This is a genomic window from Burkholderia sp. RF7-non_BP4, assembly GCF_001521935.1.
GTDB classification, from domain to species: Bacteria; Pseudomonadota; Gammaproteobacteria; order Burkholderiales; family Burkholderiaceae; genus Burkholderia; species Burkholderia diffusa.
Genome location: NZ_LOTA01000076.1, coordinates 1 through 56961 on the forward strand (window position 1 = coordinate 1; position 56961 = coordinate 56961).

The window sequence follows — 56961 nt, forward strand, 5'->3', positions numbered from 1 at the left end:
ATCGCCTTGCCGCCTGCCTTGTTGATCTCGTCGGCAACCGCGTTTGCGCCGTCCTGGTTCAGGTCGGCGATCGCGACCGCGGCGCCCGCCTTCGCGAGCTCCAGTGCGATTTCCTTGCCGATGCCGCTTGCGGCGCCCGTGACGACTGCGGTCTTGCCATTCAGGTTGCTCATTTCGAATTTCCCGTGGTGAAAGGTTTGACAGGGAGAAAGGACTGCGGACGTGTTACTGAGCCAGGTAATCGTAGACGACTTCGCCGAGGCCGAGTGTCAAATCCGCGACGAGGTGGCGCGCTTCGACGATCTCGAGCACCGGCAGGTCGGCCACCGGCGCAAGTGCGTGCGGCGCCAGTTCGAGCGAGGCGGGGCCCGTCCACGCGCCCTTCATCTTGATGTCCTGCATGTAGTAGCGCACCAGTTCGCATACGCGTGCGGTGCCGTCGACGTGCGGGATGATCTTGAGCAGGAAGTTCGGGCCGGCGAGGCGCTTCGTCTGCTCGTCGATGTCGAGTTCCTTGTGCTTGTAGCCCATCGTGCCGGTCGCGACGCGCACCTTGCCGTAGTCGAGCGTGCCCAGGATGTGATCGGTGTTCACGTGCAGCGTGGGCGACGCGAGTTTCTTCGGGAAACCCCACAGTTCGCGGCCGCCGGCGATCGGCGGGTGATCGTCCAGATACATCGCGAGCGTATAGCCGCCGGCCTGGCCGTTGTACTCGACGGGGATGACCTGGCCGCTTTCCGTGTAGTCGCCGAAGCCGGTCGAATCGGCCATGCGGATGAATTCGTAATGGACGAGCGGCTCGGTGACCTGCAGCGGCTCGGGCACGATTTCACGCAGACGGTCCGGATCGGTGCGATACGTGATGATCAAAAACTCACGATCGACGAAACGGTACGGGCCCATCGGAAAGGCGGGGCTGGTCAACGGCATCGCAAACGCTTTCGATCGGACATCGCTGGGTTTCATGCGGACTCCTTGTTGTTGATCGCTTCGTGGATGAGTGCTCGTAAGCCCGTAATCCTATGCCTGTGCGTTGCCGTTGTGCGATGCCGCATCTGGAATTAATTGTTGCCGATTTCGAATTATTTGCAACGCAAATATTGAGGCGAACGGTGCGAACGGCATGGAGCGCATGGGGCGGTCCGATATTCTCAGGCGTCGATGACGCCACGATGTGAAAAAGGTGAGCCTTTACGGGATGGTTGGTGAGCTTTTACAGGAGACGGTCGCGCGGGAATGTGACAATTGCGTGAACTTGTGTTGCAGTGCAGGCTCTAAGTGCGTTCGCGCGCGACGCACGCGCCCGGTTCTTATCCCCGGCCGTCCGACGCGTTAAGCATTGCTTAAGCGAGTGAGCACTAGCATCGTTCCAACCGACCGGCACGCCCGGTCCAATCGTTACGCCCCCACGCAACCGCATTCATGCAGAACCTCAATCTCACCCTGTTTTCCGCCGTCAATGCCGGCGCCGTGCCGCATCCCGGTGTTGCTCGCGTCGCGATCTTCGCCGCCGACTGGCTCGTCTATGCGCTGCCCGCGATGCTGCTGCTGACCTGGATCTTCGGCGAGCGCCCGACGCGCCGCCAGGCGATCGAAGCCGGCGTCGGCACGTGCGTGGCGCTGGCGCTCGCGCAGGTGATCGGGCATTTCTGGTTTTCGCCGCGGCCGTTCATGGTCGGCGTCGGCACGCAACTGATTCCGCATGCGCCGGACAGCTCGTTTCCGAGCGATCACATGACGTTCGCGTGGAGTCTTGCGGTCGGCATGATGCTCGCCGGCAGCACGCGGCTGACCGGGTTCGTGATGGCCGCGATGGCCGTCGTGATTGCATGGGGGCGTGTGTATGCGGGCGTGCACTGGCCGTTCGACATGGCCGGTGGCGTGCTGGTCGGGACGGCCGGCGCGCTGGCCGCGCATCTGTACGGACAACGCATCGTCGAGCTGCTCGAACGGATCGGCGACGTCGTGCACGCGGTGATGATGGGGCGCGAGCGCGCGCCCTGAGCGGGAGAACCAGGGGCCGGACGCCGTCAACCGGGCGTCTTGGCCGCTTCAGCCGAAGCGGACGGGCCGCCGCCCGCTTCGTGCAGTTCGGGCGTCTCGCCCGGGTGCTGTGCGGCGTCACGTTCGAGTGCGCTTTCCTTCAGGATCGCGCACATCGCAACGAACAGCGCGAGCACGACGGCCGCCAGGCCGCAATAGCCGGCGATCTTCAGGTTGCGAAGGAAAGGCGAAGCGTGGCTTTCTTTTGTCATGACCGGGCGCTCCTGGGCGGGCTGCGGCGGCTGTCGCCCGACAGCGGCGTCGCAGACATAGATATATACCAGCCGCCCCGCCGATGCCAAGCCCGCCGCTGCGCGGGCACCCGTTCGCGTCAGTCTTCCAGCGTTTCGTGCACGGCCGCCGCGCCGCGCTTCCAGTATGCCGCCGCGCGGATGCGCGACTTGTCGACGCCGCGTTCGCCGCTCAGGTGCTGCCGCACCGCGCGCATCGACTGCGCTTCCCCTGCCGCCCACACGTAACCGTCGCCGGAGGACGGCAGCGGCAGCTCGCGCACCGCATTCAGCAGCACGTCGCCGTCTGCCGCGTCGGCTTCGGCGCGAAAGCGCCAGATTTCATGCACGTCGGCGCGCGTATCGAACGCGATTTGCGCGGTGCGATCCGCGACTTCCAGCACGACCGCCGCGCGCGCACCGGCCGGCAATTGCTCGAGACGCCGCGCGACCGCGGGCAGCGCCGTATCGTCGCCGATCAGCAGATGCCAGTCGAAATCGATCGGGACCACGAACGAACCGCGCGGACCGCCGATGCCGAGCCACTGGCCGACGCGTGCCTGCGCCGCCCATTGCGATGCGGGGCCCGGATGGTTCAGCACGAATTCCAGATCGAGTTCGCAGGCGGCGCGGTCGAAGCGGCGCGGCGTGAAATCGCGCGCGACCGGCCTCGGTTGGCCTTCGGGAAATTCGGGGCCATTCGCGCCGAGCGTCGGCATCGTGGGCCGGTCGGCGCCGGGCGGCGGGAAAAACACCTTCACGTGATCGTCGAACGACGACGATTCGAAATCCGCGAGGTCGGGGCCGCCGAGGGTGACGCGCAGCAGGTGCGGCGTCACTGCGTGCACGCGCACGACCTGCAGCAGGCGGAACTTGAGCGTATGGCGCACGCGGGTGACGGCGCGTCCGGATGGGTTCTGCATCAATCCGTTCTCCTTGGGTTTTGACGGGCGGCGCGGATCACGCGCCGGTGCCGCCTTCGATTTCGGCCGTCGCGCGGCGCATGATTGCGGCGATGCGCCGTTGTTCGTCGGCGTCGGCGGCACTCTTGTGGAGCAGCGCCCGCTTCAGCGCGAGGCGGGCCTCGACGAACTCGGGCAGCCAGCCGGGCTGCGCTTCGTCCCGCGCTTCGCCGCCTGCCGATTCGCCGGCGAACGCGCGGCGCATGAATTCCATCTTGCGCGCGAGGTGCGTGAGACGTGCGAACAAGGTGTCGACGCGTTCGCGCTGCGCATCGAGGTGCGCGCGGCCGGCGTCGGTCAGCGCATAGCGCTTGCGGTTGCCTTCCGCCTGCGAGGCGACGAAGCCGACTTCCTCGAGATACGTGAGCGCCGGATACACCATGCCGGGGCTCGGGCTATAGAAACCGTTCGATCGCGTGTCGAGCGCCTTGATCAGTTCGTAACCGTGGCTCGGTTGCTCGGCGACCAGCGCGAGCAGCAGCAACTGGAGATCGTCGGAGCTGAACTGGCGGCCGCGCGGCATGCCGTCGTCACCGAAATCGCCAAAGCCGCCGCGTCCGCCACGGCCACCGAACGGGCCGCCGCCGAATGGATCGTGGCCGCGCCGATGCCGGCCGATTGCCTGCCAGATGCTGGCGTACCAGCCAGGGCCGGCATGCGCACCATGACCGTCGCATCGGGCATGGCCGCGGGAGGGGTTGTGTCGCATGATTGTGTCCTGTATGTCGTAAAACATATCTAAAGATATATATCGAAAGATAGGGTGTCAAGGGACAAATATTGGGGATGGAGAGGCCGCGGCGGTCGAGAATCTATGCTGCGACAAGGCACCCGGATCGACGTGGCGGACGGGACGTGCTTGTTCGTGATTTCGGCGCCGGCGTAGGATGCGCAGTTTTTCGATAGTGATATTTCGGGAAACGAAGAGCCCGTGACACGCTCATCGCGTCGGCCATCATGGCGCGGCGGGATTTAGTATCTTTCGTCGAATAATGTGAAAAATTGCCAATCGATGCACGACATTGTTATTTTCTTGTGACACTTTGATAAACTCGCGCGAAGCCGCCAGCCCTATATAGAACAGCACCATTCGGCGGCCCATAACGAATCAAACTGAGAGACCGCCGTGAACATCCGAGAGTCGTTTCGCAATTTCGTATCGGGAATCGATGCGAATCGGCGGCCCGTCGTGCTGAATTGGGGTAAGGCGCAGCACGCGCTGGAGTCGAAAATCGCGTTGCAGCACGCGAGCATCCACGAAAGCATGATGACTGGCATCAACGGTTATCTGACCTGCATTTCGCAACAAGGCGACCTGTCTCCGAAGCTTTTCATCGGCGCACCGGTTTCGGTTGGTGTCGTTACGGATCGCGGCCAGCTGCACGCGATCAATGCGATCGTCAGCGCCGTGCAGATCGGGCGAACCGACGGGGAGCTGACGGTTTACCAGTTCACCGTGTCCGACGCGGTGAAGCTGCTGGACAAGCGCACCAACTCTCGCATCTTCCGTAACGTGAGTGTCGTCGATGTACTCGGCATCGTCCTGAACGAATGGCGAGAGCGCAGTGTGGCCCTCGCGCAGGCGTTCGAGTTCGATGTGTCGCAACTGGACAGATCTCGCTATCCAAGTCGATCCTTCGTACGGCAGGTCAACGAATCTGACGCGCGCTTTGTCTCCCGGATCGCGCGCCGCGATGGCATCACCATGTTTGTGCGCGCCGGGCGGGTCACCGGCGATACAAGGGATGGCGATCCGCCCGTGCATACGCTGGTGTTCTGCGATGACTCGCAGAAACTGAGCGAGTCCTCTGCGGGTACGGTGCGCGTTCATCCGCGTGACGCCGGTACGGAACAGCGAGACACCATCACCGCGCTGACCATGCGCCAGCAACTGATATCGGGAGAATCGGTTCGACCTTCGTGGGACTATCGCTACGCCCGCGTGGACCTGTCGAGCGCATCGACGAAGATCGACCAGGGTGAATCGGGCAACGATCTCGCGAAATTGCTGACGGACATCGTGATCGACGTCCCGCATATGGCGGATTCGTGGGCCGACCACGAGCGGATGACGGAAGACCGCATTCTGGCTCACGAAGCGCAAGCGGTTCGATACGACGGTATCAGCGGCATTCGCGACCTCACCGTCGGATCATGGATCACGATCGCCGGCGACGAAGAATGGGGCATGCTCCCTTCCGACAAGCAACAATTCGTGATCACGTCGCTGCACCACGAACTCTGGAACAATCTGCCCAAGGGGTTGAACGAGCGTGCGAAGGCGCTGTTCGCGGCCAGCCATACGCTGCAACGGCCGCGAACGATGACCGATGGCGATCTGTCCGGGCAGGATACGCGCTACGAGAATGCATTCTCGTGCGTGCCGCGCGGCACGCCGCTCACGCCGCTGTACGATCCGAAGACCGATCTTCCGCCGACGCCGTTGATTACCGGACGTGTGGTCGGTGCCGATGGAGAAGAAGTCAGTTGCGACGAGAATGGCTGCGTGTTCGTGCAGATTCTCGGTCAGGATTCCCGCGATCATGCGCATGCGCAGGGTGCAGGAACGAACAGCAATGAGAGCGACAGCGCACCGATCCGCGTGGCCTCCAGTCTGGCCGGGCCGAATTTCGGAGAGACTTTCTTGCCGCGGGTGGGCACCGAAGTTCTGCTCGGGAGTCTCGGCGGGGATCCGGACCGGCTGGTCATCATCGGCGTGCTGGCAAACGGCGCGAACATGCCGGCGAGCTTCACTCATACGGGCAATTTGCCGGGCAACCGCTTTCTCTCCGGTATCAAGACGAAGGAAATCAAGGGGCAGCGCTACAACCAGCTTCGTCTTGACGACACACCGCAGCAAATCAGCGCGCAGCTTGCATCGGAGCATGCGCATAGCCAGCTGAATCTAGGCTACCTGACGCAACCACGCGACAACGGACAGGGTGCAGACCGCGGCCAAGGCGCCGAATTGCGCACGGACGCGGCAGCTGCGCTGCGCGCGGCGCAAGGGATGCTGCTGACGACATACGCGCGTACACAGGCGAGCGGCGGACAGCTTGATCGTGATGAACTCGTTGAGTTGCTCGGAGAATGCGCGGAGTTGTTCAAGGCGTTGGGAGATTACGCGGGACAGCATGGCGGCACGGCAACCGATGCAACGGGACAGCAAGCTGTCGTGACCGCCTTCAAGGGATGGACGCCGGGCGGCCGCGCTGCAGGCGACGATCGTGCGCCGAACGCCGACGCAGGCGACTCTCAGGCGCTGATGGCATTCGGCGCAAAGGCGGGTGCGCTCAATATCACCCCGAAGACTTACGTGACGTACGCCGGCGAGAACATCGATCAGATCGCGCGGCAGAACCTGCAATTCGTGGGCGGTCAGCGCGTGATCACAACGGGTGGCCAGGGCATCCACCTGTTCGGGCGCGGAGAAGGCGTCCGTGCGATTGCCGGTGAAGGCCCCGTTGTCTTGCAGGCGCAGAAGGATACACTTGCGGCGACCGCGCAGAAGGGAATACAGATCATGTCGGTCGGCGACGAGGTGTTGATCTCGGGCAAGTCGATCCGGCTCGTCGCGGAAGACGGAAGCTACGTGAAAGTCGGTGGCGGCGTCGAGGTCGGTTCCGACGGTGCGTTCACCGCGCACACGGCGGGGCATGATTTCGTCGGCCCGAACACGGACCACGTTGCGCCGCCGGCGTTCAATCGCGGTGGAGCCGATCAGAAGTTCCGCTTGCGGTATCCCGGCACCGACGGCGATGACGGTACGCATCCCGTACCGAACCGTCCATACAAGATCACGCTGCGCAACGGCCAGGTCATCAACGGGGTCTCGGACGCACACGGGCTGACGGAACTGGCATCGAGTGACGCGATGCACATTGCACACATCCAGGTTTTCGACGTTTAAGGCAGGCGACCATGACCGATACCACAACCTCGTCGGCCAGGATCGTCGGCGAACGTCAGGCGATTCTCAATTGCAACCGGCCGCAGGATGCGTTCGTCAATACCGACGTACAAAATCGCTTTCCGTGCACGACGATTCTGATCCATGGCGTGAATGACCTCGGAACGGATTTCGGCACGGTCGAAGGCGGACTGTGCGAGGGATTGAACGACCGCCTCGGTCGCACCGATTTCAAGGGCGCCGAGTACTCGCATGGCCGCATGGCGAACGACCCGAGCAAGGTGAGCGTCGCCGACATGATGAAGAACATGGACGACGTCATCTATCGTCGGCAGGAAAGCGAAGAGACCAAAAGCCCACTGATTCCGTTTTATTGGGGGTTGCGCGTGGGGAAGGAGGATTTGCCCCGGGACCCCAATAAGGAGACCGTCAACGGCCAGTATGTCGACCGGTTCGGCAACCGCCTCGATGAGCACCGCGCGCGCAACGGCGGATTCTTCGCCAATGCGACCAACAACATCCCCGACATGTTCGACTCGAATTTCAAAGGGGGATTGACGACGAAAATTCTCGACCGGATGCAGGGCGATCCGACGCACCCGCTTCGTGAGGCGGAAAATCGGCATTACATGTTGCTGGCAGCTCGACGGCTCGCGGCGTTGGTGCGGCAAATTCGCCTTATCGATCCGGACGGGACAGTCAACATCATTGCGCACAGTCAGGGCACGCTGATATCGCTGCTCGCCCAGGCCTATCTCGTCGAGGGGCTGATTCCAAACCAATGTGGCCCGGCCGATCGGCCTGCCGACACGCTGGTGCTGATCGACTCGCCCTACAGCCTGAGCGAGGAGTTCATGGATCGGCTGCTGCAACGCGGGGACCAGCAGCAGACGACCTACGCGCGTGCAAAGACCCTGGCAAACCTGGCTGGGCACGTGGCGGGCGGTAAATATCCGACGCCGCCACTCGATCAATTGAAGTACGAGCCAGGACGGGACAATTTTGGCATCGTCGGCCCAACTTGGGATCCTGCGCAGGCGACGCGCCTGAGCGGGTTGCAAGGCAACGAATGCGTCGTGTTCGCCGAGCGCGACAATCGCGGCAAAGTGTATATGTACTTCAGCCCGGAGGATGCGACCGTCGGTCTGCGTGGCGTCAATGGCATGGGGTGCTCGGGCTTGCCCGACTCAATCGACGTGCGTGCAGCGCAGCGGGGAAGCAAGCTCGAGAAAATCAATCTGCTGTCGGCGGCTTTCCGGCAGCGTGTCTTTACCCGGCGTCTGCGGCAGGGCAAGCCGGTTCAGGTTGGTACGCCGCCCGGAAAATTTACGATGCGAGAAAAGGGCGAAACATCCCATGGCTTGCCCGGCGGTTTCACGACATGGGTGAAATCGACGCAGATCGGCGTCGGTACCGAGCGCAATATCAATGGCGAAGCATTGACCCCACCGTTCGATCCCGAAATGGAAGGCAATGTGTTGCCTGGAACGGAGGCAAAGCCGCTCTCGGAAAAAAGTGCTGGCGAGTATGCGCCCGGCAAACAATCCATCGACCAGCTCGAAGCGGAAATTGCATTGAGCACGAACAGTGGCGAAGGTGCGTTGCAGCAATTGCCCGCGCAAACCATCGACTGGCCAACAAGCGAGGATGGGGCGCTACCGACCTCCGCGGAGGTGGCGGCGTCGTTGAATGCGGGCAAGGATCCCGACGATCAGTGCAAGGTAGGCCGGGTCGTGTCGACGGTACCGCCGTCGCCCGGGCACATCGTCGTCTATCGGCAGGAGACGCTCAACGAGGCGAAGGTGCGGCTGATGAATACGCATCTGGGAGAAAGCTCATATCACTCGGCGGTCATGAGCGGTCGTAGAAATCACCGCTGTGCGACCGCGTTTGATGTGTCGGTCGGTCAGGCACGTGTGCTTGACGATCCGGACTGGGCAAAACTCCTGCGGGCTATTGCTGATTGGAGACTTCCGGAGAGCGATATAGTAAAAGCCGAGAGGAAACTCGGGAAAAAACTCGACTCCGTAACATCCAGCATAGTAAAAGCAAATTGCAGCTATTACGAAAGTGGAGTTTTTCCGGAAGATGATATCGTGCCCAAGGATTTTCCCTACGGTGTGGTCAGCGAAACCAGGAAAAGCCGAAATAGTGAAGATGTAAAAGAGGCACGCTCGATACAATGACAAATCGATGCACCATGATTACGACAAACGTCACGCGACCACCAGCTGCACGAATATTTCTACTTGCACTTGCGATCCTGACGCTCTTATGGATCGCAGTCTTCGAATTTGTTGTTGGAAAGGAGGGGTTTTTGGGAGGAAATATTGCAATGTATCGACGCTTGTCGCTGTTGATCTTGCCGCCGCTACTGCTGGCGGCAGGCGTCAGTATTGCCTATGGTGCCTCGTTGCGTAGAGACTCGGCGTCTCGAGACACGCTGGCCGCCGCTCGTCCCTCCAGCGCAAATGAGGCTGTCGTTGCCGGGGAGGGATCGCGCGATGCACGGTTCACATTGGAGATACGACGCTTTGGCGTCGCCGTTGACCGGTTTCGCCAGCGTGCGCTATTGATGCGGCTGGACGAGGCGGGGGCTAATGGAACGTTGCTCCTGCAGGATCCCAAACAATATCCGTGGTCGAGTAGTGATCGAAGCTTTGCGGGACATAAGCGCGAAAACAACGTTTTCGGCTATACATTGCGCGGATGGGTCGATTATTGGCCGATTCCCGTGATAGTTGCCGGGCCGCCGCGCAATGAGAATGATCCGGATGCGGACCGGATGGCAACCCATATCAGTAGCGCGGATAACGGAGCGGGGATTGGTAATACCCTTTATACGAGACTCGATGAAATACATACTGCGAACGGGGATGATGTTGTCTCCAGAGCGTTTGATATTTTTGACCGAGAGCCGGACTTGCCGGCAGTGGTATTGCTGGTTGAGGATGGAATCAATACGCGATCCTATTTGGGTACTCCGGGTGCCGATTATCTGGGTTTGTCCACGAAAGATGGAAATTTCGTACCAAAGAATCCGGACAGTTACGTTGCATTGCTCGTGACGCGAAAGGATCGCGTTGACCGACAAATTCGCCCATATGTGGTGGATGCACCAGAGGCAATTGACAACACCCAAACGCGCTATGACGTGATCAAGCTCTGGAATTATTTTTGGCAGCTTCAGAAAGCCCACTGGAAGAAGGGTGAAAAGGAGATGCCGGTGGATTATTGGCAGGCGAAGCTCCCCGAGTTCTGGAACACCGCGTCGCCAAAGATGCCGAACGGCTTCAAGCCGAACCCGTGGGTGCCCATTCCCTGGACCACGTGGCAGTTGAAGGAGTACGACAGATGGCCGGTTCTGGCCAATCTGCATCGGCCAGTCCGGGTTGACCTTAGCAATGGGCACGGGGCGCCGTTGAAGAAGGGCGAGCGAATCGAAAAGATCCGCGCCGGCTGGCAGCAGGCAGTGGGCACGCTTGCGCCCGGCGAGCAACCGGGACGAATGTTTTACGATACCGGCGCCTCGACCGCCGATCTCGCATTGCTGGTGCAGTCGCTGCACGACAACCCGCAGCATATCGACATTGACGATCCGAAAGACGCCTTCGACATGCAGCGCCGTATCGGCGGCGATACTGGAACGAGCTCGATCTGGGTCCAGACCGCGCTGGCGCTGATGATGGGTTATGGCGACGGGAAGACGAGCGCACTGATCAACATGCGGGATCCGCTGCACGCCACGATCGTCATGTTGACACCGCCGGACGCGGCGTCGCGGCAGGCGCATCCGCAGACGTTCAGCTGGGATTTTTGACGGACCGGATCAACACGTCATGGGTCAAAAGCGATACATCATCGAAGGCGATGTGCACAGCCACGGCGGACGCGTTGTGTCCGGGGCGCCCAACTCGCGAATCAACGGACGCGCGATTGCGCGCTTGCACGATCCCGTGATTTGCGCGATTCACGGCCTGACCTTCATTGCGACGGTGTCGGGCCACGCCCGGTTCGACGGGCAGGTCGCCGCCTGCGACGGCGACTTGCTGGCATGCGGAGCGCGCCTGATCGCGAGCCAGGATCAGACCGGCGGCTAACGGAAAGACGGGGCACGTGGGCGGTGCGCCGCTCGGTCTGCGCGGTCCGCGTCCGATCGCACCGGCGGTGCTCAGATCACGAATTCCATCGGTCTCGTGCCGCATTGCGCATCGGGTAACGGTTCGCCACGCTGCGCCGCGGCCAACAACCGGCCGATCGCGATATGAACCACGTCGGCACGCACGCTCGACGGGGTGAAGCCTGCGGCGTTGTCGAGTCCCTCGCGGTGCGCACGCATGATTCGCACGTCTTGCTGGATCACGGAATGCGTATAGAGATGCAGTAACGGTTTCAGCGCGCGCAGCACCGCGGCCGGCAAAGCAAAGCGATAGGCGATGTACGTATAGACGCGCGATCGACGCGTGTCGAGCGGCGTGATCTGACTGATGATCAGAAAACTCGAGCGGCTGCCCCAGTGATAGTCGCACCGCGTGACGTTCGGTGCATAAAAATGATCGGTATGCCGAAGCGGTTCCCTGGCCGGATTGGTCAGCCAGTCCAGCATACCGATCTTGTCGCTGTCATCGTGATACGTGACCTCGACGCTCTGTCGCGTGAGTTCAACGGTCGCCCGTAGTCGCCGTCCAGTGGACGAGCGGAAGATCCGGTCGTGCACGAACACCGTATGCGGGACGTCCATGAAGTTCTCGACCAACGCGCCGAGATCGCCATCGAACGTATTGACCATGTAATACGACTGCCACGGCCGCTCGCCGTGGTGTGGCATGTTGAACGGTTGCTTCAGCGCTGGATCGCCTCGTCCGCGGTAGACCCAGACGAGACCGTGCCGAGTCTGCACCGGCAACCTGCGCTGACGATACGGATAGGTCGTAGCGGTCGGTGCGGCGCTCGCGCCGTCGATGCTGGGAATTCGGGTGACGCTGCCGTGCTGGTCGTAATGCCAGCCGTGATACGGACAGACGAGGCAACCGTCGATGACCTTCCCGGCCGACAAGCGGGTGCCGCGATGCACGCATTGATCGACGAGCGCGACGATCTCGCCCTCGGCCGCCCGGAATAGCACGATGCCGAGGCCGAGTACGCGCGTGCTGAACGGTTTGTCCCGCTTGACCTCGACTTCGGTGCACGCGACGTACCATTGCTCGACGAGCGCGCCGAAAGCTTCGCCTTCGAAATCCGGCACGGATTCGTCGCAAGAGGGATGCGTTGATGCGATCGATATGTTCAACATGAGCACGCGTCCTCGATGAATGCGCGGAGTGCGTCCACCACGGCGGGCTTGGCTACCAGTGCGCGGGGTTTTACATCGCCAGCCCGGATGCCGGCACGCTCGTGGGCGCGTTGGACGAGATCCGCCAGTTGGGCGGCGCCCCCGGGCATGCGAATCGCGCGCAACGGGCCAAGCTGGCCGACCGTGCGCGCGTGCCGGTAGTGAAAAGCGCGGGCGAGGGACTCTTCCAGAGCGTCGCGCAAGATGGCGACGTCGTGCGTACCGGTTGCAAGTAGCAGCATGTAATGTGGCGGATTCGCGTGCGCGCACGGAATCACGCAACCTTCATCGCCCGGTTGCAGCACCTCGGAAAGCGACGCAGCCAGATAGGCTTCGTCCAGCTTTTCACCAACCAGATCGCTTTGCGTGCCAGCCCGTCCGACGAAGGCCACGCACGGCGTTCGTCCCGCATATCCGGTTATACGGACTCGATCGCCGAGCCGATAGCGGTACAGACCGCCTCCGGTCGTCACGACGACCTCGACCGTATCGCCCGGCTTCAATTCTTCCACGCCTATCGCGGTTCCGTCGTCGAGCAGGAACTCCAGGAAGTGGCTGCAGACGGCGAGGGGGCAGCCGGCCGAGTCGCCGAACGGCACGCTGATCACCGCCTCGGTGGAGAACAGGCCTTTCGGAAGCCACGCAGCGTGCGGAAACAAGGTGCGGGCATGTGCCGCGAACCGTTTGCTTGGACCGTCCATCCAGCAACTCACTGCGGCGAGTTGTGGCCACAACCGATCGCAGTGGCCATCGTCGAGTGCGCGCCGCAGCGCTGCCGTACGGTGCGACGGCAGCGAATCGAACAGAAAGGCAAGCGTATCGCGGCGTTGCGGTTCGGCGTGGTCGAACAGCGGGCGAAGCAGACTGGTCAAGAAGGTCGGGCTCCATACGCTGATGAAGGCCAGATCATCGGCAGCGATCAGTGCGCGCAACGTTTCGTTGCGCCACGTCCTATCATCACTCGACAGCGACGGTGCGACGAGCGTCGGCAACAGATCGACGAGCGGGCTGTCGGCGAGATAATCGAGATCGCTTTCTGATCCGATCATGATGCCGTTGGGAGCGCGTTCGCGCGCTTGCATTGGAGGCGACATCGACCAGTACGCACGCCCGGCCGCGACGCCGGGCACGGCGCGGTGCAGATCGGAGAGCCAGACGATCAGCGCGAACTGCAATTCCTCGAGAAAAGCCTGCGTGTAGGGAATGAGCTTCTGCTGCTCGCTGCTGCCACTCGTGCGCTCGAAGAAACGCGGCGCTTGCGCGGTCAGGATCGGAGCGGAATCCTGGAGTGCACGATCTATCCATCGGGACATGTCGGCGTAGGGGGCCGCCGGCACGCGCTCGCGAAATTGTGCCGGATCTGCGATTTCGGCAAACCCGTTGGCAGTGCCGAACGCCGTGTTCCGATTCGCGGCGAGCAAGCGCGACAGATAGGCCGCCTGCGCGTCGCCCGGCGCATCGAGTGCGGTCAGCCAAGCGCGGCGGTAGGGTTCTGCAGCAGCGGCAAACGTCGCCCACGCATTCTGTGCACGCACGTGCGTCCTCTCATCAGAAATAGGTCTTTTCTAGCTGTGTCAGATCGCTGGGCAAGCGCCGGGGCGCCTCGAACACATGCAGCCAACCGTACCATAGCGGTCGCGTCTCCGCCGCGTCGGAGCATGCATGAAGCTCCTGCCAGCGCAGGCTCGGATGCCGGTGATGCGTCAGGTTGTAGTTGAAGTTGAGGAACGCCCAGCGGATCAGTGCGGGGGCACGCATGTTGTATGTACCCTCGATGACGTCGAGCGGCGTGTGCATGTGATACACCCACTGGAGCGACGACCACGAAAACGCGAATGCGACGTAGGCAAGCGCGATGTCGAGTACGTGCCAGTCGAGCAATGCACCCAGTGCAATCCATGCGGCCACGCCTGCCAGGGTCTCGTATCGAATTCGTCGAAATTCGGCCCGGTCGAAGTCTTTGAACGCAGCCGCATACGTGTTGTCGTGTCCGTACTTCGCCCAGCCATACGGGATGCGGCTTGGTAGCACGGCCAGCATGAAGCTGCCCGCGAAACTCGCGAACCAGATGCCGCCGACGATCGCCGCGTAGTATTCGATTCGCTTGCGCCACAGCGAAGTGTCCGGCTCGACGAAGTCCACCCGCTCCGCAGGCGTTCGATTGCGTACGTGGTGACCGAGATGATTCACGTGGATCAGCGTTGCCGCCGCGCCGAACATCGTCGATGCCCACCACATCATCAAGTAGTTGACTCTCCCGCGCCGATGCCCGAAACCGTGAAAAGTCTCGTGCATCATCGAAAATACACCTTGCATGATCAGGCAGAACGGTACGAGTGATACCCAGCGCAAGGGGTTCGTCCCGTGCGACAGCCACGTCAGGATGCCGGCCCATGCAACGCTCTGCAGCGCGAGCACGCAGAGATTCAGCCGATCGAAACGTCGCGAACGATTATCTATGGCGCTTGCATTGGCAACGAACATACAATTCGGACATGGATGGTGGCGGCGACGCAGAGCATACCTTCGATCGCCATCATCGAACAATACGCTCGCCTGCGCTGACTCTGTGCGTTACGCCACGATCGGCCATGACCATGTCCGCCAAACGAACCGACGATTCAATGCATGAACGCCGCAACGACGCAGCAGACATCCGTCGGCGCAATCCGCGTTTTCGCTTTGCCGACCACATTCCGCGCTATTGGTATCGCGATAAACGCCGCGTGACGCGCTTTTTCGACGCGTTCTCGATCATGTTTCCGCTTGGCGAGAAGTTTTTTGTCGACAGCGTGAGGCAGTACCGCGACGCGCTGCCGGCCGACGGCACGCTCGCCACTCAAGTGGATGCTTTCCTGTACCAGGAAGCCGCACACATCCGCGAGCATCGCGCGTATAACCGGCGCCTGGCTCGCCAGGGCATGCCGGTCGACGCACTCGAGGCGCTCATGCGGAAACGGCAGCAGCAGTGCCGGCGTGTCGCGTCACCGCTACTTCAACTGACCTTCACCGCATGCCTTGAGCACTACACGGCCATTCTGGCCGATCTGCTGCTGCGCGATCCGGCCATTCTCGACGGTGTCGACCCGTCGATGGCCGCGATCTGGCGGTGGCATGCGATCGAGGAAACCGAACACAAGGCCGTCGCGTTCGATGTATTTCGCGCCTGCGGCGGCGGCGCGATCAAGCGCTATTTCATGCGGACGGCGGCGATGCTCGGCGTCACGGCATGCTTCATCGTCGATCTGGGTTATTTCATCATCCGTCTTGCGCATGCCGACCGCGACGTCGGCAATTGGCGAAGCTGGGCACAGCTTGGCTGGTGGCTGTTCGGTGCGCAGGGCATTGTTACCCGCGTGCTGCCTGCATGGCTGGCATGGTTCTCGCCGCGTTTTCACCCGGCCCGAATCGGGAATCCGGCCACGCTGGCTGCCGCCCGCGCGGCACTCGCTGCCGATGGCGTGACGACGGAGCCGGCATGAGAGCGCGGTGCCCGGCGTGGTCGCCGTCCGGTTTCGACGAGTGGCGGCAACACTACCCATCGACGCCGTTCGAACCGCCGCCTGCGGCACTCGACTGGACCGGGCGCTTCATCGACTGTTGGCACGCGCGTGGCGCTCACGCATCTCCGGATACCGTAATCGTGCTGATTGCTGGACTTTATTCCGAGTGGATTCCTGCCTGCTTCCGGCATGCTGCGAGCGCGTTGCGTGCCGCGCGGCACCCGATCCTGCGTGTACCGGTCCGCTCGTCGCGCGGGGTTGCCGAGCAGGGTGCGCATATCGTGCGCGACCTGTATGCGCGCCTGCCTGATGACCGCCGCTTCATCGTCCTCGCCCATAGCAAGGGCGGGCTCGATGCATTGGCGGCGCTGCGTGCGGATTCAGGGCTTCGTGCTCGCTGCGACGGTATCGCGCTCGTTCAGCCGCCCGTCGGCCCGAGTGCGATCGTCGACGGCCTGCTCGGGCAACGAGGGGCGCGTATCGATCCAGCATGGTTGGGTCGAGCCGCCGGGAGACTGCTGCGCACACGCTGGCTGCATGCCGGCTCGCGCGATATCGGCAGCGGGCGCGACGCGGATATCGCGAATCTGTTGTCCGTATTGCCCAATGGGCTGCACTGTATGCATGTCGTGAGCTGGTCGATAGAACGCACGTCCCGATTCGACGCACATCACGCACGCCTCGACCGCTACCGTCCTGGTTGCGCGCATGACGGACAATTCTATCTCGACCATCAGACGATTCGCGGCATGCCGCAAGTGTGTGTGCCGCATCTCGACCATGGCCAGCCTGTACTTGGTGGCGCCGGTTTCGATGCGGGGCGGTTTTGGCTTGCACTCGTCGCGCTCCTGAACGAGACGCGAGTAGCAGCGGTCGCGAGCGGTCAGACGAGATAGATCTCGAATCCCGGGATCGCTTCGGTACCGCCCGGATCGAGTGCGCACGCGCCGGGCGTGGATAGCGTGTATAGATCCATCGGCAGTGCGGTGTACCGATAGCCGTGCAGCGCGGGCCATAGCGGATCGTGATCGTACAAGCAGAGCTGCAGCAAGGCGTAGCGGCTCCGCTCTCGTTGCCAGACCGCATCGAGCAGCGCATGCGCGATGGCCGGGTCGCGTCCGCTCACATGCAGATGAGTCAGGTAAATGTCACGAAGCGGCTGGCCGGGTGCTGCGATCGTGGGGCGACCGAGCAACGGCGCGATAGCGTTGAAGCCGTAACGCAGCGCACCGAGTGAGCGCGGCAAACGTTCCAGGACGATGCGCTTGATACGTCCCGCATCCCACGGGGCCACGCAGCCCACGATACGACCGTGCGTGTCGCGTGCGACCAGAAAGCGCTCGATCCCGAAGTCGGGCCAGGTGCTCAGGCGGCGCGCGAATTCGTCCGCAGTAAAGACGCAACCGAAAGGTTGGAAGCGCGACTCGTGGTCCAGGAATGCGCGGAGCGCGTCGGCATCGGTGGCTGACGCGCCCGTGATCCTGACGGAGCCGGCGCACCGCGCAGCAATACGCCGCGCGTAGATCGATACGTTACTGTAGCCGCGCCAATGTCGAAATCCAAGCTGGGTCCGCTTGCCTGTCCTGAATAGCGATTGCGTTGCGATCCGGTTGTCGCGAATAACGCAGCAGTACGTATGTAGCACATCTTCGTTCCGGGCAAGATCGGCGAGGCGATCGACGACATAGTCGACCCACGTGCGCGCCAGTTCACGATCGGGTGCGATGCGTAAGTCACCGAGGTAAGCGATGCGCTGTTTCTCGCCGGCGAGGTAGCCGTCGCGAACGACCATGCTGGCCATCCCCTTGACGCGACCGGCGCTGTCCTCCGCGAGCCAGGTTCGATAGTCGTTCGAATGACACCGATGCAGCGCGAAGTAATCCGGTGAGCGATCGAAACGAAGCGGCATGTCGCCGCGCATCGCGTAGCGCGTTTGAAACGCCAAGAGTCGCTCGTTGTCGACCGCAGTGGCCGGCCGGATCCGCGTCATCGGCTCATTCACCGGTGAAGATCCGCCTTGCCATCGGCCGAAGGTTTTCCGGCGTCAGTTCGCACAGGCAGACGAGCTCGTTGCCGCGCGCGTAGTCGGGATTACGTTCGAGAAAATAAGCGACGTCCGGCAGTCGCCGGTGCATGTCCGGAACATCGGCCAGGGCGGTGGTGAGGCGGCCTTGCGGCACCACAAAGTCGAGCACGCCGGACGCGGTGTCGTATGCGTGCCCGAAGCGCTCGACAGCCAGATGGTCGAGCAACGCCTGACTCGCAGGTTCAGCAGGACGATCGAATCGGGGGATGAAGTCGTGCGCGAACGCGCGCAGGTAGCGGTACGTTCGATGACCCTTGCAGATGAGAAACCAGTAGAGCGCCAGGTCGGGCGCGTGGCGCTTGAGTTCACCGGCGAGCCGGATCCAGCAAAATGCGAGTTGCTGACTGCCCCAGCACGCGGGATCCACGATCGTATCGCCGGAAAACAGGATGCGCAGCGTCGTGCCGCGCCACTGCTGTTCGTAGAGTTTCAGCGTGGAGAAGCCGCGCAGTGCACCCGTGTCGTCGCGCATGATGACGCAATGTGTCTTGTCGTCGAGATCGTGCTCGAAGCGTGCCCGTTCCGTATCCCGGTAGCAGGTCGAGTAGAGCGCATACATATCTGCAACGTCGACGTCGCGCAGTTGCGCACGCGTGATGGAACTGGCTCGAAGCGGCATAGCGTCGTTATTCATGCAAGCTGAAACGATTTATCATGATACGCGATCGAGCCGCTCCCTTTTTTCCCCATGCGCGCCATACCTTCCGTTTCCGTTTCCAGCGTACCGTCAGCGTTCGATGCGTGGCGGTGGCTCGCAGTCTACGTGGCCGTGTCGGGCGTACTGTACTTCTGGGTCACGCACGCACCGATGGCGCCCGTCGTGCTGTTGCGGCCGGGGCGGTACGATGCACTTGTACCGCGCGTGCCCGCCAGCGTGCCGCTTTATTTGAGCTACGCGCTCGTGATGCCGTCGATCGTCTGGTTCGGTCGGCGCCGTGCCTGGCTGTTGCCCGCCTTTTTCGCAGGTGCACTTGCCGCAGGCCTGTGCCTCGTCAGTCATCTGTTCTGGCCGACCGCGGTCGTTCGTCCGCCGGCCGCGACAGGATGGCTCGCATGGCTGTACCGGATCGACACGCCGCTCGCCGCGAGTCCATGCGGGCATGTTGCGCTGCCGGTGGCGATCACGGTGGTGCTGACGGCGCTACGCGTTCGTGCCGCGTGCTATTACGCTGCGTGGAGCGCAGTGTTGGCGTTCACGGTCCTGACGACGGGGCAGCATCTGGTCGCGGACATGCTCACCGGAGTCGCGCTCGGCATTGGCGTGGGCGGTGCGACGGCCGTGCTCGTTCGTCTCGACGTTGACTTGCGTACGGCGGGGGCATTGCTGCTCGAATGGCTCTGCATCATCGTCACGCTGCGAGTAGCGTTGTCGGCTGCGCACTGGGCAGGCTACCTCGTCGCGGCCGTCGTTGTCGCGACCCGACAACACGCGCTATTCATCCTGTATCACGACGCGACGCACTATCATTTGACGCGCCGCCGTTTCGCGAACGACTTTCTGATCAACGTCGCAATCGGCGTACCGGGACTCGTGCCGGTCGAATTCTATCGACCGCTGCATCTCGCCCATCATCGTCACGTCGGGACTTCGCAGGATCCCGAGCGGAATTATCTGTATCACGCGCAGCCATGGAAGTTCGGGCCGCTCGACACGCTCCCGCTCATCCGGCAATTGCTCGGCGATCTGCTCGTCGTCAACATGGTGAAAAACATGCGCGCCTACCGGCGGGCGAACGGGCGAGGTGCGCCCATGTCACGCTCGGGGCTTTCGGCGATGGTGATCTGGGGCATTTTGCTGGCGCCGCTGGTCCATGGATGCACGGCGCGCGAACTGCTGACCCTGGCAGCGCTCTGGTTCGTTCCTCTCGTGACGATCGGGGCACTGCTGCAGAAGATCCGCAGCATGGCGGAACATAGCGGTGGCCCGGGCGTCACGGCAGGCTGGCACGACTGGACTTACTCGTGGCGCGTTGGGTTACTGGGGCGCTTCCTTATCTGGCCGTACCACATCAACTATCACCAACAGCATCACCGCGAACCCGGCGTGGCGTGGCATCGTTTGCCCGGATTACGGGCTGCGGACGAGCCGGTTCTGTCGTCGCGGCAACTGCCGGCTTTGCTCTGGTCCGGCGCATCGAGTCCAGTCCGGGTAGCGAAAGAGGGAAAAGGCTCGGCCACGATGCAGTGACGTTGCCCGGGCGGCCTCGCGCATGAAGTCGGCGACGGTTCATTGTGAGTCGACGCTTCGAGCCGCAGGCCCGTTGCCCGCAACCTCAGACCGCGCTCGCTGCGTCGATCTTGCGAATGTCTTCCTCGTCGAGCCGCACGCGGATCGCCTCTCCGAGCAATGCGAGCTGCCCGAGCGACGTCGCACTCGCGATCGGTGCGGTGATCGTCGGCCGCGCGATCTGCCATGCGAGCGCGATCGCGGCCGGTTGCGTACCGTGCTTCGCCGACACGTCGTCGAGCGCCGCGAGAATGCGCAGGCCGCGCGCATCGAGATAACGGGCGACGCGATCGCCGCGCACGCTTTTCTTCAGGTCGGCTTCGCTGCGGTACTTGCCCGACAGGAAGCCGCTCGCGAGCGCGTAGTAGTTGACGACGCCCAGTTTCAGGTCGCGCACGACCGGTTCGAGATCGCGCTCGTACTCGGCGCGGTCGATCAGGTTGTATTCCGGCTGGATCACCTGATACGCGGGCAGGCCGTTGCGCTTGCTGACGTCGGCGGCTTCGCGCAGGCGTGCGCCGCTGTAGTTCGACGCGCCGATGATGCGCACCTTGCCCGCGTCGATCAGCGTCTGGTAAGCGGAGAGCGTTTCTTCGAGCGGTGCCGTGTCGGCGAGATCGCGGTGCGAGAAATACAGGTCGATGTAGTCGGTCTGCAGGCGGCGCAGCGACTCGTCGGCGGCCTTCAGGATGTTGTCCTTCGTCAGGCCGGCGCGCGCCGCGAGCAGGCCGACCTTGGTCGCGATCACGACCTGATCGCGCTTGCCGGAACGCTTGAGCCACTTGCCGATGATCGTTTCCGATTCGCCGCCGCTGTTGCCGGGCGCCCAGGCCGAATAGACGTCGGCCGTGTCGATGAAGTTGATGCCGGTGTCGGCGAGCGCGTCGAGCAGTTCGAACGATGCGTTCTCGTCGACGGTCCAGCCAAAGACGTTGCCGCCGAAGGCGAGCGGGGAAACCTGGATATCCGACGTGCCGAGGGTGCGTAGTGCCATGTTGCTCTCCGGAATCTGAGGGGTGACGGGATGAACGACAGGATTGGCCGGGATGAATGCGACGGGAAGGCGAACGGGCGAAGCGCTTTCGCCGTTGTCGCGGACACCGGAACATTCTCGCCGATCGAGCGGAATCGTGCAGCGGACGGCGGATGGTCCGTCCGGCAGATGGATGATCCGCGCGGCGGCGTTCGATCCGGAACTGAATATTGAGGCGTCCGGGGAGATGCAGGCGGAGATCCGGCGTATCGCACCACTCCGACGGAGCGGAACGAAAAACGGGCGGCAAAGTTGCCGCCCGCGATCGATCGGCGCCTCAATCCGTTACCGCAACTGCACGGCCGCCAGAAACAGCACCATGCTGCCGATCGCGCCATCCAGCACGCGCCACGCGACGGCCTTGCGGAACCACGGCGCAAGCAGCCGCGCGCCGTATCCGAGCCCGAGGAACCACACGACGCTGACCGCCATCGCGCCGATCGCGAACGCAAGCCGCGAGCCTTCCGGCTCGCGCGCGCCGGCCGTGCCGATCAGCAGGAACGTATCGAGATACACGTGCGGGTTGAGCCACGTGAACGCGAGCGTCATCAGCACGATCGCGACCGCGCTCTGCGGCGGCGGCGCGACGGCATCGCCGCGCACGTCGAGCGTTTCGTGTCCCGGCTTGAACGCGCGACGCAGCGCGTTGATGCCGAACCACGCGAGATATGCGAGGCCGACGTACAGCACGACGTGGACGAAGGTCGGATAGCGCTCGACGAGAACCGATGCGCCGCCGACGCCCGCGCCGATCAGGATCATGTCGGACAGCGCGCACAGCAGCACGATCTTGCCGACATGCGAGCGCATGATGCCTTGCCGGAGCACGAACGCGTTCTGCGCACCGATGGTGACGATGAGCGACCCGCACAGGGCGGCGCCGTGGGAAAAAGCGATCCAGTTCATGATGGGAAAGAGGTGAGGCAGTAGACGGGTGAATCGGTTGGCGCTAGTCTGCGGTCAGCCGAAACATAAGAGAAGCTAATTCACCTAATGCCGATTAAGGAAATCTAATGCTCGACTACGCATTGCTCGACGCTCTCGCGGCGGTGATCCGGTACGGATCGTTCGAACGGGCGGCGAGGGAGCTGAACGTCACGCCATCGGCGGTATCGCAGCGCGTGAAACTGTTGGAGGAGCGGGTCGGCAGCGTGCTCGTCAAGCGCGGGCAGCCGTGCGTCGCGACGACGTCGGGCGCGTTGCTCTGCCGGCATACGGAGCGCGTGCAGTTGCTCGAGGCCGAACTGGGTGGCCGGATGCCGGCATTGCCCGGCCAGATCGCAAGCGCATGGCCGATGTTGCGCGTGGCCGTCAACGACGACAGCGTCGCGACCTGGTTCATCGATGCGGTCGGGCCGTTCTGCACCGAGCGCGAGACCTTGCTCGACCTCGTGATCGACGACCAGGACTACACGGCCGCGCGCATTCGCGACGGCAGCGTGCAGGGCGCGGTGACCGCGCAAGCCGAGCCGATCCAGGGATGCCGGTCGACGCGGCTGGGGCGCATCCGCTATCGCGCGGTGTGTTCGCCGGCGTTTTACGACCGCTATTTCGGCGCGGGCATCACGCGCGATGCGCTACGTCGTGCGCCGTGCGTGATGTTCAATCCGAAGGACGGTTTGCAGGCGCGCTTCATCCGGCGCGTGACGCGCGCGGACCTCGATCCGCCGCAACACTGGATCCCGCACGTCGCGGGCTACCTGCGCGCATGCGAAACGGGGCTGGGATGGGGAATGTGCCCGGACCGGATGGTCGATCGCCAACTGGCGGCGGGCGAACTGGTCGACATGTCGCGCGGGCGGACCGTCGATATCGACCTGTACTGGCAGAGCTGGCGTTTGTCGATCGGCTGGCTCGACGATTTCAGCGCGGCGCTGAAGGCGCGCGCCGCACTGTTTCTCGACTGATCGAAGCGGGCGCGGCGGACGGTGGCGAGCGGCGGCGCGCATGATACGCGCCGCGCGGGGTCAGACGTGGTGCAGGCCGTCGAAGTCGACGATCTGTACGAGGCGGCCGTGCATTTCGATCAGGCCGCGCTTCTGGAACTTCGACAGCGTGCGGCTGACCGTTTCGAGCGTCATGCCGAGGTAGCTGCCGATGTCTTCGCGCGTCATCCGCAGGTTGAATTCCGACGGCGAGTAGCCGCGCTTCAGGTACCGCGACGACACGTCGAGCAGGAACGCGGCGACGCGCTCTTCGGCGTTCAACGAGCCGAGCAGCATGGTTTGCGACGTTTCGCGCACGATCTGCTCGCTCATCAGCTTGTGCATGCGCAGCTGCATCGTGCCGGCTTCCGAGCACAGCGACTTGAGCGCGCTGTACGGAATCACGCAGACCGAGCTGTCTTCCAGCGCAACCGCGGTGCGCGGGTGCGTGTCGTCGCAGATGCCGTCGAGGCCGAGCGCTTCGCCCGCGAGGTGCAGGCCCGTGACCTGCTCGCGTCCGTCGTGGCGCGTGGCGACGGTTTTCAGCGAACCCGAGCGCACGGCGTACAGGTTGTCGAAGGTGTCGCCTTCGCGGAACAGCGCTTCGCCGCGCTTGACCGGGCGCGCCGCGCAGATGACTGATTCGAGGCGGCTGAGCGCTTCGGGTGCGAGGCCCTGCGGCATGCACAGGTGCCGCATTGCGCACGACGAGCAGTGCGGTGCCTGGCGGGGAGCCCAGTTGCCTGCATGGGATGAGGCGGCGGGACGTGTGGCGACGGGCGTCAACATGATCGTTTACTCCGGCATTGAATCGACCGAATCATTGTCCCACCGCAAGTTGCCGCTGTCGGGTGACAAAACGTCGCGACCGCGCGCACATGTCGCGGGCATCGCATCGGCATGCACGCATGCCGACGCCGCTCAGCCTTCCTGATCGTCCGTATGCGCGGCGGCCGGGATCAGCAGCACGGGCAGCGTCGCATGCCGCACGCACTGTTCGGCGATGCTGCCGAGCACGAGGCGACGGAACCCGCGGCGGCCGTGCGTGCCGAGCACGAGGAGATCGGCGCCGAACGCTTTCGCTCCGTCGAGGATCAGCGTCGACACGTCGTTGAGGGACGACGCCTCGCTCGTCACCGTCTCGCCCTTCACGCCGGCCGCCTGCATCAGCTTCTTGAACTCCGCCGCGAGCGCATTGCCTTGCGCGATGAGCTGGTCGCGCAGGACGGACGGATCGTAGCCCGGCACGTTGTAGTAGATCGCGGCGTTTTCGACGACGTAGAACGGTTGCAGTTCGGCGCCGTGCTCCTTCGCGAGCGCGAGGGCGGCATCGAACGCGTGGCGGGCCGTGTCGCTGCCGTCGATGGCAACCAGAATGCGCTTGTACATGGTGTCTCCAGGTGGCGGATTGAACGGAAGTCGGCGGAACGGCCGAGCAGGCCGTGCGTCGCTGCGAGGCAGGGTAAACCAACGGCAGGGACTTTGCAGCGACGTGCCGGTCGTCGCGAGTGTGCATTAAATATCATCCGGACCGCGATCACGTGACTTCGATCAACGCCGACGCATCGACGTCGCGAAACCCGAGTGTCGAACGCGAACCCGGCGCCGATATCGATTCCAGCGCCGATTCGGAGGACCGGCGCGCGAACGCGCGCGTCGCTCCGCCGCCATCGGTTATCGGCCCCGCATCGACCCGCCAAACGAACGGTCGATTCAAACGCCGCGCGCGTCACCGCGGCACCGGCGTGATTTCGATCACCCGTTCCGGCCGGCGTCCATGGCCGGGCCAGTAAGCGCTGCCGTACATCCGGTGAACCGGGCCGTACAGCGCGTCGTCCGCGTGCGACGGCGCGTCGAATCCCTTCTCGATCACCATGTAGCCGGCACGCAGCGCGAACGCCGGATGATTGCCGCCCGGACGGCTGTCGAAGCCGGCGAAGCCGTCGCCGGCTTCGGGCATCGCGTTGACGAGCGACGCGTTGCTGTGCGTGATCTGGTCGGGCGAGAAGGCGCGGCCGCTCGCGAGACGCGCGGCCTCGCGATTCTTGCCGTCGGTGTCGACGGTGCTGTCGTGCGTGTCGTCGTTGTCGAGTTCGATGCTGCGCGGATGCGCGGCGCGGGCTGGAGCTGTCGTTTCCATCACGGCTCTCCTGGCGGCGAAGCGCTCCGGATCGAAGCAAATCCCGTTCCGGGCAAGACGGGAAAACGGCGCGCGGACGGTCGCCGCCGTCGTGCCGCGCGCGCTGATTTGTCATGATTTATTTCAGCTAGAAGACCCGTTTTCTACAGAGTATGATTCATTTCCTGCGAAGCGGCGACAGGGGAAGCGGTCTCGCCGCCTCTGCCCGCACCGGGGCGCCGCAGCACCCTTAAGACGGGTAGTGAACAACAAATCAAGGGACTAGAGGTGGCGGATTCATGCAAGCGACTACTGCCTTCACGCACCGCGGTTATCTGTTGAATTGCGCGCCCGCGCGCGCCAGCGACGGCTCGTTCAAACCCTACGTCGTGATCTCCCGATCGAGCGACGGGGAACTCGTCGCGAACCGTTTTTTTCCGACCGAGCTCCAGTTCAACGACGAAGGCGACGCGATCGCGCACGCGCGCGACTGGGCCGTGCGCTGGATCGATGCGAGCAGTATTACGATCTGACGCCGTCGCGCGACGGCGGCATCAGCCGTCCGGCCGATCCCCGGGCGCGCCGCTGCCGGACGAAAACGCGGTAATCTTCTGGAACCCGTCACTTTATTAGCGGCCGTGCGATCGAGCGCGGCCGCCTGCATTGGCATATGTCGACATCACCCGCCCGTCAGTGGGGCCTCGAAGAAATCGTTGCCGGCTTGCGCGAATCGCGCGAGGAACTTCATCGCACGCGACATCCGCGCGGCATCCGCGAGCTGCCGTCGCGCGACGCGATCTGCAAGATCGTCACCGGCCTGCGCGCGTCGATGTTTCCAACGCACTACGGCGCGCCGGATCTGACCGACGAAAGCGTCGACTACTACGTCGGCCACACGCTCGAAAGCACGCTGCGGATCCTGTCCGAGCAGATCCGCCGCGCGCTGCCGTTCCTGCCCGAGCATGCGGACACGCCGTTCGCCGAACTCGACGAACGCGCGTTCGAGATCGCGCGCGAGTTCGGCCGGCAGTTGCCGGCGGTTCGTGCGCTGCTGGTCAGCGACATCCAGGCCGCCTACGCGGGCGATCCGGCCGCGCAGCACATCACCGAGATCCTGCTGTGCTACCCCGGCGTGCTCGCGATGATGCACCACCGGCTCGCGCATGCGCTGCACCAACTCGGTGTGCCGCTGCTCGCGCGTTTCATCAATGAAATCGCGCACTCGGCCACCGGCATCGACATTCACCCGGGCGCGCAGATCGGCCCGAGCTTCTTCATCGACCACGGCACCGGCGTCGTGATCGGCGAAACCGCGATCATCGGCGAGCGCGTGCGCGTGTACCAGGCCGTCACGCTCGGCGCGAAGAGCTTCCCGGCCGATGGCGACGGCGCGCTGGTGAAGGGCAATGCGCGGCATCCGATCGTCGAGGACGACGTGGTGATCTACGCGGGCGCGACGATTCTGGGCCGCGTGACGATCGGGCGCGGTTCGGTGATCGGCGGCAACGTGTGGCTCACGCACAGCGTGCCGCCCGGCACGAGCGTCGCGCAGGGCAAGGTCCGCGAAGGCGGCAGCGCCGAGAAGCCGTAACGCGGCGCGCGAACGGCGCATCGGTCGTTCGGGCAGCGTAGACGAAGGCGTGTGCCGACGCATGCACGCCGGTGTGCGAAGGGCGCACACGGCTGCCGTCGACCCGGCCGTTCGTCAGTGCTTGCCGGCCGGCGAGCGATGCTTGTACAGCACGTCCTGGTCGACGCGGATCAGGTTCTGCCCCGCATCGACGACGAAATCCACGCCGTTGTACGCACTGCCCGTCAGCAGCAGGATCGCGCCCGCGACGTCGTCGGGGCCGGCGATGCGCGTGAGCGGCGTCGATGCGCGGCTCGCGTGTTCGAAGTCGGCCTGCGTCTGGTCGTCGCTCGGCAGCATCAGACCGGGGAACACCGCGTTCACGCGCAGCACCGGCGACGACGACAGCGCGAGCATCTGCGTGAGGTTGCCGAGCGCGGCCTTCGCGACCGTGTAGCTGAAATGGTCGCGGTGGAAGTTTTCCTTGATCTTCTGGTCGACCACGTTGACGACGACGCCCTGCGTGCCGGCCGCGCGGGCCCGTTCGTAGAATGCGCGCGTGAGCAGGATCGGCGCGCGGCAGTTGACGGCCCACGCCTGGTCGAACGCCGCGAGGTCGAAGCTCGGGAAATGGTCCTGCCAGAACACCGACGCGTTGTTGACCAGCACGTCGAGGCGGCCGAAGCGCGCATATACCTGGTCGATCAGCGTGGTGATCTGCGCGGCATCCGACAGGTCGGCCTGCAGCGCGACCGAATCGTGCCCGCGTTCGGCGATCGCGCGGGCCGCCGCCTGAGCGGCATCGGCGGAGCGGTCGTAATGGACCGCGGTGCGATAACCGTGCGCGGCGAAATACTCGGCGAACGCGCGCCCGGCCCGGCGCGCGGCGCCGGTCACGAGCACGACCGGCGCGTTTGCCGCTTGCTTCGTGGACTGCATTACGTATTCGTCAGGTTGACTGAAGAAGGATTCGCGACGATCGACAGGAATTCGCGCCGCGTCGACGGATCGGTGCGGAACGTGCCGAGCATGCGCGACGTGACCATCTCGACGCCCGGCTTGTGCACGCCGCGCGTCGAGATGCACTGATGCGCGGCTTCGAGGATCACGCCGACGCCCTTCGGCTGCAGCACGTCGAACAGCGTGTCGGCGATCTGCACGGTCATCTTTTCCTGGATCTGCAGGCGCTTCGCGAACGCGTCGACGAGGCGCGCGAGCTTCGAGATGCCGACGACGCGATGGTTCGGCAGATACGCGACGTGCGCGCGGCCGATGATCGGCACCATGTGGTGCTCGCAGTAGCTCTCGAAGCGGATGTCCTTCAGCACGATCATTTCGTCGTAGCCGTCGACTTCGCTGAACGTGCGCGCGAGGATGTCGCGCGGCTCCAGCGCGTAGCCGGCGAAGAACTCTTCATAGGCGCGCACGACGCGTGCCGGCGTGTCGAGCAGGCCTTCGCGGGCGGGATCGTCGCCGGCCCAGCGCAGCAGCACGCGAACGGCGTCCTCGGCTTCTTTCCGGCTCGGCCGGGATGCGGCCGGCTCGGGCCGCGCGGATTTTTTACCCATCTAGTCGCTCCATCGAATGCGGCCGCCTGAGGCGGCGCGGATATCCGGGCATTGTTTCATGCTTTCGCGGGTCGTGCGTGCGGCCTGCCGCACACCCCGCGTCACTTCGGCCATTCGTCCTGCTCGTCGTTGAACAGCGACGCGACGACGCCGCGCAGCCATGCGGTGCGCGGATCGTTGTGGAACTTGCGATGCCAGTGCTGCTTCAGGTCGAAGCGCGGTAGCGGCAACGGCGGCTCGACCGGCACGATGAACGCATGCTCGGCCGCATACGCATAGCCGATCGCATGCGGCACCGTCGCGATCAGGTCGGTGCGACTCAGGATGAACGGCAGGCTCATGAAGTGCGGCGTCTCGAGCACCGCACGGCGGTGCATGCGCTGCTTCGCGAGGTATTTCTCGAGCACCTCCTGGCTGCGCCCCTCGGCGCGCACCACCGCATGCCCGCACGCAAGGAACTGCTCGGCCGTGAACGGGCGCGCGTGTTCGAGCGGATGGCCGCGCCGCATCAGGCAGACGAACCGGTGCGTGAACAGACGCTGCTGGAAGAAGTTGTTGCCGTCGAGATCGGGGAAGTAGCCGACCGCGAGATCGATCGAGCCGGCTTCGAGGCCTCGGCCGACTTCGTCGTGCCCGAGCGAGACCGAGCGCAGGTTCGCGTGCGGCGCGCGCGTCGCGAACGCCTGCAGCAGCTTCGGCAGGAACACGATCTCGCCGACGTCCGACAGCGCGATCGAGAACGTATGCGTGCTCGCCGCCGGATCGAAGTCGTGCGGCGCGACGAGGCCGCGCTCGATCTGCGCGAGCGCATCGCGTGCGGCCGGCAGCAGCGCGAGCGCGCGCGGCGTCGGCTCCATTCCGCGCGACGTGCGCACGAACAACGGATCGCCGAAATACTCGCGCAGGCGGCCGAGCGCGGTGCTCACGCGCGGCTGGCTCACGCCGAGCAGGTCGCCGGCGCGGCTGACGTTGCGCGTGTCGTCGAGCGCGACGAGGTAGGGAATCAGGTTCAGATCGAGCGTATCCATCGTGAGGCCGGTATCCGGGAAGCGTATACAACTTATCTCCAAAATCGCATTGCCGCATAGTCGGGAAAGCGCTCAAATGGGTTCCATTATTCGAACCAATGTTCAGGAGACGAACAATGCGCACCCAGGTCGCCATCATCGGCGCCGGTCCGTCCGGCCTTTTGCTTTCCCATCTGCTGCGCCTGCAAGGCGTCGATTCCATCCTCGTCGAAGCGCGCTCGCGCGAATACTGCGAGAACCGCATCCGCGCCGGCGTGCTGGAGCAGGGCACCGTCGACACGCTGAACGAAGCCGGCCTCGGCGAGCGGATGCGCCGCGAAGGGCTCGAACATCACGGCATCGAGCTGCTGTTCTCCGGCCAGCGCCATCGCATCGACCTGAGCGCGCTCACCGGCGGGCGTGCGATCACCGTCTATAGCCAGCACGAAGTCGTGCGCGACCTGATCGCGGTCGGCGACGCGCATGGGCATCAGATGCACTTCGAAGTCAGCGATGTCGCGCTGCACGATATCGAAAGCGAGCACCCGTTCGTCACGTTCAAGCACGCGGACGGCCGCGCGGACCGCATCGACTGCGACTACATCGCCGGCTGCGACGGCTTCCACGGCATCGCGCGGCAGACCATTCCCGCCGAGCGGCTGAACACGTTCGAGCGCGTCTATCCGTTCGCATGGCTCGGCATCCTCGCCGACGCGGCGCCGTCGCTCGACGAGCTCGTCTACGCGCATCACGACAACGGCTTCGCACTGTTCTCGATGCGCTCGCCGACGGTCACGCGCCTCTACCTGCAATGCAAGCCCGACGAAGACCTCGCCGAATGGTCCGACGCGCGGATCTGGGACGAACTGCACACGCGCTTCTCGAACGACACCGGCTGGACGCCGACCGAGGGCCGGATCACGCAGAAGAGCGTGACGCCGATGCGCAGCTTCGTGTCGGAGACGATGCAGCACGGCCGCCTGTTCCTCGCGGGCGACGCCGCGCACATCGTGCCGCCGACCGGCGCGAAGGGGATGAACCTCGCGGTGGCCGACGTCCGCGCGCTGTCCCGCGCGCTCGGAGCGCGCTACCGCAACGGCGACGCGACGCCGCTCGAGCGCTATTCGGCGACCTGTCTCGAACGCGTGTGGCGCGCCGAGCATTTCTCGTACTTCATGACGAACATGTTGCACTCGTCGCCGGAGGACTCGCCGTTCGTCAATCGCCTGAAGTTTGCCGAGCTGAAGTACGTGACGCGCTCGCGGGCCGCCGCGCAGTCGCTCGCCGAAAACTACGTCGGCCTGCCGTTCGACGACCAGACACCCCCCGAGGGATCCCGCCTTGACAACGCGCTGTGCACGACTCTATGATCGGCGCATCGTTCGCTAATCGAATCTAGGTTCGAATGACGAACAAATGCCGAAGGTCGACGACGGCCTTCGACGCGGCACGCGACACGCGCGTGCCCCCTCGACAGGCCGCGCATCGTGCCGCGGGTTCGTATCAGGAAGAGACATGGTCAACAAGATTTTCGAATCGCTTCAATCGGCGGTCGCGGACGTTCACGACGGCGCGACCATCATGATCGGCGGTTTCGGCACGGCAGGCATGCCGTCCGAGCTGATCGACGCGCTGATCGAGCAGGGCGCGCGCGGCCTGACGATCGTCAACAACAACGCGGGCAACGGCGAGACGGGCCTCGCGGCGTTGCTCAAGGCGAAGCGGGTGCGCAAGATCATCTGCTCGTTCCCGCGCCAGAGCGACTCGCAGGTGTTCGACGCGCTGTACCGCGCGGGCGAGATCGAGCTGGAGCTCGTGCCGCAGGGCAACCTGGCGGAGCGGATCCGCGCGGCGGGCGCCGGCATCGGCGGCTTCTTCACGCCGACGGGCTTCGGCACGAAGCTGGCCGAAGGTAAGGAAACGCGCGTGATCGACGGCAAGTCGTATGTGTTCGAGACGCCGATCCACGCCGATTTCGCGCTGGTGAAGGCATACAAGGGCGATCGCTGGGGCAACCTCGTGTACCGCAAGACCGCGCGCAACTTCGGGCCGATCATGGCCAGCGCCGCGAAGGTCGCGATCGTGCAGGTGTCGGAAGTCGTGCCGCTCGGCGGGTTGAATCCGGAACACATCGTGACGCCGGGCATTTTCGTGCAGCGTGTCGTCGAAGTGCCGCAGGCCGCGCATGCGGCCGAGCTGGCCGCCGAACGTGCATCGCAAGCCGCCTGACAGCAGAGGAGACCCGACATGAAACGACTGACCCGCGATGAAATGGCCAAGCGCGTCGCCCAGGACATCCCCGAAGGCGCGTACGTGAACCTCGGCATCGGCGTGCCGACGCTGGTGGCGAACCACCTCGACCCGAGCAAGGAAATCTTCCTGCACAGCGAGAACGGCCTGCTCGGCATGGGCCCGGCGCCGGCGCCCGGCGAGGAAGACGACGAGCTGATCAACGCCGGCAAGCAGCACGTGACGCTGCTCACCGGCGGCGCGTATTTCCACCACTCGGATTCGTTCGCGATGATGCGCGGCGGCCACCTCGACTACTGCGTGCTCGGCGCGTTCCAGGTGTCGGCGAACGGCGACCTCGCGAACTGGCATACGGGCGCGCCCGACGCGATTCCGGCCGTCGGCGGCGCGATGGACCTCGCGATCGGCGCGAAGCAGGTGTTCGTGATGATGGAACATCTGACGAAGCAGGGCGAAAGCAAGATCGTCGCGCAGTGCTCGTATCCGGTCACCGGCGTGCAGTGCGTGAGCCGCATCTATACCGATCTCGCCGTGCTCGACGTGACGGCGGACGGCCTCGCGGTGAGCGAGATCTTCACCGACCTGTCGTTCGACGAATTGCAGAAGCTGACCGGCGTGCCGCTGATCGACGCGACGCGCAAGGCCGCGGCCTGAACGGCAAGCGTGCCGGCGCGTGCGATCGCGCGCACGCCGGCACGCTTGGGTAGACAATAGGCGCACGCCGTTTCCCCACTCTGATGCCATGCTCGAAGACAGCGCCCGCCTGACCTCCCTCATTTGCGGCACCGAGCCGCTCAACCGGATCTGGTCGCCGCGCGCGACGATCCAGCGGATGCTCGACGTCGAGGCCGCGCTCGCGCGTGCGCTCGCCGCGCGGCAGGTGATTCCCGCCGCCGCGGTCGCGCCGATCGAACGCGCGTGCGACGCCGGCCGGCTCGACGCCGACGCGCTCGCGCACGGCGCGGCGCTCGGCGGCAATCTCGCGATTCCGCTCGTCAAGCAGCTCACCGCCCAAGTCAAGGCCGACGACCCCGAGGCCGCGAAGTTCGTGCACTGGGGCGCGACGAGCCAGGACATCATCGATACCGCGACCGTGCTGCAACTGCGCGACACGCTCGACGTGCTCGAGCCGCTGCTCGACGAAGCGTGCGCGTCGCTCGCGACGCTCGCGCGCACGCATCGCGCGACACCGATGATCGGCCGCACGTGGCTGCAGCAGGCGCTGCCGATCACGCTCGGCCTGAAATTCGCGCAATGGCTCGACGCGCTGCTGCGCCATCGCGCGCGCTTCGCCGAATTGCGCGAGCGCGCGCTGGTGCTGCAGTTCGGCGGCGCCGCCGGCACGCTGGCGAGCCTGCGCGAGCAGGCGGCCGGCGTGAGCGCCGCGCTCGCGGCCGACCTGAAGCTCGCGCTGCCGGCCGTGCCGTGGCATACGCAGCGCGACCGCATCGCGGAAGCCGCGTCGTGCTTCGGGATGCTGACCGGCACCCTCGGCAAGATCGCGCGCGACGTGTCGCTGCAGATGCAGACCGAAGTGGGCGAGCTTGGCGAACCGGCGGCTGCCGGCAAGGGCGGCTCGTCGACGATGCCGCACAAGCGCAACCCCGTCGGCTGCGCGGCCGTGCTGACTGCCGCGGTGCGCGCGCCGAACCTCGTCGCGACCGTGTTTGCCGGGATGGTCCAGGAGCACGAGCGCGCGCTCGGCGGCTGGCAGGCCGAATGGGATGCGCTGCCCGATCTCGCGCGCCTGACCGGCGGCGCGCTCGCGCAGATCGCGCAGATCGTCGCGGGCCTCGACGTGAACACCGGACGCCTCGCCGCGAACCTCGACCTGACGCACGGGCTGATCCTCGGCGAAGCCGTGATGCTCGCGCTCGGCGACCGGATCGGCCGGCTCGATGCGCATCATGTCGTCGAGCATGCGTCGAAGGAAGCCGTGCGCACCGGCGCGACGCTGTTCGACGTGCTCGCCGCCGATCCGACCGTATCCGCCCATCTGTCGCGCGACGCGCTCGCGCGGCTGCTCGATCCCGCACATTATGTCGGCGAGGCGCAGGCCTACGTCGACGCCGTGCTCGCGCTGCACGCGGGCACGACACAACCAGGAGAACACTGATGCCTTTCGCCACTGTCAACGGCGTGAAACTGCATTACCGGATCGACCGTGCCGCGCGCGACGACGCGCCGTGGCTCGTCTTCTCGAACTCGCTCGGCGCCGACCTGCAGATGTGGGCACCGCAGATTCGCCCGCTCACGCAGCACTTCAACATCCTGCGCTACGACACGCGCGGCCACGGCCATTCCGAAGCGCCGGCCGGCTCGTACACGATCGACCAGCTCGCGGGCGACGTGATCGGCCTGCTCGACCACGTCGGCATCGATCGCGCGTACTTCTGCGGGATTTCGATGGGCGGCCTGACCGGCGCCGCGCTCGCCGCGCGCTTCCCGTCGCGCATCGTGCGCGCCGTGCTGTCGAACACCGCCGCGAAGATCGGCTCGCCCGAAGTGTGGGCGCCGCGCGCGCAAAAGGCACGTGCGGAAGGGATGGCCGCACTGGCCGACGCCGTGCTGCCGCGCTGGTTCACCGACGCGTTCGTCGATCGCGAGCCGCGCCTGTTCGACGCGATCCGCGACACGTTCGTGCATACCGACAAGGACGGTTACGCGGCGAACTGCGACGCGCTGAACGCGGCCGACCTGCGCGAGGAAGTGAAGGGCATCGCGCTGCCGGTGCTCGTCGTGACCGGCGCGAAGGACATGTCGACGCCGCCCGACCAGGGTCGTGCGCTGGCCGCCGCGATTCCCGGCGCGCGTCACGTCGAATTCGACGCCGCGCATATTTCGAACATCGAGTGCACCGACGGTTTCAACCGCGCGCTGCTCGACTTCCTGACCGCGTGAGGCACCGACGATGGACGACCAGCAACGTTACGAAGCGGGGATGAAGGTGCGGCGCGCGGTGCTCGGCGACGCGCACGTCGACCGCTCGATCCAGAACCGCACCGAAGTGACCGACGAATTCCAGAACCTGATCACGCGCTATGCGTGGGGCGAGATCTGGACGCGCGACGGCCTGCCGCGCCATACGCGCAGCCTGCTGACCATCGCGATGATGGTCGCGCTGAACCGCGGCGAGGAGCTCGCGCTGCACCTGCGCGCCGCGCGCAACAACGGCGTGACGCGCGACGAGATCAAGGAAGTGCTGCTGCAGACCGCGATCTACTGCGGCGTGCCGGCCGCGAACTCCGCGTTCCATCTCGCGGACAAGATCTTCAAGGAACAGGATGCGGCTCAATAACACGGCCGGCTCGCGCCGGACGTGACCCGATCGCGACGCCTGCCGCTGCCGGCAGGTGTCGACGACGCATGACGCGCCGGCGGCGAATCGGCGCGCAAACAAGGAAAGACGCGGCCATCAGGTCGCGTTGTTTACATAGGAGACTCGCGATGAATCGCGCACCCGTGGTCGATGTCCAGACCTTCATCAACGAGCAGCCGTTCGGCGGCTTTCAATGGCTCGTATTCCTGATGTGTTTCGTGATCGTGCTGCTCGACGGCTTCGATACGGCCGCGATCGGCTTCATCGCGCCGTCGCTGCTCGGCGAATGGAACCTCACCAAACCCGATCTTGCACCCGTGCTGAGCGCCGCGCTGTTTGGCCTTGCATGCGGCGCGCTCGTGTCGGGCCCGCTGTCCGATCGCCTCGGGCGCCGTTCGCTGCTGCTCAGCTCGGTGTTCCTGTTCGGCGCCGCGTGTTTCGCGTCCGCATTCTCGACGACCATCGGGCACCTGACGGTGCTGCGCTTCGTCACCGGCGTCGGCCTCGGTGCCGCGATGCCGAACGCGGTCACGATGATGGGCGAGTTCTGCCCGGACAAACGCCGCGCGACCGTGATCAACCTGATGTTCTGCGGCTTCCCGTTGGGCGCCGCGTTCGGCGGCTTTCTCGCCGCGTGGATGATCCCGCATTTCGGTTGGCGCAGCGTGCTGATGCTCGGCGGCGTGACGCCGCTGCTGCTCGGCGTGCTGTTGCTGCTGAAGATGCCCGAATCGGTGCGTTTCATGGTCGCGCAAGGCCAGAGCATCGACCGGATCCGCGCGACGCTTTCGCGGATCTCGCGTGACGCGCTGAACGCCGGCTCGTTCGCGATGACCGAATCCGCGCCGCAGACGGGCAGCAAGGGGATCGGTGTCGTGCTGTCGCGCTCGTACGTCGTCGGCTCGGTGATGCTGTGGCTCGCGTACTTCATGGGCCTCGTGATCTTCTACGCGTCGATCAACTGGATGCCGATCCTGCTGAAGGATGCCGGCCTCACGCCGAAGAGCGCGACGCTGATTTCCGCGCTGTTCCCGCTCGGCGGCGTCGGCGCGGTGCTGTGCGGCGTGCTGATGGACCGTTTCAACGCGAATCGCGTGATCGCCGTGTGCTACGCGCTGACCGCGATCAGCGTGTATGCGATCGGGCAGGCGGCCGGGAACGTCGGGCTGCTCGTGCTGGTCGTGTTCATCGCCGGCGTGCTGATGAACACCGCGCAATCGTCGATGCCGGCGCTTGCCGCCGCGTTCTATCCGACCGAAGGGCGCGGCACGGGCGTGGCGTGGATGCTCGGTGTCGGCCGCTTCGGCGGGATCGCCGGGTCGTTCCTCGTCGCCGAACTGACGCGCCGGCACTTCTCGTTCGCGGGCGTGTTCGCGACGATCGCGGTCGCGGGCTTGCTTGCGTGCCTTGCGTTGCTGATCAAGCAGATGGCGCGGCCGCACGGGGTCGCGCAACCGGGCGGCAAGATCGAGTCGCTCGGGCATTGAGCGGGATCGGGGCCGGGGCGATGCGCCGGCCTTTTGCGTGTTGCGATAGGTCGTGAGCCGGCCGACTCGCAACGACGGACCGGGCCGCTTTGGCGGCCCGTCGACTTTACGGCCGTCGCGCCGCTATTCTTCCGCGTCGTGTTCCTTGACGAAGTTGCGCAGATACGCGCGCAGCGCGGCCTCCTGGCTGCGATGATCGGCATGGTTCGCGGCGCCCATCTCTTCTTCCTCGCCGAACAGCGTGGGCGGCGCGCAGTACGTGCCCACTTCGATGTTTTCGCGCAGCACCCGGATCTCGTGCGTGAGCGGGTGGTACTCGGCGATCCAGTGCATGCCCTCGATGTGCTCGCCGGCTTTCAGCATTGGCTTCATCGGCAATCTCCATGCAGGGCAGCGGTGCAGCCGGCGAAGCGGCTGCACGCGCCCTTACCAAAAGGGTACGCCTGCATGGCGTGAAGCTCAACGGGGGCGCTTGTGAGCGCTTACTGCGGGAGCAGATGCGCGACGAGCGGATACAGCGACAGGATCAGCAGCACGGCCATCGTCACGTTGAAGATGCGCAGCGCGCGGCGGTTCGACAGGAAGCGGCGCAGGCCCTGGCCGAACGCGGCCCACAGGCTGATGCACGGAAAGCCGATCAGGATGAACACGACGGCCATCCACGCGGCGTTCATCCCGTAGTCGGCGGACAGGCGGATCGTCGTCGCGGCGGTCAGCACCATCATCCATGCCTTCGGATTGACCCACTGGAACGCGGCGGCTTCGAGGAACGTCATCGGCCGCGGCTTGGCGCCCTGCGCCTTCACTTCGCCCGATGTGCCGATGCGCCAAGCGAGGTACAGCAGGTACGCGACGCTCGCGATTTCCAGGATCGTGTACAGGGCCGGCACACGGCGGAACGCCTCGCCGAGACCGAACCCGACGCACAACATCAGGATCGCGACGCCGATGCTGATGCCGAACAGGTGCGGCATCGTGCGACGGAAACCGAAATTGACGCCGGAGGCGAGCAGCATCGTATTGTTCGGGCCGGGCGTGATCGACGTGACGAGCGCGAACAGCATGCCGGCGGGCAATGCGCTGACGGTGAGGAAGTCCATCGCGGATTCTCCATTCGTGTTCGGGACTGGGATGGAGCCAGTGTAGCGACGGTTTTCTGTACAGTACCGATACAGTTTGATGGATGGATGCCGGTACGGGGAGGGGGAGGTGCGGACTGGGGCGGAATCGCCGGATCGTGCTCGGGTTGCTGGTGGTGCGAATCGGTTGGCGTCGACGCTCGACGGCCGGGCCACCAGCCGACAGGTCGATCATGGGTTGGCTACACGCTCCGCTTCCATCACACGCAGCACCGGCCGGCCGTCGACGTCCTTCAGCGGAAAGTACGAGCGATGCGTGGCCGGATCGACAGCGACGACGTGTGCGTTCGGTCCGAGCCGGCCTTCGCCGAGTTTGACGACATCCGAGCCTCCGACGCCGAACATCGAAACGACGCCGGCTTCACCCGCGACATAGAGCACGTCCGACGCGGAATCGAACGCCAGCACGTCCGGCCCGCCACCGATATGAAACGCTCGAGCCACACGCCGCGCGCGCATATCGAAGACGAGAAGCGTGTCATTGTCCTCGCACGCGATGAAGGCGAGGCGGCTGCGCGGCTCGATCAGCAAACCGTGATTGCCTTTTGCACCGGGCAAGTCGAGACGGTCGACAATACGGTCCGTCGCCGGATCGATTTCGACGAGCTGACGACGCGTCTGGACGTTCACGAAGATGTGACGGGAGACCGGATCGTACTGCGTGTTGCCGGCCTCGCCGTCGAGCGGAATCGTCGCGACGCGCCGGTTGCTCCGGACGTCGATGACCGTTTCCGTTTTTCCGTATTCGTCGGATACGTACAGCTTGTGCACGTCGGCGGCATAGGCCATCCCGTCGGGATAATGCCCGCCCGGCACGCGCGCGACGATTTTCAGCGTCGCGGCGTCGATCGCGACGATTTCGTCGGACCCGGTCGCGGATGCGTAGATGCGCGACACCTCCGGCACGGCAAGCACGCCATGTACCGACGATACCGCCGTGATCCGTGCGATCACGCGTAATGCACGCGTATCGAAAGCAATCACTTCGTCGTCGCCGAGGTGGGCGATCATGAGCCGGTTGCGGGGTAAGTCCAGACTTGCGTAGTCGAGCCGGGTCGGTCTGCCCGGCAACGGAATGTCCGCGACGTGCTTCAGCGGCAGGGCGCCGATCGACGCATCGTCGCCTGCGGCGAAAGCCTGGTCAATCGACGGGCCCGACGCGCCGAACCCGCCGCACAGCGCGACGAGCAGGGGCAGGCTGCAGCGCCAGTGTCCGGCGTGCTTCATGATTTTCTCCCGCGACGGCCGCCGCCGCATTTGCGATGCGGCGTCGTCGTCGCTTTGCATGGTTCCCCGCTCGTTTGTTGTTCCACCGTGGTCGCCGCTTACCGCGGCCGCTCGTCGTTTGGTTCGACGTGCCGAAAAGCTGCGAGCAGCGTGAGGTCGTACGCGATCTTCAACACACCGCATGCGAGCAATGGCGCACCGAGCCAGCCGAGACCGAACAGGCCGCCGGCCAATGTCGGCGCGAGCGCGGCCGCGAGGCTGCGCGGGACGGATGTAAAGCTGGCCGCTGCCGGTCGCTCCGCCGGCGTGACGACCGCCATCACGTAGGCGGTTCGTGTCGGCACATCCATTTGCGAAAGCGCGCTGCGCATCAGCAGCAGCGTCAACGTCAGCGGCAACGTTGGCGCGAGGGCGGCGCCGATCAGGCAGATGCTCGACGGGATATGCGTGAACACCATCGTGTTCAGCAGGCCGATCCTGCGCGCCAACGGCGCGGCCGCGAGCTGCGAGCCGGCCGAAAGCAGGCCCGCCCAGAAGAAGAACCGGCCGGCGGCGACGATCGAGAGGCCGAAGCGCTGCATCAGCCACAGCGACAACAGCGAGTTGACGACGAGACCGCCCGCGAACGCGTCGACGCTGAACAGCATCGCCAGCCGGATGACGATCGGGCGCGACGGGCCGAGCGGCGGCGGCGCCTGCGTTGCGGCGTGCGTCTCCGGGCGCGGCAGTCGCCGATACAGCACGCAGACGACGATACCCGTCGCCGCATAGACCAGAAACATGCCGCGCATCGCGCTCAGCGTGGTGATTCCGGTATGTGATGCAACGAAGATCGGCAGGCCGGCCGCAAGGGATCCGACCGCCGCCGAAACGGCCCCGACGAGGCTGTATCGGGCAAACAACGCCGTGCGCGCGTCGCCGTCGGCTGCTTGCGCCAGACGCGACTGTTCGAGCGGCAGAAACAGGCTGACGTCGCCGGAGCTCGGATTGAGCGTGCCGGCGAAGGCGACGACGAACAGTGGCCACAATGCGGAGAAGCTCGCGAAGCCGATTCCCGTCGCTGCCATCAGCACCGCCGCGAGCGTCAGCATGCGGCGCTGCGTGAAGCGGCTCGCGAGCATGCCGACCGCGATCGTCGCGATTGCGGAACCCGCCAGCGTCGTGGTGCCGATCAGGCCGACATCCAGTTGCGAAAGCCCGAGCGACAGCAGATACGCGGGCAACAGCACGGCAATGAAGCCATCGCAGAAACCGCGCAGGCCGCGGCTCGCGAGGATGAGCCATGCGGCCTCGTCCACGCCCGCCGGCAGTATTCGGCTGGCGAGCGTCGACGCGCGTCGGCTGTCAGGCAGGGGCATCACGCCGGCACCACGCGTAAAGCGCATCGTCGATGAATCGCGCAATCAGCCATGGCCGTCTCCCCGCAGCGAGGCTCAATGATGGAGCAGCGGGTAGGCCACCAGCCCGATGAGCGCGGCAGCCGTGACGATGACCGGCTCCTGCAACTTCTTGAAACGCCACAGCAGCAGCACGGTACCGACGGCGAGCAGTGCGGTCGGCAGGTCGACGATCGAGCGTTTCGCGATGACGAGGACGGAGCCCGTGATTGCCCCGACGGCCGCGGCGGTGATTCCGTCCACGAACGCCTTGACGTCCGGGCGGTGCCCGTACTTCTTCACGTACGGCGCGGGAATGACGGTGAACAGATAGCAGGGCAGGAACGTGCCGAGCGCCGCGACGCATGCGCCGGGCAAGCCCGCCACGAGATACCCGATGAAGCCGACGGTGATCACGACGGGACCGGGCGTGATCATCGCGACCGCGACCGCATCGACGAACTGCTTGTCGTTGAGCCAGTGATGTTCGGTGACGACGCCGCCGTAGAGGAACGGCACGATCGCAAGCCCGGAGCCGAACACGAACGCGCCTGCCTTCGTGAAGAACGCGCCGATCTGAACGAGCTGCGGCAGATCGATGCCGCTCAGTATTCCGCTGGCGGCCGGCAGGTTGGCCGCGGCAACCGCATTCAGTCCGCCCCGGTGCAGCCACTTGGGCGGGGCGCGCCACAACCAGCCGACCAGGCCCGCGACGAGGAACAGCCACGCGATTTCCGATTCGGTGATGAAGGTCACGGCGGCGAGCGTCACGAAGATTGCCCAGAGCAGCTTGTCGTGGCCGACGGTTTTCGTCGTGAGCTTGTAGGCGCTCATCGCGATGATGCCGACCACCGCGGCGCCGACGCCGTAGAAGACGGCCTGCATCCAGGACAGCCCGCCGAAATGCGCGTACGCGAACCCGAGCGCGAGCACCATCAGAAACGACGGCAGCACGAACGCGAAGCCGACGAGTGTCGCACCGAGAATGCGGTAGTGAACGAAGCCGAGATAAATCGCGAGCTGGGCCGCCATCGGCCCCGGTGCGAGCTGGGCCAGCGTGAGCCCTTCCTTGTAGTCGGCCTCCGTGATCCAGCCGCGGCGCTCGACCAGGTCGCGACGCATGTAGCCCGCAAGCGCGACCGGCCCGCCGAAGCCGAACGTGCCGAGACGCAACATGTAGGCGACCAGCTCGCCGAGCGAGTAGGTCGGTTCGGTCGTGGCGATGGCAGTGGTCATGACCTGGCTCCGGTTTCGTTCTTTCCGCTCGACGAGAAATGCGCGTGCAGGGCGTCGAGCACGGCGCTCATTTGCTCGAGCAATTGATCGTCGTTCTCCGTGCGCTGGCGCGTGCCGGCCATCACGGCTTCGAAGCCGATCGCCTCGGGCGCCGCGGGGCCACCCACGTCGAGTGCGTGCACGATCTCGGCGAGCCGCGCGAGCGCAGGGCTTTTGTCGAGGCCGAAACTGGCCAGCAGCACCTCGAACGTCACGCGCTCGCCGACATGCGTGAACGTCGCACCGTCGAAATCGAAGCCCAGCGCGTCAGCGGGACAATCCGCCGGCGATGCGAGCCAGATGAAGCGGGCGCGTGCGTCGATGAAGCGGCGGATCAGCCACGCGCTGGCGACGCGATCGACCCACATCCGCTGCCGCGTCGCCCAGGTGCGGCCCTGATATTCGTCGATCGCCAGCGGGCGGATCGCGCGGTCCGCGGCGTGCGGCTCACCCGGCGACAGCACGGTGTCGACCAGCGCGGCGAAATCCTGCAGCGCGACTTCGGCGCGGGTGGCCGAGTCGCCCGGGAAATAGTCGATCGCGCGGATGGCGTCGAAATCCTTGCGCATGCGCCGCAGCAAACGTGTCAATTCCGTGGCCGACTGGCCGGCGAGGGTCTTGCGGGCGTCCGCAAGGGCCTGGATAAAGGCGGCGTCCTCCTCTCCGCGATCGAAGAGCGCGCGGAATTCCAGTTCCTGCTGCGCGTCCAGGCTCGGCGCGCGTAACAGGTGAGCCGTGCCGCCGCTTTCGGCGATCGACCCCGCGAGGTCGCGCAGCGTGCCCTCATGTTCTTCGGTGTACGGCAGCAGGTAGATGCCGTCGCGCAATACCGCACAGCCCTTCGCCTTCAGCGCGCGCCAGAACCGCATGCGGGCCGTTGCGTTTTCAGTCGGAAGGGTCAGAACGAGGAGCGACCAGGTGGAGATTGTGTTCATGTAGACAAATCTACATGAAAGTTGCGATTACTACAAAAATACTTCGCGCGATCGTCATGTGATGTCGCCCCCGTCTTGCGTTAGCCGGATCTATACCCCTCCCCCCTATATGGAAAGGCGATTTGAGGTATAGTCCCCCCCGCTATATGAAGGGACTACCATGAGCCACACCATCAAGGACAAGCAGAAGCTGCTGAACCGTGTCCGCCGCATCAAGGGACAGGTCGAAGCGATCGAACGCGCGCTGGAGGGCGAGCGCGGTTGCAACGAAATCCTCCGCCTCATCACGAGCGGCCGAGGCGCGATGAACGGCCTGCTCGCGGTCGTGCTCGAGGATCACATCCGCAGCCATCTGGTCGACGCCGAAGGGCACGACGAAGAAGGCAGTGCGACCGAGCAACTTATCGAAGTCGTACACAGCTACTTCAAGTAAACGGAGGCGCAATGAGCAATTTCAGCGATGACGCCTTCGGCGCAGGGCACGACCACATTTTTCTCGGCGCGGCGCACGAACAGAACGAACGCAGGACCTGGACGGTCATCGCGCTGTGCGCGGCGATGATGGTGGCCGAGATCGTCGGCGGGTCGCTGTTCGGCTCGCTGGCGCTGATCGCGGACGGCCTGCACATGTCGACGCACGCGGGCGCGATGCTGATCGCCGCGTTCGCCTATACCTATGCGCGCAAGCACGCGAACGATCCGCGCTTCGTGTTCGGCACGGGCAAGCTCGGCGACCTCGCCGGTTTCACGAGCGCGATCGTGCTCGCGATGATCGCGCTGCTGATCGGGTACGAAGCGGTCGCGCGTCTGCTCGCCCCGGTCCCGATCCATTTCGGCGAGGCGATTCCGATCGCGGTGGCCGGCTTGCTCGTCAACATCGCGAGCGTCTGGCTGCTGAGCGGCGATCATCATGGCCATAGCCACGGTCATGGCCACGGTCATCACCACGGGCACGACCATGGCGATCACGACGATCACGACCACGAAGAGGAAGCGCACCGGATCTTCGACCAGCAGGGCGCATTCGTCGTGTCGGTGTTCGAGGCGGGCGTCCCGCCGGTTTTCCGCATCGCGCCTGCGACGCACGAGACGACGCTCGTGGATGCGGGCGCCGTGTCGGTGACGACGATCCGCCCGGACGGCACGCGTCAGGTGTTCGCGATGCAAAGCCGCGATGGGTGTCTGGAGTCGACCGAAGCCATTCCCGAACCGCATGAATTCAAGGCGATCGTGCGCTTGAACGGCCGCGAACACGAACTGGCGTTCGAGGAGCACGATCATGGCGCGTCCGCGGCGGCGGCGCGCGATCACAACATCCGCTCCGCCTACATCCACGTGATCGCCGACGCCGCGGTTTCCGTGCTGACGATCGGCGGGCTGCTGCTCGCGCGTGCGTTCGGCTGGGTGTGGATGGATCCGCTGGCCGGCATCATCGGCGCGCTGGTGATCGCGAACTGGTCTTACGGCCTGATGCGCGACACGGGCGGCATCCTGCTCGACATGAGTTCGGATCGCCGTCTGGCGGACAAGGTGCGCGGCGCGATCGAAGGCGCAGGCGACCGCGTCGGCGACCTGCATGTGTGGCGGCTCGGGCCGGGGCACATGAGCGCGGTGGTGTCGGTGACGACGACCGATCCGGAGCGGGATGCGCGCTTCTATCACGGCGTGCTGCAGCGATTCAAGGACCTGTCGCACGTCACCGTCGAAGTCGTGCCCGCGACGCGAGGACGATAAGCATGGCGGTCAAGTCTCCCTGTGTGGACGTGTGCTCGTTCGACGGCCGCACCGGCTACTGCGTGGCATGCCTGCGAACGCGCGATGAAGCGCGCGGCTGGAAGAAGATGACGGATCACCGGCGTCATCAAATCGTGAACGACCGCGCGCGGCGGCATGCGAAACTGACGCGGGAAACGACCGACTGATCACGACACCATGAGCGCTCCGTCACCGACTGCCCGCAGACCTGCGATTCCACGGACCGTATGGGCCCTGGGCCTCGTGAGCCTGTTCATGGACCTGTCGTCCGAGCTGATCCATGCGTTGTTGCCGATCTACCTGGTGTCGACGATGGGCATGAGCGTCGCCGCGCTCGGCGTCCTCGAAGGGGCGGCCGAAGCGACGGCGATGATCGTCAAGGTGTTCTCCGGTGCGATCAGCGACTGGCTCGGGCGCCGCAAGGGGCTGCTGCTGGTCGGCTACGGGCTCGCGGCGCTGACCAAGCCGTTGTTTCCGCTGGCGTCCACGCCGGCCGTCGTCGTGGCGGCCCGTCTGCTCGACCGCGTCGGCAAGGGGATTCGCGGCGCGCCGCGCGACGCGCTGGTGGCCGACATCGCGCCGCCCGAAATCCGCGGCGCGTGCTTCGGCCTGCGTCAGTCGATGGATACCGTGGGCGCGATTTTCGGGCCGATGCTCGCGATCGTGCTGATGCTGTGGTTCGGCGATCGCATCCGGACCGTGCTGTGGTTTGCCGTGGTGCCGGCTTTCGTCGCGATCGCATTGATCGTCTTCGGCGTGCGGGAGCCCGAGCAGTCGAAACCGGACCGGCACTTTCGCTCGCCGCTGCGCTGGAACGCCTTGCGCGAGTTTCCCCGCAGCTATTGGTTCGTCGTCGCGGCCGGCGCGACGTTTACGCTCGCGCGCTTCAGCGAGGCGTTCCTGGTGCTGCGTGCGCAGCAGACGGGGCTCGATGCGGCGTGGATTCCGGCCGTGATGGTCGCGATGAGCGTGACCTATTCGCTGTCGGCCTGGCCGGTCGGCATCGTGTCGGACCGGCTCGATCGCCGCGTGCTGCTCGCGGCCGGCATGGTGTTGCTGATCGTGGCCGACCTGCTGCTCGGCATCGGCACGTCGACGCTCTCGATGTTCGCCGGCGTGGCCGTGTGGGGGCTGCACATGGGCTTCACGCAGGGCATCCTCGCCGCGATGGTGTCGGAAACCTCGCCGGCCACGCTGCGCGGCACCGCGTTCGGCGTATTCAACCTGGTGAGCGGCATCTGCATGCTGCTCGCGAGCACCATCGCCGGCGCGCTGTGGACGCATTTCGGCGCGTCGACCACGTTTCTCGCGGGCGCGGCGCTGGTCGTCGTGCCGCTGTGCCTGTGCCGGTTCATGCCGCGACCCGGCACGTCGCACGCGTGACGCGGCGCCGGCCGGGTCTGCCGACGTTCGGCGCAAGGCCGGGCTGACGACCGGGCACGACGGTGCCCGAAGAACGCACCCGCCTTGGCGGTCCGCCCGTCTCCGGCGCCGACCGGCGAAGGCCCGCCTCGCCTCCTTTCCGCACCGCGCATCGCCTGCTGCTTTCAGATTTGAAAGATTGTCCGGCGTTTGCGATAGAATGCCCCCCCTGTTCGCCGTGGCCATGCCCACGGACGGGCACCGGCACCCGAAGCGGCGCGCCGTGCGCGCGGACCACCGCTCTCATTTCGATGCCGGCGATCTCCCTGCCGTTGGAAACACAAGTTCTGTAATTTGGATTGCTAATGAAGAAGAAGCACAACATCACCAAGTACATCGTCATCGCGATGGTGCTTGGCATTGCCGTGGGCTACGCCTGTCATAGCGCGTTTCCCGACCCGAAAATGGCCAAGGAAGTCGCCGGCTACGTGTCGCTGCTGTCCGACGTGTTCCTGCGGCTGATCAAGATGATCATCGCGCCGCTGGTGTTCGCGACGCTGACGGTCGGCATCGCGCAGATGGGCGACAGCGGCTCGGTCGGTCGCGTGGGCGTGAAGGCGTTCGGCTGGTTCATCATCGCGTCGTTCACGTCGCTGCTGCTCGGCCTCGTGACCGCGACGATCCTGAAGCCGGGCAGCCACCTGAGCCTGCCGTTGCCTGCCGCCGACGCGGCGCTGAACCTGAAGACGGGCGCATTCACGCTGAAGGACTTCATCGTCCACCTGGTGCCGAAATCGATCGCCGAGGCGATGGCGAACAACGAGATCCTGCAGATTGTCGTGTTCTCGATCTTCTTCGGCACCGCGCTGTCCGCGCTCGGCGACGCCGGCAAGCGCCTGACCGGCGTGATCGACGACCTCGCCCAGGTCATGCTGAAGGTGACGGGCGCGGTGATGTGGTTCGCGCCGGTCGCCGTGTTTGCCGCGCTGGCGTCGACGATCACGACGGAAGGGCTCGGCATCCTGCTCACGTTCGCGAAGTTCATGGCGAGCTTCTACCTGGCGCTCGCGCTGCTGTGGGGCGTGCTGACGCTCGCCGGCGTGGCGTTCCTCGGCAAGCGCGCGTTCACGCTGATCCGCCTGATTCGCGAGCCGTTCCTGCTGTCGTTCGCGACGGCGAGTTCCGAAGCCGCGTATCCGAAGCTGCTCGACGCGCTCGACCGGTTCGGCGTGAATCGCAAGATTTCGAGCTTCGTGCTGCCGATCGGTTACTCGTTCAACCTCGACGGCTCGATGATGTACTGCACGTTCGCGGTGCTGTTCATCTCGCAGGTGTACGGGATCGACCTGCCGCTCGCCACGCAGATCACGATGCTGCTGATGCTGATGGTGACGTCGAAGGGGATGGCGGGCGTGCCGCGCGCGTCGCTCGTCGTGATCGCGGCGACGCTCAACCAGTTCCATCTGCCGGAAGCCGGGCTGCTGTTGATCATGGGCGTCGACATGTTCCTCGACATGGGCCGCTCGGCGACCAACGCCGTCGGCAATTCGATCGCGGCCGCGGTGGTCGCGAAGTGGGAAGGCCAGCTCGGCGAATCGCGCGACGACGCGGATTCGGACGGCGGCGGCGAGATCAAGCAGGTGAAGGTACGGGAGACGGCGTAGTCCGCGTGATTTCCCTGCTGTAAATGAAATGCGTCGGTCCGGATTCCACATGGATTCGGGCCGGCGCGATAACCGCGAGCGGTCATTCCTTTACCCGTCTTTACCCGCATCCGGCGATTTTCCCGATTCGCCGAAAAACCTTCCGCCATTTCCGATTCGCCGCATTCAACACCGCGGCGATATTCCCGCCATCGAAAGCTGCACGGCCCCGATAGCATACGCGAACGCGCAAGTGATCGTTCACTCTCGCGCAGTCGCGTGCCCAGCCTGCGCAAGCAGCCCGCAATTTTTTTCGATTTATATGACGCTATTCTCGGCGTTGCCGATTATCGAATGCACGCGCGATGTAATACCGACTGCACCGGGTGATTTAGCGGAAGTATTTACGCATTGCCGATTTTAAAACCATCCGGCTGCCCTTCATGTGAATGACTCCACCATTCAGGAGAGCATCAGCCATGGTTGCCAGAAAACCGATTCAGGCCGTGTTGCTCGCCGCCGCGATCGCCGCGATCGCGCCGGCCGGAAACGCGGCGAATACCACCGACTGGATCGCGAATACCTATGGCACGCTCGCCGCGCACGTCGGCAACGTCGCGCGCGCGATGTGGGTCGCGCCGGAAGGCGTGATCTACACGGCGTCGATGTGGGACGAGGACGAGGGCGGCGTCGCGATCTACCAGAACGGCAAGAGCGCCGGCTCGATCGGCTCGCACTCGGAATTCCAGGGCAGCGCGATCACGGGCAATGCGACGTCGCTGTTCGTCGCGCTGCAGCCCGGCAACGGATACGGCAGCGGCGCGGTCGGGCGCTACAACCGCGCCACGCGGTTCCGCGACAAGCTGATTCAGGTCACCGCGGCGACCAACCAGCCGCGTATCGACGTCGTCACCGGGCTCGCCACGGCCGGCTCGCTGCTCTATGCGAGCGATTTCTACGGCAATCGCGTGCGCGTGTTCACGACCGACGGCGTGTGGCAGCGCGACATCGGCGTGTCGGCACCCGGCGCGCTCGCGGTCGACGGTGCGGGGAACATCTGGGTCGCGCAGAAGAGCGCGGGTTCGATCGTCGAATTCAGTCCGGCCGGCGCGCCGCTGAACACGATCCGGCTGGCCGCCGGGTCGCAGCCGTCGGCGCTCTATTTCGACGCGGCGGCGGGGCAGCTGATGGTCGGCGACGAAGGGCCCGACATGAACATCAAGCGCTATGCCGTCTCGGGCCGGCCCGCGCTGGCCGGCACGTTCGGCGTGCCCGGCGGCTATCTCGACACGACGACGGGCATCAAGGGGCAGGTCGGCGCGAAGCGCTTCACCCGCATCGCCGGCATCGGCAAGGACACGGCCGGCAACCTCTACGTGCTCAACAACCCGTGGGGCGGCAGCTGGGACCTCGGCCGCAACGGCGCGACCGACATTCACGCGTACAGCAGCGCCGGCAGCCTGCGGTGGACGCTGCAGTCGCTCAACTTCGAAGGCATCGCCGCACCGGATCCGGTCACCGACGGCGCGCTGTTCTACAGCGGCACCCACGTCTACGGCGGCACCGCTGGCGGCACCTTCGTCGCGAACACCGTCGATCCGTTCGCGTATCCGTCGGACCCGCGCATCAACCTGAGCGACACGCAGCGCGACGAGCATTTCGGGCTGCTGACGTCGGTCGGCGCGAACCGGATACTCGTCGCGGCGGGGCAGAATCCGCCGGTTTACTACTTCTTCCACTTCAACGCGGCCAATGGCTACGTCGCGATTCCCGACGGGTCGATCCCCGGGCCCGCGTTCAACACGACCCGGCGCGTGTCGGCCGGCTTCAGCCTCGACGGCAAGGGCGGCGTCTGGGCCGGCCTCGACAAGACCGGCGCCATTTATCACTATCCGCTGACCGGTTTCGACGCGAGCGGCAAGCCTTCGTGGGGGCCGGGCGTGCCGACGCCGGTGCCGGCCAGCATCCAGCCGCTGACGCGCATCGTCTATCTCGCCGACAGCGACACGATGGTGCTCGCGCAGGGTGTGGTCGGCAGTACCGACTGGACGTCGATTGGCACGCGCATCGAGGTGTATCACGGCTGGAGCGCCGGCAACACGACGAAGCCGAATCCGGTGATCACGCTGCCGCACAGCGGCGCGAAGTCGATCGACGCGGCCGGCAACCACCTGTTCGTCGGCTACTGGTTCAGCAGCAGCGGGCCGCTGTGGCCGAACATCGACGCGTTCAACCTCGACACCGGCAATCTCGACACGACGCTCGTCAACGCGAGCCCCGCGACCGTGGATACCAGCAGCGCGATCGACGCGATGTACAGCGTGCGCGCGTACCGCCGCTCGAACGGCGAATACGTGGTGACGAAGAACAACGTGAAGGGAAACAGCATCACCGTTTATCGGTGGACGCCGTGACGGCGACGCATCGAACGTGACGATGACACCGCGATGGCTGTCATCGAAACGCCTTCGCTGTAACCATGTGTAATAAGCCGGCCCGCAACGGAGCCGGTCATCCGCTTGACATTGGGCGGCGATGTAATGCCGGCACGTCGGCGATCGCCGACGCAACGCACTCGATCGATTGGCACCGGCCCTCGCCACCGCGCGGCACGGGCAGACGAGGCCAGGATCATGCCGGACACGTCAGACGGTAATCGCCCCCACAGGTATAGAGGATTCCTATGAGAAATAGCCAGGTCAAGCGCGCGCTCCGACTCGGAGCCGTCATGTCGGCCGTGCTGCTTGCGTCGCACGCGCATGCGGAAGGTTTCAACGCCGCCGAGGCCACCCGCGTGCCGAGCGGTCAGTTCGTCACGCCGCTCGCCGTGCGCGGCGCGGTCCAGCAATTCCTGAATCCGGGGTTGCCGGCCTATCCGCATTTCGTCGCGGGGGAAGCCGTGCGCTCGCAATTGAGCCCGGACGGCAAGACGCTGGCGATCATCACCGCCGGCCAGAACTCGCTGTACAAACCGGACGGTTCGGTCGACACCGCGGCCTCGACGCAATTCATCTTCCTGTACGACGTCGCCGGCGCGAACAAGACGCGCCCGATGCTCAGGCAGGTGCTTCAGCAGACCAATGCGTTCGTCGGCCTGGCGTTTTCGCATGACGGCAGCAAGCTCTATGCGACCGGCGGCAGCGACGATGCGGTCTACGTCTATGCGCAGCAGGGCGGCGCGTGGGCGCTGTCGACGACGATCGCGCTCGGCCACGCGGGCAAGGGCGTCGGCATCCGCGTGCAGCCGAACGCGGCCGGGCTCGCGTTGTCGGCCGACGGCAAGACGCTCGTCGTCGCGAACAACTACAACGATTCGATCAGCGTGATCGACACCGCGACCAACGACGTGCGTTACGAGCACGACCTGCGTCCGTTCTTCTCCGGCAACGAAGGTCGCAGCGGCGACGCCGGCGGCACGTTCCCGTTCGCGGTCGTGATGAAGGGCAACGGCATCGCGTACGTGTCGTCGGATCGCGATCGCGAGATCGTCGCGATCGACGTGTCGTCGCCGTCTCGCGGCCGGCTGATCAAGCGCATCAAGCTGGACGGCAACGCGCTCGGCATGACGCTCGACGCGTCGCAATCGCGGCTGTTCGTCGCGCAGGACAATGCCGACCAGGTCGCGGTGATCGACACGAACGCCAACGCGATCGTGGCCCGGATCGACGCGCGCGCGCCGGCGGGCGTGCTCGCGCATGGCCAGGCGCATACGGGCGCGGCGACGTATGCGGTCACGCTGTCGCGCGATGGCCGCACGCTTTATGCGACCAACGCCGGCGCGAACGAAATCGCCGTCATCCCGCTCGTCGGCGAGCGCGCGTATCGCGTCACCGGCCTGATTCCGACCGCGTTCGAGCCGCACGACGTGACGTTCAGCGTCGACGGCACGTGGATGTACGTGGTGAACGGCAAGAGCACGACCGGCCCGAACCCCGGCCACCTGTTCGGCGCGACCCCCGCGGAGGCCGCCGCGTCGCGCGCATCGAACGAATACCAGTTCCAGCTCGAGCGCGCGTCGCTCGTGAGCGCGCCGGTGCCGGCCGTCAACGAGCTGCCAACGCTGACGCAGCAGGCCGCGCGCAACAACTTCTATCGCCCGGACGACAACGACAGGGACAACGAAGTGATGGGCTTTCTGCGCCGTCACATCAAGCACGTGATCTACGTCGTCAAGGAAAACCGCACGTTCGACCAGGTGCTCGGCGACATCGGCAACGGCGCCAACGGCGATCCGAAGCTGGCTCAGTTCGGCCGCAACATCACGCCGAACTTCCATCGTCTGGCGAGCCAGTTCGTGACGCTCGACAACTTCATGAACCCGGGCGACGGCAGCATGGACGGCTGGTCGTGGGCGCTGCAGGGGCGCGTCACCAACACGGAGACGATCACCCAGCAGATCAACTACGCGGCGGTCAATCGCGGCCTGTCGTACGAGAGCGAGGGCACGAACCGCAACGTGCCGGTCAACTGGGAGTCGGTGCAGCAACGCGATGCGGCGGCCGGGCCGGCCGGCACCACGAACTACAGCAACGCGGCCGCCAGCCTGCCGGGCGGCGCGGCGAACCTGCTGCCCGGCACCGGCAACCATGCGTCGTCCGATGCGCCGTTCGGCCGCCAGCGCGGCTACATCTTCGACGCGGTGCTCGCCGGCGGCGGCACCGTCCGCAACTACGGCTTCCTCGTGAACAACATCGGCAGCATCGGCACGGCGGCGAACCCGATCGTCGATCCGCGCGCGGCCGGCGTCGTTCAGGTCGCCGCGCTCGACCCGCGGCTGGCGTCGATGACCGACGTGTATTTCCGCGGTTTCGACCAGACGTATCCGGACCAATGGCGCCTCAACGAGTGGAAACGCGAGTTCGACCAGTACGTCGCGAGCGGCAACCTGCCGACGCTGTCGCTGGTGCGCCTGTCGCACGATCACATGGGGGCGTTCGGCACGGCGTTCGCCGGCGTGAACACGCCGGAGACGCAGCAGGCGGACAACGATCTGGCGGTTGGCCGGCTGGTCGAGGCCGTCGCGAAGAGTCCGTATGCGAACGACACGCTGATCGTCGTGACCGAGGACGACGTGCAGGACGGCCCCGACCACGTGGATTCGCATCGCGGGCCCGCGTATATCGTCGGGCCGTACGTGAAGCAGGGTGCGGTGATCCGGACGCGCTACAGCCAGGTCAATGCGCTGCGCACCATCGAGGACGTGCTCGGCACGCAGCACATGAACCTGAACACCGCGTACCAGCGGCCGATGACCGACGTGTTCGACGTGCACGGCCCCGCGTCGTGGACTTACACGGCCGTCGCGTCGACGGCGCTGAAGGGCACCGGGTTGCGGCTGGCCGAAGGGGCGGGCGAGAACGCGCTGCAATACGCGGCGGGGCCGGACGTCACGCCGAAGCATGATGCGGCGTACTGGGCGAAGGTCACGGCGAAGTTCGACTTCGACGATGCCGACGAGGTGCCGGCCGATCAGTTCAACCGCGTGCTGTGGAAAGGGATGATGGGCGCGCAGCCGTATCCGAAGCTCAGGGGCGTGACGCAGAAGGTGGCGAGCCGCGACGACGACTGATCGTACTGCCGCTCGGTATGGATGCGGGCCCTCCAGTCGGGAGGGCCCGTTTTTTTACACCATCAAAAGAAAAGCCGGATCGATACTTTTTGCTCAGGATCCGTCGTGCGATGCACAAAATGTGTCGGTCGATGGCGGCGCGGGCCGCAGGTGCGCGGCGCGAGACGCGGACAGCCGCGCAAGCGGAGGCCGCATGCACAATGCGCAGGCCGCTGCGTGCGCAACATGCGGTGAAGGAGTTCGCCGTCGACTGTCGGCCGGTTGCGTGGCCGCCGATGCCGGGTTGGCATTCATCGCCGGCTTTTGTAAAGAAGCCACGGCGGCGCGATCGAACGACGCGTGCCCGTTCAACCGGCACGCGCCATCACACTCAAATGTGGCCCAGCAGCACCAGTATCACGACGATGACGACGATCAGCCCGAGGGAGCTCGATGGCCAGTAACCCCAGCTTCGACTGTGCGGCCATGCAGGAAATGCTCCGATCAACAGCAGAATCAGAACGATGATAAGGATTGTACCGAGCATCGCACCCCTCCTGAACGTGTTCGACATAACGGTGCCTGCGGGCGCAATTCCCGTGCCGCCAGGCACGGCCGTCGGCGCGAGCAGGCGACAGCGCACCGTTCGAATACCGTGAATTCATGCGATGAATACCGTCCGATTCAGAAAATAAATTTCAAAAATGCAAACCCGGTCGCTATGCTGATCCATCGGTTTCCCCCTCAGGCGGGCATGCAATGGCTGAACTTTTTCTGGTGCGGCACGGGCAGGCGTCGTTCGGCACGGACGATTACGACCGGCTGTCCGCGGCCGGCGACCAGCAGGGCGTCTGGCTTGGCGAGTACTTCGCGCGGCAGGGCCTGACGTTCGACCGCGTGATCTGCGGCACGATGAACCGGCATGCGCAGACGGTCGATGCGATCCTGCGCGGGATGGGCGGCGAAGGCGCGCAGGTCGACCGCCATCCCGGCCTGAACGAATACGACTTCCACGGGCTGTTCGCGGCAGCGGCGAACGACTATCCGGAGATCGCGCGGCTCGCGGCCGGCTCGATGAAGGAATACTTTCGCGCGCTGCGGCAGGTGCTGCACCTGTGGGCCGACGACAAGCTCGGCGACACCGCGCCCGAAACCTGGGCGCATTTCCAGCAACGCGTCGCCGACGCCCGCGCCGCGATCCGCCAGGGCGGCAGCCAGCGCGTGCTCGCGGTGAGTTCCGGCGGCCCGATCGCGGTGACCGTGCAGCAGGTGCTCGCCGCACCGGCGTCGAGCGCGATCGCGCTGAACCTGCAGATCCGCAACAGCAGTCTTTCGCAGTTTTTCTTCAACGCCGAAGCGTTCCACCTGGCGTCGTTCAACGGCATTCCACATTTAGAGGATTCCGAACGACATGCGTGGCGAACCTACGGCTGACCCCCCACGAACGATCGCGACGATGACGAACCCTTCCCAGCCCCTCGACGTAGCTCGCCTCACGCGCTATCTGGAAGCGCACGTGCCGGGATTCGAAGGCCCGCTCGACATGGAGAAGTTTGCCGGCGGCCAGTCGAACCCGACCTTCCTGCTGCACGCGAAGAGCGGCCGCTACGTGCTGCGCCGCCAGCCGCCCGGCGAGCTGCTGAAATCCGCGCATGCGGTCGATCGAGAATTCCGCGTGCTGAGCGCGCTGTCGGGCACCGCGGTGCCGGTCGCGCACCCGTATCACCTCTGCGAAGACCGCGACGTGATCGGCAGCCTGTTCTACGTAATGAGCTTCGAGGACGGCCGGATCTTCTGGGATCCGGCGCTGCCGGAGTTGCCGAAGGCCGATCGCGCGATCTGCTACGACGCGCTGCTGCGCACGCTGGCCGCGCTGCACGACGTGGACGTCGACGCGGTGGGCCTCGCCGACTACGGCCGCCCCGGCAACTACTTCGAGCGACAGATCGGCGTGTGGACGAAGCAGTATCGCGCGGCGGAAACGGAGCGCCTCGACGCGATGGAGACGCTGATCGACTGGCTGCCGAAAGCCTGCCCCGAGGACACCGGCCGGCCCGCGCTGGTGCACGGCGATTTCCGGATCGACAACCTGATGTTCGCGCGCGACGAGTATCGCGCGCAGGCCGTGCTCGACTGGGAACTGTCGACGCTCGGCAACCCGCTCGCCGATCTCGCGTATTTCTGCATGTGCCTGCGCCTGCCGTCGGGCGGTCAGGTGCGCGGGCTCGCGGGCCAGGATCGTGCCGAACTCGGCATTCCCGACGAAGCGGCGCTCGTCGCGCGCTACTGCGAACTGCGCGGGATCGCGCCGATCCGCGACTGGCATTTCTATCTCGCGTTCAGTTTCTTCCGGCTCGCGGCGATCGCGCAGGGCGTGAAGGCACGCGCGTTGCAGGGCAACGCGTCGAGCGAGCAGGCGCTGCGCGTGGGCGCGATGGCCGGCCGGCTGGCCGAAATGGCGGTCGACGTGATCGGTGCGCATCGCTGACATCGCCACGCGGCGGCACGAAAAACATCAATGGAGGAGCACAGCAACATGGCAACGAATCTGTTCGACCTGACGGGCAAGATCGCGCTGGTGACGGGCGCGAGCCGCGGCATCGGCGAGGAAATCGCGAAGCTGCTCGCGGCGCAGGGCGCGCACGTGATCGTGTCGAGCCGCAAGCTCGGCGATTGCCAGGCGGTCGCGGACGCGATCGTCGCGGCGGGCGGTCGCGCGGAAGCGCTGGCGTGCCACGTCGGGCGGCTGGAGGACATCGCCGCGACCTTCGAGACGATCCGCGGCAAGCACGGCCGGCTCGACATCCTCGTGAACAACGCGGCCGCGAATCCGTATTTCGGGCACATCCTCGATACGGATCTCGCCGCGTATGAAAAGACCGTCGACGTGAACATCCGCGGCTACTTCTTCATGTCGGTCGAGGCCGGCAAGATGATGAAGGCGCAGGGCGGCGGCGCGATCGTCAACACCGCGTCGGTGAACGCGCTGCAGCCGGGCGACCGTCAGGGCATCTACTCGATCACGAAGGCCGCGGTCGTCAACATGACGAAGGCGTTCGCGAAGGAATGCGGGCCGTTCGGCATCCGCGTGAACGCGCTGCTGCCGGGTCTCACGAAGACGAAGTTCGCGGGCGCGCTGTTCGCCGACAAGGACATCTACGAAACCTGGATGGCGAAGATTCCGCTGCGCCGTCACGCGGAGCCGCGCGAGATGGCCGGCACGGTGCTGTATCTCGTGTCGGACGCGGCGAGCTACACGAACGGCGAGTGCATCGTCGTCGACGGCGGCCTGACGATCTGAGCGCGCGATGAAACTCGACAGCTACGCCGGGCAGGCCGTGATGATCACTGGCGCCGCGAGCGGCTTCGGCGCGCTGCTCGCGAGCGAGCTGGCCGCGATGGGCGCGCGGCTCGCGCTCGGCGACCTGAACGAGGCCGCGCTCGAACGCGTGGCCGCGCCGCTGCGCGCGGCCGGCGCCGACGTGATCGCGCAGCGCTGCGACGTGCGCATCGAAGCGGAGGTCGCGGCGCTGGTGCAGGCGGCGGTCGCGCGCTTCGGGCGGCTCGACGTCGGCATCAACAACGCGGGCATCGCCCCGCCGCTGAAGGCGCTGATCGAGACCGAGGAAGCCGATCTCGACCTGAGCTTCGCGGTGAACGCGAAGGGCGTGTTCTTCGGAATGAAGCACCAGATTCGCCAGATGCTCGCGCAGCGCGAAGGCGTGATCCTGAACGTCGCGTCGATGGCCGGGCTCGGCGGCGCACCGAAGCTGGCCGCGTACGCGGCGTCGAAGCACGCCGTGGTCGGGCTCACGAAGACGGCCGCGCTCGAATACGCGCGGCACGGCATTCGCGTGAACGCGGTGTGCCCGTTCTACAGCACGACGCCGATGGTCACCGACAGCGACATCGGCGATCGCCAGGATTTTCTCGCACAGGGCTCGCCGATGAAACGGCTCGGCCGCCCCGAGGAAATCGTCGCGACGATGCTCACGCTGTGCGCGAAGGAAAACACCTATCTGACCGGGCAGGCCGTCGCCATCGACGGCGGTGTGTCGGCCTTCTGAACCGAACGAACGGAACACGAAAATCTCGAGGAGTCGATCATGGACTTTGGCTACACCCCGAAA

At 65.2% G+C, this 56961-nt stretch carries 55 protein-coding genes (1 of these 55 only partly in view); 30 read left to right on the top strand and 25 right to left on the bottom strand.

The window, feature by feature from the left end; all coding sequences use genetic code 11:
* Positions 1-173, bottom strand: a 173-nt coding sequence (locus WS49_RS22795; protein ID WP_156441434.1) for an SDR family NAD(P)-dependent oxidoreductase, incomplete at its 3' end; no start/stop codon positions are given.
* Between the two features lie 52 nt (positions 174-225).
* A complete protein-coding gene (locus tag WS49_RS22800; RefSeq protein WP_006485181.1) occupies positions 226-966 on the bottom strand; it encodes an acetoacetate decarboxylase in 741 nt (246 codons plus the stop codon).
* Between the two features lie 456 nt (positions 967-1422).
* On the opposite strand from WS49_RS22800, the gene WS49_RS22805 reads away from it, so the two are divergent.
* Positions 1423-2004 (top strand): undecaprenyl-diphosphatase, encoded by a 582-nt coding sequence (locus WS49_RS22805; RefSeq protein WP_059533534.1) that lies wholly within the window; start codon positions 1423-1425, stop codon positions 2002-2004.
* Positions 2005-2030: 26 nt separating this feature from the next.
* Here the strand turns inward: WS49_RS22805 and WS49_RS22810 are convergent, their stop codons facing one another.
* The 3 genes from WS49_RS22810 to WS49_RS22820 all read right to left on the bottom strand — a co-directional run bounded on the left by WS49_RS22810 (position 2031) and on the right by WS49_RS22820 (position 3944).
* Positions 2031-2255 (bottom strand): hypothetical protein, encoded by a 225-nt coding sequence (locus WS49_RS22810; protein WP_059533537.1) that lies wholly within the window; start codon positions 2253-2255, stop codon positions 2031-2033.
* Positions 2256-2374: 119 nt separating this feature from the next.
* Positions 2375-3196, bottom strand: a complete 822-nt coding sequence (locus WS49_RS22815) for a siderophore-interacting protein (RefSeq protein ID WP_059533539.1) — start codon at positions 3194-3196, stop codon at positions 2375-2377.
* 37 nt (positions 3197-3233) lie between these two features.
* The gene (locus WS49_RS22820; RefSeq protein WP_059533790.1) at positions 3234-3944 is read right to left on the bottom strand and encodes a PadR family transcriptional regulator; all 711 of its coding nucleotides are present in this window, start codon (positions 3942-3944) and stop codon (positions 3234-3236) included.
* Between the two features lie 417 nt (positions 3945-4361).
* On the opposite strand from WS49_RS22820, the gene WS49_RS22825 reads away from it, so the two are divergent.
* The 4 genes from WS49_RS22825 to WS49_RS22840 are packed head-to-tail and all read left to right on the top strand — an operon-like array spanning position 4362 to position 11245.
* The gene (locus tag WS49_RS22825; RefSeq protein WP_059533541.1) at positions 4362-7145 is read left to right on the top strand and encodes a type VI secretion system Vgr family protein; all 2784 of its coding nucleotides are present in this window, start codon (positions 4362-4364) and stop codon (positions 7143-7145) included.
* Between the two features lie 11 nt (positions 7146-7156).
* Positions 7157-9331, top strand: coding sequence for a T6SS effector phospholipase Tle3 domain-containing protein (locus WS49_RS22830; RefSeq protein WP_059533543.1), 2175 nt, complete (start codon positions 7157-7159; stop codon positions 9329-9331).
* A gap of 14 nt (positions 9332-9345) precedes the next feature.
* On the top strand, positions 9346-10965 hold the full coding sequence (locus WS49_RS22835; RefSeq protein ID WP_082725558.1) for a type VI lipase adapter Tla3 domain-containing protein: 1620 nt from the start codon (positions 9346-9348) through the stop codon (positions 10963-10965).
* Positions 10966-11017: 52 nt separating this feature from the next.
* A complete protein-coding gene (locus WS49_RS22840) occupies positions 11018-11245 on the top strand; it encodes a PAAR domain-containing protein (protein ID WP_257127766.1) in 228 nt (75 codons plus the stop codon).
* A gap of 71 nt (positions 11246-11316) precedes the next feature.
* Here the strand turns inward: WS49_RS22840 and WS49_RS22845 are convergent, their stop codons facing one another.
* From WS49_RS22845 to WS49_RS22855, 3 genes are read right to left on the bottom strand one after another with little or no spacing between them, the layout of a single operon-like run.
* A complete protein-coding gene (locus tag WS49_RS22845; protein WP_059533792.1) occupies positions 11317-12390 on the bottom strand; it encodes an aromatic ring-hydroxylating oxygenase subunit alpha in 1074 nt (357 codons plus the stop codon).
* Positions 12391-12431: 41 nt separating this feature from the next.
* Positions 12432-14012, bottom strand: a complete 1581-nt coding sequence (locus WS49_RS22850) for a GH3 family domain-containing protein (RefSeq protein ID WP_059533548.1) — start codon at positions 14010-14012, stop codon at positions 12432-12434.
* Positions 14013-14025: 13 nt separating this feature from the next.
* On the bottom strand, positions 14026-14961 hold the full coding sequence (locus WS49_RS22855; RefSeq protein WP_059533550.1) for a fatty acid desaturase family protein: 936 nt from the start codon (positions 14959-14961) through the stop codon (positions 14026-14028).
* An 11-nt stretch (positions 14962-14972) separates the two neighbouring features.
* Between WS49_RS22855 and WS49_RS22860 the strand changes: the two genes are divergently transcribed.
* Positions 14973-15959: a metal-dependent hydrolase gene (locus WS49_RS22860; RefSeq protein ID WP_257127767.1), complete on the top strand. Its 987-nt coding sequence runs from the start codon at positions 14973-14975 to the stop codon at positions 15957-15959.
* A 161-nt stretch (positions 15960-16120) separates the two neighbouring features.
* A complete protein-coding gene (locus WS49_RS34045; RefSeq protein WP_257127768.1) occupies positions 16121-16876 on the top strand; it encodes a hypothetical protein in 756 nt (251 codons plus the stop codon).
* On the opposite strand, the gene WS49_RS22870 is transcribed toward WS49_RS34045, so the two are convergent.
* Positions 16864-17982 (bottom strand): hypothetical protein, encoded by a 1119-nt coding sequence (locus WS49_RS22870; protein WP_257127769.1) that lies wholly within the window; start codon positions 17980-17982, stop codon positions 16864-16866. The genes WS49_RS34045 and WS49_RS22870 overlap by 13 nt on opposite strands.
* Positions 17975-18538: a hypothetical protein gene (locus tag WS49_RS22875; protein ID WP_257127770.1), complete on the bottom strand. Its 564-nt coding sequence runs from the start codon at positions 18536-18538 to the stop codon at positions 17975-17977. The genes WS49_RS22870 and WS49_RS22875 overlap by 8 nt, the downstream gene beginning before the upstream one ends.
* 297 nt (positions 18539-18835) lie before the next feature.
* Here WS49_RS22875 and WS49_RS22880 point away from each other — a divergent pair, with 297 nt between their 5' ends.
* Positions 18836-20254 (top strand): fatty acid desaturase family protein, encoded by a 1419-nt coding sequence (locus WS49_RS22880; RefSeq protein ID WP_257130210.1) that lies wholly within the window; start codon positions 18836-18838, stop codon positions 20252-20254.
* A gap of 85 nt (positions 20255-20339) precedes the next feature.
* On the opposite strand, the gene WS49_RS22885 is transcribed toward WS49_RS22880, so the two are convergent.
* Together WS49_RS22885 and WS49_RS22890 are read right to left on the bottom strand one after the other, a co-directional pair.
* Positions 20340-21287: an aldo/keto reductase gene (locus tag WS49_RS22885; RefSeq protein WP_059533560.1), complete on the bottom strand. Its 948-nt coding sequence runs from the start codon at positions 21285-21287 to the stop codon at positions 20340-20342.
* Between the two features lie 324 nt (positions 21288-21611).
* Complete coding sequence (locus tag WS49_RS22890; protein ID WP_059533562.1) at positions 21612-22232, bottom strand: LysE/ArgO family amino acid transporter; 621 nt, start codon at positions 22230-22232, stop codon at positions 21612-21614.
* Positions 22233-22339: 107 nt separating this feature from the next.
* Between WS49_RS22890 and WS49_RS22895 the strand changes: the two genes are divergently transcribed.
* Positions 22340-23233 (top strand): LysR family transcriptional regulator ArgP, encoded by an 894-nt coding sequence (locus WS49_RS22895; protein ID WP_059533564.1) that lies wholly within the window; start codon positions 22340-22342, stop codon positions 23231-23233.
* Positions 23234-23293: 60 nt separating this feature from the next.
* On the opposite strand, the gene fnr is transcribed toward WS49_RS22895, so the two are convergent.
* The 3 genes from fnr to WS49_RS22915 all read right to left on the bottom strand — a co-directional run bounded on the left by fnr (position 23294) and on the right by WS49_RS22915 (position 25391).
* A complete protein-coding gene (gene fnr, locus WS49_RS22900) occupies positions 23294-24040 on the bottom strand; it encodes a fumarate/nitrate reduction transcriptional regulator Fnr (RefSeq protein ID WP_059447453.1) in 747 nt (248 codons plus the stop codon).
* Positions 24041-24172: 132 nt separating this feature from the next.
* Complete coding sequence (locus WS49_RS22905) at positions 24173-24640, bottom strand: universal stress protein (protein WP_059533566.1); 468 nt, start codon at positions 24638-24640, stop codon at positions 24173-24175.
* 340 nt (positions 24641-24980) lie between these two features.
* Entirely contained in the window at positions 24981-25391 is a 411-nt protein-coding gene (locus WS49_RS22915) for a DUF3005 domain-containing protein (protein WP_059533570.1), read from the bottom strand.
* A 278-nt stretch (positions 25392-25669) separates the two neighbouring features.
* Between WS49_RS22915 and WS49_RS22920 the strand changes: the two genes are divergently transcribed.
* Both WS49_RS22920 and epsC read left to right on the top strand, forming a co-directional pair.
* On the top strand, positions 25670-25903 hold the full coding sequence (locus WS49_RS22920) for a hypothetical protein (protein WP_011659947.1): 234 nt from the start codon (positions 25670-25672) through the stop codon (positions 25901-25903).
* A gap of 137 nt (positions 25904-26040) precedes the next feature.
* Entirely contained in the window at positions 26041-26961 is a 921-nt protein-coding gene (gene epsC / locus WS49_RS22925) for a serine O-acetyltransferase EpsC (RefSeq protein WP_059533573.1), read from the top strand.
* Between the two features lie 114 nt (positions 26962-27075).
* On the opposite strand, the gene WS49_RS22930 is transcribed toward epsC, so the two are convergent.
* From WS49_RS22930 to WS49_RS22940, 3 genes are all read right to left on the bottom strand, one after another.
* Positions 27076-27879: an SDR family oxidoreductase gene (locus WS49_RS22930; RefSeq protein ID WP_059533575.1), complete on the bottom strand. Its 804-nt coding sequence runs from the start codon at positions 27877-27879 to the stop codon at positions 27076-27078.
* Complete coding sequence (gene folE, locus WS49_RS22935) at positions 27879-28508, bottom strand: GTP cyclohydrolase I FolE (protein WP_059533577.1); 630 nt, start codon at positions 28506-28508, stop codon at positions 27879-27881. Before folE ends, WS49_RS22930 begins: the two co-directional genes overlap by 1 nt.
* A gap of 101 nt (positions 28509-28609) precedes the next feature.
* Positions 28610-29536 (bottom strand): LysR family transcriptional regulator, encoded by a 927-nt coding sequence (locus WS49_RS22940; protein WP_059533578.1) that lies wholly within the window; start codon positions 29534-29536, stop codon positions 28610-28612.
* A 116-nt stretch (positions 29537-29652) separates the two neighbouring features.
* On the opposite strand from WS49_RS22940, the gene pobA reads away from it, so the two are divergent.
* The 7 genes from pobA to WS49_RS22975 all read left to right on the top strand — a co-directional run bounded on the left by pobA (position 29653) and on the right by WS49_RS22975 (position 36571).
* A complete protein-coding gene (pobA, locus tag WS49_RS22945; protein ID WP_059533580.1) occupies positions 29653-30885 on the top strand; it encodes a 4-hydroxybenzoate 3-monooxygenase in 1233 nt (410 codons plus the stop codon).
* Between the two features lie 145 nt (positions 30886-31030).
* Positions 31031-31744, top strand: coding sequence for a 3-oxoacid CoA-transferase subunit A (locus WS49_RS22950; protein WP_014900666.1), 714 nt, complete (start codon positions 31031-31033; stop codon positions 31742-31744).
* 18 nt (positions 31745-31762) lie between these two features.
* The gene (locus tag WS49_RS22955; protein ID WP_012365076.1) at positions 31763-32419 is read left to right on the top strand and encodes a CoA transferase subunit B; all 657 of its coding nucleotides are present in this window, start codon (positions 31763-31765) and stop codon (positions 32417-32419) included.
* An 88-nt stretch (positions 32420-32507) separates the two neighbouring features.
* The gene (locus tag WS49_RS22960) at positions 32508-33881 is read left to right on the top strand and encodes a 3-carboxy-cis,cis-muconate cycloisomerase (RefSeq protein WP_059533581.1); all 1374 of its coding nucleotides are present in this window, start codon (positions 32508-32510) and stop codon (positions 33879-33881) included.
* The gene (gene pcaD / locus WS49_RS22965) at positions 33881-34666 is read left to right on the top strand and encodes a 3-oxoadipate enol-lactonase (RefSeq protein ID WP_059533583.1); all 786 of its coding nucleotides are present in this window, start codon (positions 33881-33883) and stop codon (positions 34664-34666) included. Before WS49_RS22960 ends, pcaD begins: the two co-directional genes overlap by 1 nt.
* Positions 34667-34676: 10 nt before the next feature.
* Positions 34677-35063: a 4-carboxymuconolactone decarboxylase gene (gene pcaC / locus WS49_RS22970; protein WP_059533585.1), complete on the top strand. Its 387-nt coding sequence runs from the start codon at positions 34677-34679 to the stop codon at positions 35061-35063.
* A gap of 149 nt (positions 35064-35212) precedes the next feature.
* On the top strand, positions 35213-36571 hold the full coding sequence (locus tag WS49_RS22975) for an MFS transporter (RefSeq protein ID WP_059533586.1): 1359 nt from the start codon (positions 35213-35215) through the stop codon (positions 36569-36571).
* Positions 36572-36694: 123 nt separating this feature from the next.
* Here WS49_RS22975 and WS49_RS22980 read toward each other — a convergent pair whose 3' ends face one another.
* The 6 genes from WS49_RS22980 to WS49_RS23005 form a co-directional block, all read right to left on the bottom strand.
* Positions 36695-36943 carry a hypothetical protein gene (locus WS49_RS22980; RefSeq protein WP_059533587.1) on the bottom strand — a complete coding sequence of 83 codons (249 nt, stop codon included), beginning with the start codon at positions 36941-36943 and terminating at the stop codon, positions 36695-36697.
* A gap of 110 nt (positions 36944-37053) precedes the next feature.
* Positions 37054-37671 (bottom strand): LysE family translocator, encoded by a 618-nt coding sequence (locus tag WS49_RS22985; RefSeq protein ID WP_059533589.1) that lies wholly within the window; start codon positions 37669-37671, stop codon positions 37054-37056.
* Between the two features lie 210 nt (positions 37672-37881).
* A complete protein-coding gene (locus tag WS49_RS22990; RefSeq protein ID WP_059533794.1) occupies positions 37882-38937 on the bottom strand; it encodes a YncE family protein in 1056 nt (351 codons plus the stop codon).
* Positions 38938-39035: 98 nt separating this feature from the next.
* Positions 39036-40196 carry an MFS transporter gene (locus WS49_RS22995; protein ID WP_257127776.1) on the bottom strand — a complete coding sequence of 387 codons (1161 nt, stop codon included), beginning with the start codon at positions 40194-40196 and terminating at the stop codon, positions 39036-39038.
* 174 nt (positions 40197-40370) lie between these two features.
* On the bottom strand, positions 40371-41549 hold the full coding sequence (locus tag WS49_RS23000; protein ID WP_059533591.1) for a chromate transporter: 1179 nt from the start codon (positions 41547-41549) through the stop codon (positions 40371-40373).
* Positions 41546-42523 carry a chromate resistance protein ChrB domain-containing protein gene (locus tag WS49_RS23005; protein WP_059533593.1) on the bottom strand — a complete coding sequence of 326 codons (978 nt, stop codon included), beginning with the start codon at positions 42521-42523 and terminating at the stop codon, positions 41546-41548. Before WS49_RS23005 ends, WS49_RS23000 begins: the two co-directional genes overlap by 4 nt.
* Before the next feature lie 160 nt (positions 42524-42683).
* Between WS49_RS23005 and WS49_RS23010 the strand changes: the two genes are divergently transcribed.
* From WS49_RS23010 to WS49_RS23040, 7 genes are all read left to right on the top strand, one after another.
* On the top strand, positions 42684-42956 hold the full coding sequence (locus WS49_RS23010) for a metal/formaldehyde-sensitive transcriptional repressor (protein WP_059533596.1): 273 nt from the start codon (positions 42684-42686) through the stop codon (positions 42954-42956).
* Between the two features lie 11 nt (positions 42957-42967).
* Positions 42968-44257 carry a CDF family Co(II)/Ni(II) efflux transporter DmeF gene (gene dmeF, locus WS49_RS23015; RefSeq protein WP_059533598.1) on the top strand — a complete coding sequence of 430 codons (1290 nt, stop codon included), beginning with the start codon at positions 42968-42970 and terminating at the stop codon, positions 44255-44257.
* A 2-nt stretch (positions 44258-44259) separates the two neighbouring features.
* Positions 44260-44445 carry a DUF1289 domain-containing protein gene (locus WS49_RS23020; protein WP_059508013.1) on the top strand — a complete coding sequence of 62 codons (186 nt, stop codon included), beginning with the start codon at positions 44260-44262 and terminating at the stop codon, positions 44443-44445.
* Between the two features lie 10 nt (positions 44446-44455).
* Positions 44456-45661, top strand: coding sequence for an MFS transporter (locus WS49_RS23025; RefSeq protein WP_059533600.1), 1206 nt, complete (start codon positions 44456-44458; stop codon positions 45659-45661).
* 344 nt (positions 45662-46005) lie between these two features.
* Positions 46006-47304, top strand: a complete 1299-nt coding sequence (locus WS49_RS23030; RefSeq protein ID WP_059533601.1) for a dicarboxylate/amino acid:cation symporter — start codon at positions 46006-46008, stop codon at positions 47302-47304.
* Between the two features lie 458 nt (positions 47305-47762).
* Positions 47763-49697: a hypothetical protein gene (locus WS49_RS23035; RefSeq protein WP_059533603.1), complete on the top strand. Its 1935-nt coding sequence runs from the start codon at positions 47763-47765 to the stop codon at positions 49695-49697.
* A 269-nt stretch (positions 49698-49966) separates the two neighbouring features.
* Complete coding sequence (locus WS49_RS23040) at positions 49967-52852, top strand: bifunctional YncE family protein/alkaline phosphatase family protein (RefSeq protein WP_059533605.1); 2886 nt, start codon at positions 49967-49969, stop codon at positions 52850-52852.
* Between the two features lie 370 nt (positions 52853-53222).
* Here WS49_RS23040 and WS49_RS23045 read toward each other — a convergent pair whose 3' ends face one another.
* Positions 53223-53378, bottom strand: a complete 156-nt coding sequence (locus tag WS49_RS23045) for a DUF3309 family protein (RefSeq protein ID WP_082721856.1) — start codon at positions 53376-53378, stop codon at positions 53223-53225.
* 212 nt (positions 53379-53590) lie between these two features.
* Here WS49_RS23045 and WS49_RS23050 point away from each other — a divergent pair, with 212 nt between their 5' ends.
* The 5 genes in view from WS49_RS23050 to WS49_RS23070 are tightly spaced (at most 48 nt apart) and all read left to right on the top strand, a layout consistent with a single transcriptional unit that may run on beyond the window.
* Complete coding sequence (locus WS49_RS23050; protein WP_059533609.1) at positions 53591-54265, top strand: histidine phosphatase family protein; 675 nt, start codon at positions 53591-53593, stop codon at positions 54263-54265.
* A 22-nt stretch (positions 54266-54287) separates the two neighbouring features.
* On the top strand, positions 54288-55319 hold the full coding sequence (locus WS49_RS23055) for a phosphotransferase (protein ID WP_059533611.1): 1032 nt from the start codon (positions 54288-54290) through the stop codon (positions 55317-55319).
* Between the two features lie 48 nt (positions 55320-55367).
* Positions 55368-56132 (top strand): SDR family oxidoreductase, encoded by a 765-nt coding sequence (locus WS49_RS23060; protein ID WP_059533797.1) that lies wholly within the window; start codon positions 55368-55370, stop codon positions 56130-56132.
* A 7-nt stretch (positions 56133-56139) separates the two neighbouring features.
* Entirely contained in the window at positions 56140-56898 is a 759-nt protein-coding gene (locus WS49_RS23065; protein WP_059533613.1) for an SDR family NAD(P)-dependent oxidoreductase, read from the top strand.
* Positions 56899-56937: 39 nt separating this feature from the next.
* Positions 56938-56961: the beginning of an acyl-CoA dehydrogenase family protein gene (locus WS49_RS23070; RefSeq protein ID WP_059533615.1), read on the top strand. Its footprint extends 1221 nt past the window's final position; only the first 24 of its 1245 coding nucleotides appear in the window; the start codon lies at positions 56938-56940; its stop codon lies off the right edge, out of view.

What these genes read in the sequence shown, in the direction of transcription:
- WS49_RS22800 (WP_006485181.1), bottom strand. Translation starts at nt 966, where the DNA reads ATGAAACCCAGCGATGTCCGATCGAAAGCGTTTGCGATGCCGTTGACC.
- WS49_RS22805 (WP_059533534.1), top strand. Translation starts at nt 1,423, where the DNA reads ATGCAGAACCTCAATCTCACCCTGTTTTCCGCCGTCAATGCCGGCGCC.
- WS49_RS22810 (WP_059533537.1), bottom strand. Translation starts at nt 2,255, where the DNA reads ATGACAAAAGAAAGCCACGCTTCGCCTTTCCTTCGCAACCTGAAGATC.
- WS49_RS22815 (WP_059533539.1), bottom strand. Translation starts at nt 3,196, where the DNA reads ATGCAGAACCCATCCGGACGCGCCGTCACCCGCGTGCGCCATACGCTC.
- WS49_RS22820 (WP_059533790.1), bottom strand. Translation starts at nt 3,944, where the DNA reads ATGCGACACAACCCCTCCCGCGGCCATGCCCGATGCGACGGTCATGGT.
- WS49_RS22830 (WP_059533543.1), top strand. Translation starts at nt 7,157, where the DNA reads ATGACCGATACCACAACCTCGTCGGCCAGGATCGTCGGCGAACGTCAG.
- WS49_RS22835 (WP_082725558.1), top strand. Translation starts at nt 9,346, where the DNA reads ATGATTACGACAAACGTCACGCGACCACCAGCTGCACGAATATTTCTA.
- WS49_RS22855 (WP_059533550.1), bottom strand. Translation starts at nt 14,961, where the DNA reads ATGTTCGTTGCCAATGCAAGCGCCATAGATAATCGTTCGCGACGTTTC.
- WS49_RS22860 (WP_257127767.1), top strand. Translation starts at nt 14,973, where the DNA reads ATGGATGGTGGCGGCGACGCAGAGCATACCTTCGATCGCCATCATCGA.
- WS49_RS22875 (WP_257127770.1), bottom strand. Translation starts at nt 18,538, where the DNA reads ATGCGCGACGACACGGGTGCACTGCGCGGCTTCTCCACGCTGAAACTC.
- WS49_RS22885 (WP_059533560.1), bottom strand. Translation starts at nt 21,287, where the DNA reads ATGGCACTACGCACCCTCGGCACGTCGGATATCCAGGTTTCCCCGCTC.
- WS49_RS22890 (WP_059533562.1), bottom strand. Translation starts at nt 22,232, where the DNA reads ATGAACTGGATCGCTTTTTCCCACGGCGCCGCCCTGTGCGGGTCGCTC.
- WS49_RS22895 (WP_059533564.1), top strand. Translation starts at nt 22,340, where the DNA reads ATGCTCGACTACGCATTGCTCGACGCTCTCGCGGCGGTGATCCGGTAC.
- fnr (WP_059447453.1), bottom strand. Translation starts at nt 24,040, where the DNA reads ATGTTGACGCCCGTCGCCACACGTCCCGCCGCCTCATCCCATGCAGGC.
- WS49_RS22905 (WP_059533566.1), bottom strand. Translation starts at nt 24,640, where the DNA reads ATGTACAAGCGCATTCTGGTTGCCATCGACGGCAGCGACACGGCCCGC.
- WS49_RS22915 (WP_059533570.1), bottom strand. Translation starts at nt 25,391, where the DNA reads ATGGAAACGACAGCTCCAGCCCGCGCCGCGCATCCGCGCAGCATCGAA.
- WS49_RS22920 (WP_011659947.1), top strand. Translation starts at nt 25,670, where the DNA reads ATGCAAGCGACTACTGCCTTCACGCACCGCGGTTATCTGTTGAATTGC.
- epsC (WP_059533573.1), top strand. Translation starts at nt 26,041, where the DNA reads ATGTCGACATCACCCGCCCGTCAGTGGGGCCTCGAAGAAATCGTTGCC.
- WS49_RS22930 (WP_059533575.1), bottom strand. Translation starts at nt 27,879, where the DNA reads ATGCAGTCCACGAAGCAAGCGGCAAACGCGCCGGTCGTGCTCGTGACC.
- folE (WP_059533577.1), bottom strand. Translation starts at nt 28,508, where the DNA reads ATGGGTAAAAAATCCGCGCGGCCCGAGCCGGCCGCATCCCGGCCGAGC.
- WS49_RS22940 (WP_059533578.1), bottom strand. Translation starts at nt 29,536, where the DNA reads ATGGATACGCTCGATCTGAACCTGATTCCCTACCTCGTCGCGCTCGAC.
- pobA (WP_059533580.1), top strand. Translation starts at nt 29,653, where the DNA reads ATGCGCACCCAGGTCGCCATCATCGGCGCCGGTCCGTCCGGCCTTTTG.
- WS49_RS22950 (WP_014900666.1), top strand. Translation starts at nt 31,031, where the DNA reads ATGGTCAACAAGATTTTCGAATCGCTTCAATCGGCGGTCGCGGACGTT.
- WS49_RS22955 (WP_012365076.1), top strand. Translation starts at nt 31,763, where the DNA reads ATGAAACGACTGACCCGCGATGAAATGGCCAAGCGCGTCGCCCAGGAC.
- WS49_RS22960 (WP_059533581.1), top strand. Translation starts at nt 32,508, where the DNA reads ATGCTCGAAGACAGCGCCCGCCTGACCTCCCTCATTTGCGGCACCGAG.
- pcaD (WP_059533583.1), top strand. Translation starts at nt 33,881, where the DNA reads ATGCCTTTCGCCACTGTCAACGGCGTGAAACTGCATTACCGGATCGAC.
- pcaC (WP_059533585.1), top strand. Translation starts at nt 34,677, where the DNA reads ATGGACGACCAGCAACGTTACGAAGCGGGGATGAAGGTGCGGCGCGCG.
- WS49_RS22975 (WP_059533586.1), top strand. Translation starts at nt 35,213, where the DNA reads ATGAATCGCGCACCCGTGGTCGATGTCCAGACCTTCATCAACGAGCAG.
- WS49_RS22980 (WP_059533587.1), bottom strand. Translation starts at nt 36,943, where the DNA reads ATGAAGCCAATGCTGAAAGCCGGCGAGCACATCGAGGGCATGCACTGG.
- WS49_RS22985 (WP_059533589.1), bottom strand. Translation starts at nt 37,671, where the DNA reads ATGGACTTCCTCACCGTCAGCGCATTGCCCGCCGGCATGCTGTTCGCG.
- WS49_RS22990 (WP_059533794.1), bottom strand. Translation starts at nt 38,937, where the DNA reads ATGAAGCACGCCGGACACTGGCGCTGCAGCCTGCCCCTGCTCGTCGCG.
- WS49_RS23000 (WP_059533591.1), bottom strand. Translation starts at nt 41,549, where the DNA reads ATGACCACTGCCATCGCCACGACCGAACCGACCTACTCGCTCGGCGAG.
- WS49_RS23005 (WP_059533593.1), bottom strand. Translation starts at nt 42,523, where the DNA reads ATGAACACAATCTCCACCTGGTCGCTCCTCGTTCTGACCCTTCCGACT.
- WS49_RS23010 (WP_059533596.1), top strand. Translation starts at nt 42,684, where the DNA reads ATGAGCCACACCATCAAGGACAAGCAGAAGCTGCTGAACCGTGTCCGC.
- dmeF (WP_059533598.1), top strand. Translation starts at nt 42,968, where the DNA reads ATGAGCAATTTCAGCGATGACGCCTTCGGCGCAGGGCACGACCACATT.
- WS49_RS23020 (WP_059508013.1), top strand. Translation starts at nt 44,260, where the DNA reads ATGGCGGTCAAGTCTCCCTGTGTGGACGTGTGCTCGTTCGACGGCCGC.
- WS49_RS23025 (WP_059533600.1), top strand. Translation starts at nt 44,456, where the DNA reads ATGAGCGCTCCGTCACCGACTGCCCGCAGACCTGCGATTCCACGGACC.
- WS49_RS23030 (WP_059533601.1), top strand. Translation starts at nt 46,006, where the DNA reads ATGAAGAAGAAGCACAACATCACCAAGTACATCGTCATCGCGATGGTG.
- WS49_RS23035 (WP_059533603.1), top strand. Translation starts at nt 47,763, where the DNA reads ATGGTTGCCAGAAAACCGATTCAGGCCGTGTTGCTCGCCGCCGCGATC.
- WS49_RS23040 (WP_059533605.1), top strand. Translation starts at nt 49,967, where the DNA reads ATGAGAAATAGCCAGGTCAAGCGCGCGCTCCGACTCGGAGCCGTCATG.
- WS49_RS23045 (WP_082721856.1), bottom strand. Translation starts at nt 53,378, where the DNA reads ATGCTCGGTACAATCCTTATCATCGTTCTGATTCTGCTGTTGATCGGA.
- WS49_RS23050 (WP_059533609.1), top strand. Translation starts at nt 53,591, where the DNA reads ATGGCTGAACTTTTTCTGGTGCGGCACGGGCAGGCGTCGTTCGGCACG.
- WS49_RS23055 (WP_059533611.1), top strand. Translation starts at nt 54,288, where the DNA reads ATGACGAACCCTTCCCAGCCCCTCGACGTAGCTCGCCTCACGCGCTAT.
- WS49_RS23060 (WP_059533797.1), top strand. Translation starts at nt 55,368, where the DNA reads ATGGCAACGAATCTGTTCGACCTGACGGGCAAGATCGCGCTGGTGACG.
- WS49_RS23065 (WP_059533613.1), top strand. Translation starts at nt 56,140, where the DNA reads ATGAAACTCGACAGCTACGCCGGGCAGGCCGTGATGATCACTGGCGCC.